Annotated in this window: 39 protein-coding genes (1 of these 39 cut by a window edge); 22 read left to right on the forward strand and 17 right to left on the reverse strand. The window is 30.2% G+C overall.

What is annotated here, in order from left to right:
• Positions 1 to 534: the 5' portion of a lipid A deacylase LpxR family protein gene (locus tag V3V28_RS06585; protein WP_331364223.1), read on the reverse strand. 417 nt of this gene lie to the left of the window's left edge; only the first 534 of its 951 coding nucleotides appear in the window; it begins with the start codon at positions 532 to 534; its stop codon lies beyond the left edge, outside the window.
• A gap of 91 nt (positions 535 to 625) precedes the next feature.
• Here V3V28_RS06585 and ppk2 (V3V28_RS06590) point away from each other — a divergent pair, with 91 nt between their 5' ends.
• Both ppk2 (V3V28_RS06590) and ppk2 (V3V28_RS06595) read left to right on the forward strand, forming a co-directional pair.
• On the forward strand, positions 626 to 1,483 hold the full coding sequence (gene ppk2, locus V3V28_RS06590) for a polyphosphate kinase 2 (protein WP_331364224.1): 858 nt from the start codon (positions 626 to 628) through the stop codon (positions 1,481 to 1,483).
• Positions 1,484 to 1,485: 2 nt separating this feature from the next.
• On the forward strand, positions 1,486 to 2,268 hold the full coding sequence (ppk2, locus tag V3V28_RS06595; protein WP_331364225.1) for a polyphosphate kinase 2: 783 nt from the start codon (positions 1,486 to 1,488) through the stop codon (positions 2,266 to 2,268).
• Here ppk2 (V3V28_RS06595) and V3V28_RS06600 read toward each other — a convergent pair.
• Positions 2,265 to 2,888: a hypothetical protein gene (locus tag V3V28_RS06600; RefSeq protein WP_331364226.1), complete on the reverse strand. Its 624-nt coding sequence runs from the start codon at positions 2,886 to 2,888 to the stop codon at positions 2,265 to 2,267. The genes ppk2 (V3V28_RS06595) and V3V28_RS06600 overlap by 4 nt on opposite strands.
• Positions 2,889 to 2,952: 64 nt before the next feature.
• Here V3V28_RS06600 and V3V28_RS06605 point away from each other — a divergent pair, with 64 nt between their 5' ends.
• Together V3V28_RS06605 and V3V28_RS06610 are read left to right on the forward strand one after the other, a co-directional pair.
• Entirely contained in the window at positions 2,953 to 3,501 is a 549-nt protein-coding gene (locus V3V28_RS06605) for a Smr/MutS family protein (RefSeq protein ID WP_331364227.1), read from the forward strand.
• Between the two features lie 20 nt (positions 3,502 to 3,521).
• Positions 3,522 to 4,658 (forward strand): cysteine desulfurase family protein, encoded by a 1,137-nt coding sequence (locus V3V28_RS06610; RefSeq protein ID WP_331364228.1) that lies wholly within the window; start codon positions 3,522 to 3,524, stop codon positions 4,656 to 4,658.
• 219 nt (positions 4,659 to 4,877) lie between these two features.
• Here V3V28_RS06610 and V3V28_RS06615 read toward each other — a convergent pair whose 3' ends face one another.
• The 8 genes from V3V28_RS06615 to V3V28_RS06650 form a co-directional block, all read right to left on the reverse strand.
• Entirely contained in the window at positions 4,878 to 9,809 is a 4,932-nt protein-coding gene (locus V3V28_RS06615; protein WP_331364229.1) for an MBG domain-containing protein, read from the reverse strand.
• A gap of 272 nt (positions 9,810 to 10,081) precedes the next feature.
• Positions 10,082 to 10,261 (reverse strand): hypothetical protein, encoded by a 180-nt coding sequence (locus tag V3V28_RS06620; RefSeq protein WP_331364230.1) that lies wholly within the window; start codon positions 10,259 to 10,261, stop codon positions 10,082 to 10,084.
• 28 nt (positions 10,262 to 10,289) lie between these two features.
• Complete coding sequence (locus tag V3V28_RS06625) at positions 10,290 to 12,428, reverse strand: T9SS type A sorting domain-containing protein (RefSeq protein ID WP_331364231.1); 2,139 nt, start codon at positions 12,426 to 12,428, stop codon at positions 10,290 to 10,292.
• Between the two features lie 16 nt (positions 12,429 to 12,444).
• Positions 12,445 to 15,210 (reverse strand): alpha-amylase family glycosyl hydrolase, encoded by a 2,766-nt coding sequence (locus V3V28_RS06630; protein ID WP_331364232.1) that lies wholly within the window; start codon positions 15,208 to 15,210, stop codon positions 12,445 to 12,447.
• 63 nt (positions 15,211 to 15,273) lie between these two features.
• Positions 15,274 to 16,950: a SusE domain-containing protein gene (locus V3V28_RS06635; protein WP_331364233.1), complete on the reverse strand. Its 1,677-nt coding sequence runs from the start codon at positions 16,948 to 16,950 to the stop codon at positions 15,274 to 15,276.
• Between the two features lie 28 nt (positions 16,951 to 16,978).
• Positions 16,979 to 18,085 (reverse strand): SusE domain-containing protein, encoded by a 1,107-nt coding sequence (locus V3V28_RS06640; RefSeq protein ID WP_331364234.1) that lies wholly within the window; start codon positions 18,083 to 18,085, stop codon positions 16,979 to 16,981.
• Between the two features lie 18 nt (positions 18,086 to 18,103).
• Positions 18,104 to 19,717: a RagB/SusD family nutrient uptake outer membrane protein gene (locus tag V3V28_RS06645; protein WP_331364235.1), complete on the reverse strand. Its 1,614-nt coding sequence runs from the start codon at positions 19,715 to 19,717 to the stop codon at positions 18,104 to 18,106.
• 10 nt (positions 19,718 to 19,727) lie between these two features.
• A complete protein-coding gene (locus V3V28_RS06650; protein ID WP_331364236.1) occupies positions 19,728 to 22,646 on the reverse strand; it encodes a SusC/RagA family TonB-linked outer membrane protein in 2,919 nt (972 codons plus the stop codon).
• A 199-nt stretch (positions 22,647 to 22,845) separates the two neighbouring features.
• Between V3V28_RS06650 and V3V28_RS06655 the strand changes: the two genes are divergently transcribed.
• The 14 genes from V3V28_RS06655 to V3V28_RS06720 all read left to right on the forward strand — a co-directional run bounded on the left by V3V28_RS06655 (position 22,846) and on the right by V3V28_RS06720 (position 45,861).
• On the forward strand, positions 22,846 to 23,868 hold the full coding sequence (locus tag V3V28_RS06655) for a LacI family DNA-binding transcriptional regulator (RefSeq protein ID WP_331364237.1): 1,023 nt from the start codon (positions 22,846 to 22,848) through the stop codon (positions 23,866 to 23,868).
• A gap of 130 nt (positions 23,869 to 23,998) precedes the next feature.
• Positions 23,999 to 25,369: an MFS transporter gene (locus V3V28_RS06660; RefSeq protein WP_331364238.1), complete on the forward strand. Its 1,371-nt coding sequence runs from the start codon at positions 23,999 to 24,001 to the stop codon at positions 25,367 to 25,369.
• A gap of 8 nt (positions 25,370 to 25,377) precedes the next feature.
• A complete protein-coding gene (gene pgmB / locus V3V28_RS06665; RefSeq protein ID WP_331364239.1) occupies positions 25,378 to 26,031 on the forward strand; it encodes a beta-phosphoglucomutase in 654 nt (217 codons plus the stop codon).
• 93 nt (positions 26,032 to 26,124) lie between these two features.
• Positions 26,125 to 28,431 carry a glycoside hydrolase family 65 protein gene (locus tag V3V28_RS06670; protein WP_331364240.1) on the forward strand — a complete coding sequence of 769 codons (2,307 nt, stop codon included), beginning with the start codon at positions 26,125 to 26,127 and terminating at the stop codon, positions 28,429 to 28,431.
• A gap of 10 nt (positions 28,432 to 28,441) precedes the next feature.
• Positions 28,442 to 30,397, forward strand: a complete 1,956-nt coding sequence (locus V3V28_RS06675; protein WP_331364241.1) for a glycoside hydrolase family 13 protein — start codon at positions 28,442 to 28,444, stop codon at positions 30,395 to 30,397.
• A gap of 7 nt (positions 30,398 to 30,404) precedes the next feature.
• The gene (locus V3V28_RS06680) at positions 30,405 to 33,881 is read left to right on the forward strand and encodes a TIM-barrel domain-containing protein (RefSeq protein WP_331364242.1); all 3,477 of its coding nucleotides are present in this window, start codon (positions 30,405 to 30,407) and stop codon (positions 33,879 to 33,881) included.
• 9 nt (positions 33,882 to 33,890) lie between these two features.
• Positions 33,891 to 35,765 (forward strand): alpha-amylase family glycosyl hydrolase, encoded by a 1,875-nt coding sequence (locus tag V3V28_RS06685; protein WP_331364243.1) that lies wholly within the window; start codon positions 33,891 to 33,893, stop codon positions 35,763 to 35,765.
• Positions 35,766 to 35,773: 8 nt separating this feature from the next.
• Positions 35,774 to 37,423, forward strand: a complete 1,650-nt coding sequence (locus V3V28_RS06690; RefSeq protein ID WP_331364244.1) for an alpha-amylase family glycosyl hydrolase — start codon at positions 35,774 to 35,776, stop codon at positions 37,421 to 37,423.
• A gap of 370 nt (positions 37,424 to 37,793) precedes the next feature.
• A complete protein-coding gene (locus V3V28_RS06695; protein WP_331364245.1) occupies positions 37,794 to 38,228 on the forward strand; it encodes a T9SS type A sorting domain-containing protein in 435 nt (144 codons plus the stop codon).
• A gap of 170 nt (positions 38,229 to 38,398) precedes the next feature.
• Positions 38,399 to 40,513, forward strand: coding sequence for a thioredoxin domain-containing protein (locus V3V28_RS06700; protein WP_331364246.1), 2,115 nt, complete (start codon positions 38,399 to 38,401; stop codon positions 40,511 to 40,513).
• Positions 40,514 to 41,391: 878 nt separating this feature from the next.
• On the forward strand, positions 41,392 to 42,783 hold the full coding sequence (locus tag V3V28_RS06705; protein WP_331364247.1) for an RtcB family protein: 1,392 nt from the start codon (positions 41,392 to 41,394) through the stop codon (positions 42,781 to 42,783).
• Positions 42,784 to 43,023: 240 nt separating this feature from the next.
• Complete coding sequence (prfH, locus tag V3V28_RS06710; protein WP_331364248.1) at positions 43,024 to 43,716, forward strand: peptide chain release factor H; 693 nt, start codon at positions 43,024 to 43,026, stop codon at positions 43,714 to 43,716.
• Between the two features lie 88 nt (positions 43,717 to 43,804).
• Positions 43,805 to 44,341 (forward strand): tetratricopeptide repeat protein, encoded by a 537-nt coding sequence (locus V3V28_RS06715; RefSeq protein ID WP_331364249.1) that lies wholly within the window; start codon positions 43,805 to 43,807, stop codon positions 44,339 to 44,341.
• 125 nt (positions 44,342 to 44,466) lie between these two features.
• A complete protein-coding gene (locus tag V3V28_RS06720) occupies positions 44,467 to 45,861 on the forward strand; it encodes an RtcB family protein (RefSeq protein ID WP_331364250.1) in 1,395 nt (464 codons plus the stop codon).
• Between the two features lie 49 nt (positions 45,862 to 45,910).
• On the opposite strand, the gene V3V28_RS06725 is transcribed toward V3V28_RS06720, so the two are convergent.
• The 4 genes from V3V28_RS06725 to mnmE all read right to left on the reverse strand — a co-directional run bounded on the left by V3V28_RS06725 (position 45,911) and on the right by mnmE (position 48,783).
• On the reverse strand, positions 45,911 to 46,558 hold the full coding sequence (locus tag V3V28_RS06725) for a peptidoglycan-binding domain-containing protein (protein WP_331364251.1): 648 nt from the start codon (positions 46,556 to 46,558) through the stop codon (positions 45,911 to 45,913).
• Positions 46,559 to 46,651: 93 nt separating this feature from the next.
• The gene (locus V3V28_RS06730; RefSeq protein WP_331364252.1) at positions 46,652 to 47,008 is read right to left on the reverse strand and encodes a hypothetical protein; all 357 of its coding nucleotides are present in this window, start codon (positions 47,006 to 47,008) and stop codon (positions 46,652 to 46,654) included.
• A gap of 3 nt (positions 47,009 to 47,011) precedes the next feature.
• Positions 47,012 to 47,377, reverse strand: coding sequence for a YchJ family protein (locus tag V3V28_RS06735; protein WP_331364253.1), 366 nt, complete (start codon positions 47,375 to 47,377; stop codon positions 47,012 to 47,014).
• An 11-nt stretch (positions 47,378 to 47,388) separates the two neighbouring features.
• The gene (mnmE, locus tag V3V28_RS06740) at positions 47,389 to 48,783 is read right to left on the reverse strand and encodes a tRNA uridine-5-carboxymethylaminomethyl(34) synthesis GTPase MnmE (RefSeq protein ID WP_331364254.1); all 1,395 of its coding nucleotides are present in this window, start codon (positions 48,781 to 48,783) and stop codon (positions 47,389 to 47,391) included.
• 104 nt (positions 48,784 to 48,887) lie between these two features.
• Here mnmE and V3V28_RS06745 point away from each other — a divergent pair, with 104 nt between their 5' ends.
• The gene (locus V3V28_RS06745) at positions 48,888 to 49,226 is read left to right on the forward strand and encodes a DUF4870 domain-containing protein (protein ID WP_331364255.1); all 339 of its coding nucleotides are present in this window, start codon (positions 48,888 to 48,890) and stop codon (positions 49,224 to 49,226) included.
• A 238-nt stretch (positions 49,227 to 49,464) separates the two neighbouring features.
• On the opposite strand, the gene V3V28_RS06750 is transcribed toward V3V28_RS06745, so the two are convergent.
• Together V3V28_RS06750 and V3V28_RS06755 are read right to left on the reverse strand one after the other, a co-directional pair.
• Positions 49,465 to 49,896 carry a DUF4268 domain-containing protein gene (locus V3V28_RS06750; protein WP_331364256.1) on the reverse strand — a complete coding sequence of 144 codons (432 nt, stop codon included), beginning with the start codon at positions 49,894 to 49,896 and terminating at the stop codon, positions 49,465 to 49,467.
• A 75-nt stretch (positions 49,897 to 49,971) separates the two neighbouring features.
• Positions 49,972 to 50,553: a tRNA-(ms[2]io[6]A)-hydroxylase gene (locus V3V28_RS06755; protein ID WP_331364257.1), complete on the reverse strand. Its 582-nt coding sequence runs from the start codon at positions 50,551 to 50,553 to the stop codon at positions 49,972 to 49,974.
• Positions 50,554 to 50,788: 235 nt separating this feature from the next.
• Here V3V28_RS06755 and V3V28_RS06760 point away from each other — a divergent pair, with 235 nt between their 5' ends.
• Complete coding sequence (locus tag V3V28_RS06760; protein WP_331364258.1) at positions 50,789 to 53,014, forward strand: SulP family inorganic anion transporter; 2,226 nt, start codon at positions 50,789 to 50,791, stop codon at positions 53,012 to 53,014.
• Positions 53,015 to 53,109: 95 nt separating this feature from the next.
• Positions 53,110 to 54,930, forward strand: coding sequence for a cation:proton antiporter (locus V3V28_RS06765; RefSeq protein ID WP_331364259.1), 1,821 nt, complete (start codon positions 53,110 to 53,112; stop codon positions 54,928 to 54,930).
• A gap of 15 nt (positions 54,931 to 54,945) precedes the next feature.
• On the opposite strand, the gene dnaX is transcribed toward V3V28_RS06765, so the two are convergent.
• The gene (dnaX, locus tag V3V28_RS06770; protein WP_331364260.1) at positions 54,946 to 56,637 is read right to left on the reverse strand and encodes a DNA polymerase III subunit gamma/tau; all 1,692 of its coding nucleotides are present in this window, start codon (positions 56,635 to 56,637) and stop codon (positions 54,946 to 54,948) included.
• A gap of 224 nt (positions 56,638 to 56,861) precedes the next feature.
• Here dnaX and msrA point away from each other — a divergent pair, with 224 nt between their 5' ends.
• On the forward strand, positions 56,862 to 57,527 hold the full coding sequence (msrA, locus tag V3V28_RS06775) for a peptide-methionine (S)-S-oxide reductase MsrA (RefSeq protein WP_331364261.1): 666 nt from the start codon (positions 56,862 to 56,864) through the stop codon (positions 57,525 to 57,527).
• The last annotated feature ends 144 nt before the right edge of the window (positions 57,528 to 57,671 follow it).

The raw sequence follows: 57,671 nt of genomic DNA on the forward strand, positions 1-57,671 counted from the left end.
AAGGTCAAAGTGATCGGTGTTATCTTTTGTAAGCTGTTTTAAATATTCAGTATTAAAATTTATACCAATTGCATTCTTAACTTGATATTTCCAACCTATTGCTTTATTAAAACCATAAATGTCATGAATAAAATCTTGTAATTCTTTTCCGAAGGCATTAGAACCAATGACACCAACTTGTAAAGTGGTTTTAAAACTACTATTGTTTTTATAGATTCTATTAATACCAAAACTTCCATATAAATAAGACGCAAAAGGCCTATCGTGCTCATGAATTGTTTTTACAATTGCTTTGTAGGGCGTATACATCTCATGACCAATTTGCCAGTTTAAAATCTTTTTCTCAAGATTTCCGTTTTTCTTTTTAGATAAGTATCTGTAAGAAAAAAACATTCCGTTTGTATAATATCTATCAAATTTAGTAGAAGTGTATAAATCGTTGTCTGTAATAAAACTAATTTCTTTAGAAAATTTTTTTTGAGAAAAAATAGAAATAGAAATAAATAGAAGTAAAATGGTAGATTTTTTTTTCATAATTAACAAATATAAAAGAAGTTCTTTAAAATGATGTTTTTTAATGAATAAATGAAAAAAAGTAATTATTTTAGGCCAAGAAATAGAATGTATGAATAAAAGCAAAGGATTAACGGAAGAAGATTTTAAAAGTGTAACCAATAACAAAGAATTATTTGCACTTATAGAACAAAAGAATGGCGCTTTTAAAAAAGTACATAAAACAGTTTTATATAATGAAGAGTTACGCCTTTTACAAATAGAACTTGTGAAATTACAAAATTGGATTTCTAAAGAAAATAAGCGAGTTGCTATAGTTTTTGAAGGAAGAGATGCTGCTGGTAAAGGCGGTAATATTCGTAGATTTATGGAACATTTAAATCCGCGTTCTAGTAAGCTTGTAGCTTTAAATAAACCTACAAAAGTAGAAAAAGGACAATGGTATTTTCAACGTTATATTAAAGAATTACCAAACCCAGGAGAAATAGCTTTTTTTGATAGAAGCTGGTATAATAGAGCTGTGGTGGAGCCTGTTATGGGCTTTTGTACAGATCAACAATACAAACAATTTTTAGTGCAAGTGCCCGAGTTTGAACACATGATGTATGAAGATGGTTTAATTATTATAAAATTTTGGTTATCCATATCAAAAGAAGAACAATTGAAGCGTTTTGAAGGACGTAAAGAAAACCCTTTAAAACGATGGAAGTTTAGTCCTGTTGATCAAAAAGGACAATCACTTTGGGATAAATACACACGTTTTAAAGGAGAAATGTTTTCTAAAACACACACTTCATATAGTCCTTGGGTAATTATTAAAACCAATGATAAAAAAACAGCAAGATTAGAAGCAATGAGGCATGTTTTATCTCAATTCGATTACGAAGGAAAGGAAGATGCCAAAACAATTTTAAATCCAGATCCTAATGTAGTAATGCGTTATTATCGTTCTAACATACAGATAGATTAATTATGGAAAATAAACTTACAGAAAAGGAATTAAAAAAGTTAAACTCTAAAGAAGGTTTGTTGGCATTACTATCTAAACCATTAAGCCTAGATAGAGCTGTTAGATATGTAGATTATCAAAGAAAATTAGAAAAATTACAAGTAGAATTAATAAGACTTCAAACTTGGGCTATAAATAATAATGAACGAATTGTAATTATTTTTGAAGGTAGAGATGCTGCCGGTAAAGGTGGCGCTATAAGAAGACTTGCAGAGAGAATAAATCCACGTCATATGAGAATTGTGGCATTAACAAAACCAACTGAAGACGAACAATCTCAATGGTATTTTCAAAGATATGTAGAGCAATTTCCTAAAGCTGGAGAAATTGTGTTTTATGATAGAAGTTGGTATAATAGAGCAGTAGTAGAACCTGTAAATGGGTTTTGTTCACAAGAAGAATACAATATATTTATGAACCAAGTGAACGATTTTGAACGTATGATTTTGGAATCTGGTATTCATTTAGTGAAAATTTATATGTCTATTTCAAAAAAAGAACAAGCAAAACGTTTTGCGGATATTAAAAGTGATCCATTAAAACAGTGGAAAATGACTAAATTAGATGAAAAGGCACAAATTCTTTGGGATGAGTATACAGAATATAAAAATGCCATGTTTAAAAATACCAATACAGAAACTTCTCCATGGAAAGTAATACGTGCAAACAGAAAAACAGAAGCTCGTATTAATGTAATAAATCATATTTTAGATAAAATACCTTATGATACTTCTCTAGAAGTTTAGGAAACTAAATTTTTAATTTCTGAAAAAATATAAAAAACTTCTGCAGCAATTTGTCTATTGGTTGCTAAATACGTTTTGTCTTTGTGGTCTGTGTTGTCAGAAGCTTTTGGGTCTACAAAAGGTAGGTGAAAGCGGTAACTAGCAGTTGGTATAAATGGGCAATTTACATCTGCATTATTACAAGTGGTAATTGCTATAAAAGGTTCTGCATTGACAGGATTGTCAAACTTTTTAGAGAACCCTGAAAGTTTTTTACTGTTACTTTCAAAAGAAACTGAATATTTAGGGTTTTGATGAGAAAAATCTTCTAACTCGAAGGTGAAACCAGCTTTTTGTAACGTTTTAACTGTATTGCCATGAAAAGCAGTTACTTCTGTTCCTCCAGAAAAAGCATTAATATTTAAATTGAAATAATTAGCAGCAAAAAAACTCCAAACTTGCCCTAATTGACTTCTTCTAGAATTGTGTGTGCAAATAAAATTTAGGTTTACTAAGCTGTTTTTAGAATACTCAATTGCAATTTGGTTTGCAATTTTATTTAATAGATTCTTTCTTTCATTCTCTATTTTAATTTCATTTATTGAATCTTTAAAGAAGTTTTTAGTAGAAGTCTTAATCATCTTGTTATTTTTGCATCAAAGATATGGATTTACAATTCCATATTAAATTAAGATAAAGTAAGTAATGCGTTTAGAAATTGGTAATAAAGTTGCGGTTTTAGATGATGTTTTAAAAGGAAAAGTTGTCTCTATGAATGGAAATGACATTACTGTTGAAACTGAAGATAGTATGATTTTTATTTTTTCTGCTTCAGAATTAGTGAAAATTGATATTGAGCAGCATGAGCTATCTAAATATTCTGATATAAATAATCCTTTTTTAAAGGAAAAAGTAGTTCAGAATACATCTAAAAAAAGTTTTTTCAAGAAAGAAAAACATGAAGTTATTTTAGAGGTTGATTTACATATTAGTAAACTAATTAGATCTACCAAAGGAATGGACAATTATGATATGTTGAATTTGCAACTTGATACTGCAAAAAGAAAAGTAGCATTCGCTATTCAGAAAAAAATTCCTAAAATTGTTTTTATTCACGGGGTAGGAGAAGGTGTTTTAAAATCTGAATTACATTATTTATTGAATAATTATCCTGTAAAATATTATGATGCATCTTATAAAAAATATGGTTTGGGAGCAACTGAAGTTTATTTTTATCAGAATATAGTAGAATAAATTAAACGTATTTTTGCCTTATGAAATCTATCTATTTAGACAACGCAGCAACTACAAAAATTGACGAGCAAGTAATAGAAGTAGTATATACTTCTATGAAAGATAACTTCGGCAACCCATCATCTACACATCAATTTGGTAGAAAAGCAAAAACTGCTGTAGAAACTGCTAGAAAAAATATTGCGAAACAATTTAATGTAACTGCGAGCGAAATTATTTTTACTGCTGGAGGTACAGAAGCAGATAATTTAATTTTACAAAATGCAGTTTTAAATTTAGGTGTTAAAACAATTATTACTTCTAAATTAGAGCATCATGCAGTTTTACATACTTGTAATTATTTAGCTAAAACCTACAATATTAATTTGAATTATGTTAAAGTTGATGAATTTGGGTCTATAGATTTAATTCATTTAGAAGAATTATTGTCTAATTCAGATGATAAAATTTTAGTAAGTTTAATGTATATCAATAATGAAATTGGAAACATTTTGCCTGCGGAAGAAATCTCTATAATATGTAAAAAACACAATGCTTTATTTCATTCAGATACTGTACAAGCAATTGGTCATTACAATTTAGATTTACAAAAAACACCTATTGATTTTATAGTAGCAAGTGCGCATAAATTTCATGGGCCAAAAGGAGTTGGTTTCGCTTACTTTAAAAAAGGTTTTGGTATTTTACCAATGTTACATGGTGGCGATCAAGAAAGAGGAGCAAGGTCTAGTACAGAAAATGTACATGCAATTTTAGGAATGGAAAAAGCATTAGAAATTGCTGTTTTAAATTTACAGAAAGATAAAAATTATATAGAAAATTTAAAAATTTATTTTATTTCTGAATTAAAGAAAATATCAAAAAACATTCAATTTAATGGGTTATCTGCAGATTTAGAAAAAAGTAGCTACACGATTTTAAATACACGGTTTCCTTTAAAGAATGACATGTTATTATTCAGTTTAGATATGGCCGGTATTGCTGTTTCTGGCGGAAGCGCATGCCAAAGTGGAAGCAATATAGGCTCTCATGTATTGTCTGAAATTTTGATAGGCACAGAAGCAGATAAAACATCTATACGTTTTTCTTTTTCTAAATACACTACAAAAGATGCCCTTGATATTACAGTAAAGGAATTACAAAAAATGGTTTTATAACTAGGAGCTCATTTTTACTTGCTTTTGGTTTTTTAAAATATAATAGCAGCCATAAAATACTGCACAAAATATTAAAATAAATACTCCTGAATCTATTGGTAAACCTACAGGATCTGGTGGAGGTGTTGGTGGGGGTACATTTTGAAAAAGAATCATTTAAAATTTAATTTTAGGGGTAATTAAAGTTTATTAATAAGATTTATTAGTTGAGAATCATAATTAATTTATTACTATTTTTTTGGATATTTTACCTTTGTCTGTAAATAGTTTTAATATATATACAGTTTTTGAAAGCGTGTTTATCTTTAGTTTTTTATTCTGGTTTTGGTTTTTATGAAATTTCCAAGAATAGATTTTTTTACCCAAAATAGAGTACAGTTCTGCCTTTTCTAATTGAATGTTGTTTGTAGGGTTTACATTTATTTCTTTATCTCTTGTATGATAAAAAATAGAAATATTATTATTATTTAAAAAATTATCTTCATTAGATAAAATTTCTTGTTTTTCAGAAAATGTAATAAAAAATCTGTTTTCATAAATTCCTTGATCTAATGACAATGTTACTTTTTCATTTTTTAAAGGGTAAGAAGTTTCTGTTACATTGTCATATAAGAAGATTCTCTGATCTCTTAAATTCCATTCGTCTATTTGTATAGTAATTTCATCATCTATTGCTAGAACAAGTTCTAATGGAACTTTAAGTTGAGGTGTTATTTCCGAAACTCCTGTAATTATGTATTTAGCATCATCATTATCTACAAACCTCCAATAGATATCTGAATCTGACAAATCATGTATCTTACTATCATAACCTACATCATACGCAAAAGAATTGTTTGGATTGAATGAAATACCTATTTGTCTATGCATTTTTCTGTTTTCTACTGTAGTATAGTCCATACCTAACTTAATAACTGGTAGTTTTGGTATGCTATATTCATCATCATCTTCTGAATTTGATTTAAAAAAGACAGATTCAGGACCTTCTATTTTATATTCTCTTTGACTATTGTTAAAAACTACTTGTCCACCATCTGCATCACCACTAATAAAAAACCCTTGTGCTATTGCAATATATTCTTCTGGTGTTGTATAACTTCCAGAACCTAAAGAAGGAGTGCTATCATCACTATTATCATTAGAACTTACTTGGTTTGCAGCTAGACCCATAGCAATATTTCTTGTAGAATAACCTCCAACGTAACCATTGTAATAATGCCCAGAAATATCTGAACTAATTAGATCTTCTTCTCCTGCATGTTGCCAGAAATACAATGTACCATCAATTGAATTGCTATTATCTTCAATAAATTTCTTTGTGTTTAATGCAGATGGATAAGGATTGCCAATTAAATAAGATTCATCTGCACCAATAGCTGTTGTTAGGTTTCCGTCATTTGGCGTACCAACAAAAGTATAGTTTTGTGCTTGTCCAGGTCCTTTTATAGTAAAACCGTCTGTTACTGGTATAGTACCAGTGCTTCTTTTATGATCCCAATTTGAGTAACTTCCGTCTGAACTTGCATATGTGTATATCCAATGTTCAGCTATTTTTATAGGTGAAGTTGGTTCTCCATTGTACCCTCCAATAAATTCAATGTCTAATGGAGTAGAATTAGCAGAAGTTGCATCTGAACCATCTTTTAAAACAGTAGCTACTGTATAGTTTGTTCCGCCAACAGGAGAGCTCATATAGTTATATCTGTATGTGCTAGGTACTGTTGAATTTTGGTCTATGTATAATTTTCCACTACCATTAGTTTTACTTGTAGAAGTATGATTTTGAATTAGTTGAGCTGTTCCAGATAAACGTATTTCACTAGTTACATCTGTTAAAGTAATGTCTTCTGAAACAACTAAAACGTTATCTGTTATAGTTAATTTATTACCAGAGTTAATAGTTAGTGTTCTTGCATTTAGTGAAGTAGAAAGGGAATAGTTTTCTGCAATAATAACACGTCTACTTCTATCTGGGTAACCGTTAGTCCAAGTACTACCTGTTCTGTTTGTTGGGTTAATGTTGTGCACACCTAATTTAATATTTGATGTTGCATTTGCGCTTGTAATTTCAGATAATAATGGATCATGTGGGTGTCTTTCTGGTCCGCCATTAGCAGCGTCTTTATAAGGATCTAAATTATCATCCACAAAGGCAATCCATTCTGTATTGGTGTAATCTTTGTTAAAAGTTGTAATTTCATCGCTTCTTATATAAGAAGTGTTATTAGCAATACTACTTGTAGTATCATATCTGTTTTTCCAAGCGGTAGTTCCACTTGCTAAACCATTTGGATGTGTAAGTAACAATATATCATTACCATCAGCTATATTAATAATATTTGTATTAGAAATTAAAATTGATTCTCCTGGCAGGATCTCTGAAGGGATTGTATATATTTCATTAGGAGGAACATCAGTTTGACTTCCGCTTTTATCAGAAAATAATGAAAATTTTACAGTATTCGCTAAAATTGTATTTGTTGCATGTGTATTTGTTATTTCAATTACTTTATTAGCATCTGTTTGATGAATTTGAGTAATCATTGGTGTTCCAGAAACGTGATTATCTCTGTAATCTACATCACCAATAGTTAGTACATCATTATCTGTATCTGTTAATAAAGTAGGGTCGTCTATGGTTGCGTTAACATCTGTAAAGTCATCAGCAGGAAATAATGTATTGTCTAAGCCATTATCTCCAAAATCTCCGTTAGATTTTCCATTACTATCAGAATCTATTGTATAACCAACTTCGGCAGTGTCGAATAAACCATCATTATCAGAATCTAAATCCGTGAAGTCAGAATTATCTGGACTTCCATCTGTATTTACTGGAGTTAATCCTGTTGCTGAAGATGTGTCATTATTATTCTCATAAGCACTATCTAAACCATTTGCACCAAACACATAATTTGGTGCTATGTAGTCTATTGTTGTTTGTGCTTCTATGTTATCTGGTATTCCATCATTATCAGAATCAATATCTTTATCATTAGTAATTCCATCACCATCAAAATCAATATCACCAGCAGTACAATTAGGAGCAGTTGTACCATAAGCAAAACTATCTACTCCATGAGCATCTCTTGCACAAACATCTATTTCACCAGAAACAATTGTGGTTTTAATTTCTACGTTTGTAACTCCACTAGTGTTAATAAAACCAATTGTAGCTTCTGTATCATCACCAACATTAATTGCGCCATTTACAAGAGTAGTTTTATCTCCTCTATATAATTCCATTGTTCCGGTACCATCATTCTCAAAACTATCTGCTTTTAAGAAAGCTAAAAGTTTGCCATCTGCATAAATTTCAATTTCATAAGTAGGAGTTGTAGGCCCATCACTAGTATCGAAGACATCATTAATATCAAAACTAAATGCATAAACAGTAGTAGTAAAGGAAATATTTACTGAAAATGAATCTCCTGTAATAGCACCTCTTTCTGGTATTATATAAATGGCGCTTGAAGAATTACCAGAAGTAAATTCGGTACTTGTTGTTGTTCTTATTTCTGAATTTTTTCCTGTTGGATAAGTGGAGCACCCTATTCCTGCACCTGCATCATAATTAGGAGCATAATAATTAGATGTAAGTGTTACTTCACCATCATTAATTGCGCTTGTTGGGTTAATCCCGAAATAAACTTTGTCATCTAAAGATAGAGGAGATGAGCTAGAAGCTGGACTTTCTCTAATAAAATTTGTTGAAGTATCGTCTAAAACTGTTAAAGGAATACCTCTATTATATGAGGCTTGTTGAAAACCAGATTCTTGATAGCCTAATCCATTTGTGTTTTCACCAATACCAAACACTGCATATTCTTCATCAATCCAGTTTTCGGCATCTCCAGCAGGTGATGTTCCACCAGGAATAACACAGTTTTCTTCTGTATCTAATATACCATCATTATCATCATCTATATCAATAACATCTGAAATTGAATCGCCATCTGTATCTTTATCTGTAATTGTAAATTGAGCAGAAACATAGGTAATAGTATATTTTGAATTGTTTATTGTGCCTTGGTTTATAGTATACGTACCAATTGTTTCGCCAGAATTTCTTGATAAACTACCAGATAAAGTGTCTCCACTATCTAAACTACCTGATGTAATTGTGTATGTTAATGCTGGATCTGACTCACCAACTCCTTTAGATTTTGCATCTGCAGTTACTGTAATTGGTATTTTAGGTGTTCCTGATTCGCTTATAATAACATTATCAATAGAGATATCTGAACTCCAAATAGTGCCTCCACCTACAATTCCTTCGAATCTAATAATAATATTTAGACCATCGTAAGCAGATAGGTCTAGGGTTTCAGTTATCCAATCTATTCCTTGATTTCCGGTTCTTGTAAATATATCTGTATAATTAGAGCCTCCATCTGTACTTATTTGTACGTTTAAAGTTCCCATAGAATTAGCTTTATCTGTATACATATTGTAATCAAAAGCTAAAGATGAACTTGTAAAACTTGTAAAATCGAAACTTTTTTCTAAAAAGGCATTATGACCTGTAGTTCTTGGGCTAGAAGCTTCTATATGCATAAACCAGGTCCCTTCAGATGCGCCAGATTGCGGACCAGTTCCTCCTGAAGGAGTAATGTTTTCTGCGTTTGTCCAATCAAAAACATCACCAGAAGCGCCTGTCCAACCTTCAGTAGAGTTTTCAAAACTATAACTTAAAGTACTAGAAGGGTTAGAAATTTCAGCTTGCCAACCAGATTCATTAACTGAGCCATCAGAAGAAAAAACAAAATGTAAAGCGTTAGAAGCATTTGTTGAAGTAACTGTAAAATCTGCAGTACCACAAAAAGATCCTAAACTTGCTGCACTTGCGTTGGTTCCATCATATACTGTAATAGAGTCATAACAACCACCGCCATTAGGTTCTATAGATACATTTGTGAAATCTAGTTGAATAGGTTCACCAATTGCAGATTGAAAAGTTGTAGATGTATTTTCACTGTCACCATAATTTCCAGAAGATCCTCCAGAATCATAAAAAGTACCAGCATCTGTTGTAACAGTATTACCGTTTACAGCAGCATCACTAATAATATAAGTTTGAGCGAAGCTATTCAAATTAATAAATAGCACCATAAATGGTAACAATAACCATTTACTTTTAGATTTAGGGGTCATAAAGTAATTATTTAGGGGTTATTAAAAAACAATTAAGCTTAATAATAGAACAGCTAATGTATGAAAATATTTTTAATTATTAGATATAAAATGAGTTAGAACTTTTTTAAATGAAAAAAGAGCAGGGTTAATTCGTGTTTTATTATTGATTAAATAATTTGTTTTTTAGATGATTATAAGTGAATAAACTTAATTAAATATTTTTTGGACAAAAAAACAGTCTGATGTTTTTATACATCAGACTGAATTATTTATTAAAAAAAATTATAAAATTAAAAACCAGTTCCAGGATCTTCTGGGCTTTGAGCTTGTGCTTTTTGTGGGTTTAAAATCATATATGTACCAAGAGCTGTTAAAGCTGCATACTTACCGTAATTACCAATTTTTTTAATGGCATCTTTACGAGAAATTTCTTGTGAATTATTATCTATATTTTTTATTTGTTTTTTCATGATGTTACTTTTTTTGAAATTCTCGTTTTTATTCTAAAATAATTTTCTTACTTATTTTACCTGTTTCAGTTTGCATTTTTGCAAAATAAATACCTGTAGCTAATTTGGGTAAAGAAATATCTTTAACACCTTTAGCTTCAAAAGAAGTTGTCATTACTTTTTTTCCAAGAAGATTAAATAAAGAAACCGTTGTTTTTCCTTGTGGTAAACCTGCTATTCTAATAGTAGAAGCATCTGATTTAAAAATACTAACTCCGTTTAAAGCTACATCTTTAATACTTAAAGAACTTTGAGTAGTATATAAATAGAATCTCCCAACTCCATTTACAGCATCAGTTAAAGTGATTTTATATTTACTATTCGTTTCATCTAAACGTGTAAATGTATTTGTTACTTTATCTTCTAAAAACACTTTAATACCAGCTGGTACATTTAAAGCTTCTGCAGAAATTGTAATTTCTGTATTTGCAGCAGCTTTTACACCAACAGGAACTACCAAAGATTCTAAATCTGAATTAGGTAAAGCTTGTCTTGCGAAAGCAATTCCTTCATTATTCTCTATTAAATGCGTATAAATTCTAATACCTGAAGCTACACCATCAAACATACCAATATCAAAACCTGGGTCTAAACTTGCGGTTTTACCATCTAAATAGTTAATTTTTGTTTTTTTAGTACTTGTTCCGTTAGAAAGATTTAAACTGATTGAAGGATTAGAGCTTTTATAAAAAGTACCTGTTACAGTAGTTTGCATAGCTTCTGTAATATTAGCAGTACCATCAACTTTAGATTTAATAAAAAAAGCTTGTCCTGGTTGAATAGAACCACTTGTTAATTCTGTGTAAGCAGTACCATTCCAAACATAGATAGCATCAAAACCATCTGCGATAAAATCATTAGTAGTTGTATTTTCAGTAATAAAAGTTGCAATATCTATATTAGAAGGATAAGGATTTCCTATTAAATTCCAGTCACTTACATTTGTTGATATAGCAGGTGTTTTTGTTCCATCAGGGTAAGTTCCTGTAAAAGCATAATTTGTGCCTGAAGTCCTTTTTATAGAATAACCAACACCAGGCCCAAAAGTGACATTAGTACCACCTTCAAAATATCTCCAATGTCCAGTAGCAGAATCTGAAGTTCCTGCGCCATCAGAATCTGTATCAACTGACGTATTATCATAAGTAGCAATAGCTTTGTTACCTGTATCTAGCGTGCTTGTTGGAATTGAATTTGTTGTAACCCAAGCATCATTATACTGCTCACCAACAACTGGAGCCGAAATTAAATGCCAATTTGTATCAGAAACAGCTACATTGTAGGTAATGTTTCCTGTTGCAGTACCAGTAACTATTAATGAAGCTCCAGCTTCAACTAAAATAGCATTACTAGAGTTATTTGTTAAATTTCCAGAAATGGTAATTGATTTACCTGCTTTAATGGTAACTGTTGCTGTATTATTTAAAGTTAAATATGGAATCGTTAAATCTGCATCTACCAGAAGATTACCATCATTATTTACTTCTATACCACCTGCCATATCTGCATTAACTTCTAAATCTCCTCTATTAACAGTAACTTGACCTGTAAAAGTGCTAGCTGTATTTAGTACAACTTTACTATTTTGTTGAATAGAAATTCCACCTGTACCAGAAAGAGTACCATTAAAAGTTAATATTTTTGTATTATCTCCATAGATATCAAGAAAGTTTCCTTGAAAATCAAGATTACCACCTAATGTTAAATCTCCATTTACTGGGTTTATTTCCATTGGATTATATCCAATTTTCATAGGAAAATTTAGTGTATGTAATGCAGTAGAAGAGTTTTCTATTTTTGGATTATTACCACCAAAATCAAAGAAAGTATTTTCTGTTACTCCTCCAATAGTTCTTGAAGTTGTTGCAGTAGCATCAAAAAATATTCGATGACGATTTGTTGCAGCTAAATCGTTAGTCATTGTGGTTTCATGATTGTTGTCCATTCTTAAGATTTCCCCTCCTGCAGGAATTTGAGCTAGTCCATCAGTAGAGTTCCACCAATTTACCGTTACTTCCCAATTTCCGTTAATTGCATCTGGATTTCTCCAATAATAAGTTTTTGCTTGTGAAAAGCTAATTGCGGTAAAACATAATACAAAAATTGTTAAAAGATAATTTTTTTTCATTTTTTTCATTTTTAGATTAGTTAATAATTAATTTTTTGGTAATTACTTTATTGTTATTTTCTTTAATTCTAACAAAGTAAATTCCTTTGTTTAAATCTGTTACTAAATATATATTGTTTTTTAGAACGTTTTTAGTAAACTGTTTAACTTGTTTTCCTGTAATGTCAAAAACACTAACTTCTTGCACTTCTTTTGATAAAATAAAAGAACTTGAAGTAGGATTTGGGTACAGATATAATTTTTTTTTGTCTAAAGCAATACCTTTATTAGAAAGTGTTGTAGGTTTATTACCATAGACTTTAAATTCTCCTGGAGCCAAACTAATTAATGAGTTTGTATTAGTAACTGTAATAGTTTGGTTGTCATTTAAAACATCATACCAAGTTCCGGTTTGCTGAAATGTAGGGTTAATATTTTGCGTGGTAACACCAAAGTTTCCAATAATAACCATGCTTTGTAAATCCGTTGCATTAGGATTTGTTAAGTGAATTTTTTTTAACCCATTAGCATTGCCAACATCTAAAGAAAAATCTGATGTTTCAAAAAGATCATATTTAAGTTTTAATTGAATTAATTTAGACCAAGTTTCTTTTACTGCTCTTCTATTTTCGTCTGCTAAATAATTCCATAAAATAGGTTTATTACCAGTTCTTCCATTTTGATTAATTGAGATATCGTAACCTAGTTCTCCAAATTGCCAAATCATTTTTGGTCCTGGTACAGTAAAATAAAAAGCACCTGCTAATTCTACTCTATCTAAAGCTGTATTTAAATTTCTAATATTATAACTTCCGTTTGAATTACCAAATTCTATGTTTTTATACATTAATCTTTCTTCATCATGGCTTTCCATATAACTCACATTTGCTGGTACAGACCAACCTCTGTTTTTATAAGATATCCATGAAAAATCTGAATCATTACCAAAGCCCATTGTTGCTTGATTGTAATTGTTATTATGATTTCCCCAAACCATAATTCCTTTACCTTCACTTAATCTGTAATTTACCCATTGTGTTTCTTCATTATTGGTTCCTAAATGTTCAAAAATAATGTAAAAATTTGGGTCAATTTCCCATTGATAGTCTGCATATTCTTTTAAAACATCAATTCTGTCTTGTTGGTAAGCATTTGTACAAGAATCATCACCAGAAGAACAATTTTGAGTAAACCCTTTTGTTAAATCCCATCTAAAACCATCAATTTTATATTCATCAATCCAATATTGAGAAACTCTTTTCACATAGTCTTTAACAGCTTGTTTACTGTGATTAAAATCATTAAAAACACTGTAAGAATGTGTTGCAGTTTGATTAAAAAAAGGACTGTCTGTACTTGCTTGGCCGCCGTAACCACCATTGTCTGTGTTCCACATTCTGTAATAAGGATTTTGCCCAGAAGCATGATTAAAAGCAACATCAATAATAACAGCAATTCCTCTTCTATGACATTCATCAATAAGTTGTTTAAAAGAAGTTGTATTACCATAATATTTATCTAAAGCCATGTGAAAAGAAGGATTGTACCCCCAAGATTCGTTGCCATCAAATTCCATAACAGGCATAAACTCTATGGCGTTTATACCTAATTCTTGTAAATAATCTAATCTAGCATTTACAGCGTCATAACTATGTAATTCATCAAAATCTCTAATTAAAAGTTCATAAATTACTAAATCTGTTTTTGCAGGTTTTTGAAAATTAGTTGTTTGCCAATTATAAGCGGCATCACCCGTTCTTAATAAAGTTACTGCATGATTTGTTTTTCCTACAGGATAACTTGGTAGATTTGGATATGTTGTTGCATTTATATATTGATCATTATGCTCTGTTAAAACTACCGTAGAATAAGGATCTGCAACTTTTATATCTGCATCAATTATATATTGATAAGAATAATTTGTTTGTGGAGTTAAATCGGTAAGTTCTATCCAAAAACGATTTTTTGCACTGTCTTTTTTTAGTAAATAAGTGTCATTTATTTGCCAATTATTAAAACTACCAATTACATGTATAAATTCTTTGCCAGGTGCATAAAAGACCAAGGTTGCTTTTGTGTTATCTGAAGTGTTTAAATTAATTCCATCTTTCATTCCAGAAGGAACAGCAGCTTCTGGAACTGTAGGTTTTACGATTGCTTGAAAAGTAACGGTTTTAGTTTCTCCATTATTTGTAGCTTCTAAAATGTAATTTGTAGTTTCTGTAACAGTAGGAGAGAAGCTATATGTTGTAATATTTGTTTTTTGGTCTATAGAAGTACCGTTTGCTTTTAAATTGAAATCAGCAGGCAAGGATACAGTTGCGTTAATTGGCAATGTTTCGCCTGAATTTAGAATTGTAATTGCAGATGAAGGAGAATTTAAAGTTAATTGATAAGCCCCAACTTCAAAATATTGATCTTGTGATTTTTTATCTCCAGAACCATCTTTTGCTTTTATTAACATCCCAATACGGCCAAGATCTGTCCTATTATAAAATGTTGTGGGTGTAAAAGTTATTGAATAAGTACCGTTATTATTGTTTGTTAGTTTTTGTGCTTCATTAGAATTTGTCCAACTTCCGTTTGTTGGAGAATCCATAGAATTAGTATCATCAATATCATATGACCAAGCCCATAAATAAATATCTGAAACTCCCCAAGTAGCAGGTGTTACATTAGAAACTGTTATGGTAATAGCATCTGTTTCTTCAAATGTTGAAGGAGAAACACTAAAAGTTACATTTTGTACTTGTCCAAAACCTAAAAATGAAATAAAGATTAAAAGTAAAGTGATTTTTTTCATAGGAAAGATGTAAAAAAAACAAAGGCTATCTTTTATAGACAGCCTTTGTAAAATTAATAAAATTTAATTTATTGTATACGTTGGATTCGCTGGGTCAGAGAAATCTAATACAAAAGAATAGGTTCCTGCAATAGCAACAATATTTGCTCCTCCATTATCTAAAGTTCCGTCGTTTCCATCATCGCCATAATTAGTTCCCCAATCATTATTGGCTCTAAACTTATATTCTCCATCAATTAATGTTACATCATTTAATATCCAAATGTCATTAAAAGGTTTAGACCAATCTCTTGTAAATTGTGCATCTGGAGTTGCTCCCCAGTTATTATAAGCTTCACCAACTATTCCCCAAACGTGATCTATTTTTTCTAATGTATATTCCTGATTATTTAAATTTACAGTTACAATGTAAATTCCTGCGGTTACATTTATATTAGATCCATTTAATTCAATTGTTCCATCTGCGCCATCATCTCCATAATTAGTTCCCCAATCATTGTTCATTCTAAATTTCATTCCACCATCAATAAGTGTAACAATTCCTCTAAACACATCAGAATATTGATCATATTCTAGCATGAAATCTGGTGTTGCTCCCCAATTATTATAGGCTCCACCTACTATACCTAAAGAAAAACTTTCTTTTGTGTATTTATTAGTGTTTAAATCTAGAGTGATTTTAAAAGAACCAGCGGTTGTTGTATAATTACCACCGTTAGAAACAGCATCATCTGCTGCGCCTCCAGATCCTAAATTATTAGCCCAATCATTATTTTCTCTAAATTTCCAGTCTCCTGCTGTTAAATTAACATAAGCTACTAAAACTCCTGCAACATCAGTTTTAAACATTGGTAAATCTGGAGTTGCGCCCCAGTTATTTGCAGCAGAACCAACAATACCCCAAGTAGTAGATAAATCTAAAACTGTTAAGTATGTAGTAACATTAATGGTTAATGTGTCACTTATTCTTTCTAAATTAGTATTAGAAGCTGCATCAGTAATTGTTGCTACAATTCTTAATTCTAAATCTCCAGCTGTATCAACAGGTATTCCAGATTGAATTGCAATGTTGTTTAATTGAGCATTGGTTAAAGAAATTGTACTCATGTTTTTAACCTTACCAACTTCTATTGGAGTTGCAAAACTTGTGTTAGGTGCGGCTGCTTGAATAACATATTCAACATCAACTGCTAAAGAAGAATCTAAAATTGGGTCTTCCCAGTTAATGTTTACAGCAACATCATCATTTTTATCTAAAGTTAAAACAAATGAATCACCATTAGAAATATCTTTAAATGTTGGTGCGTTTACAGGATATGTAGTTACTAATAATAAAATTGTATTAGTAATATTATCTCCAGATTTTACTCTCATGTAAATTGCAATGTCTCTAAAATCTGTATTACCAGTGCTAATAATAGCGTTGTTAAATTCATTAACAGTCATAGAGAAGTTATTCTTATCTGTAGAACCTAAATTAACCGGAGTTGTAAAAGTATCATCTGTAGCCATTTCTACAGTATAATCTATGCCAGCATTAATTTGATCTTTCCAAGAAATTGTAAATGCTGGGTTGTTTGGCAAAGCAAAATTTAAAAATATACTGCTTATGCCTGGTGTGTTTAATTCAAACACAGGATCTGGACTTGTTATTGTTAAGCTTTCTTCTGTTTCACAAGCTCCTAATAAAAGAGTTAGTGATAAAAATAAATAGCTTAATTTTTTTAAATAAGTTTTCATCTTTTATCTATTATAAGTTAAATTGATATTATAAATTCAAAGGAATTAAGATAAAACGACCTGTTAAATCATTAAACCATACATCATAATCATCTTCTACAATTACTGGTATTGCACCACCACCATCTGTTGCTACACCAGAAAAAGAAGTTGTACTTCCCCATCTATTTCCAGCGCCAGTTACAAATTCTAAATCTCCAGGTTTTAATCTTACACTAGTTGCAAACCATATATGACCATCAAAAGTCAAAGCAGACATTGCAACATTTGTGTTATTTGTTCCTTCTATAGATAAACTTGCAGGACTCATAATACCACTAGCATTAAATGTTTCAAATGTAAAAGTATTACTTGCAAAATTTATTTTAAACGTATAAAACCCTGCAGTAATTCCATTTCCACCTCCATAAGGCATTCTTTCTGGTTCTGGGTTTGTAACAGTTGCAGTTGTAGCCCAAGTTGAAGTTCCATCATCAGTACCATATTGTGGATGCCATAACCCTTTATTAGGTAATACTTTAAAATGACCATTATCTGCCCAGAAACCAGTGTAATAAAATGTATTACTGTCTGTAGCATCTCTAAATAAAGCTGGATTATTGTTATTATTATTCCAACCTGGAGCAGTAGCATCACCAACTAAGTAGTAATCATTAAAAACGTAATTAAAGTAAGGGTATACTTTAAAGTTTACTACATTAGAGTTAGTCGTTTCATTGTTTTGTGTACCTAAAGAGGAAACTATTCTCACATAAATATCAGACCATGTAAAAGGGTTTAATCCAGCATTTCCTGCAGCAGCATTAATTTCATTTACTGATAAAGTAATTGAACTTTGCCCAGTAATTGTAGAAGCAGTTATAGGCTCTGTAAATACATCATCTTTAGAAAACTGAATTGCATAGTTAATTGCAGCTTGCTGTCCATAAGTAGCTTCATTCCAATTTAAAGTAACAGCAGGGTTGTTTGTATTAACAGCATCTAATTCTAATTCAGTGAAATTTAATTCAGCCAAAATAGGTGCCGTTGGTGTTGATATCATGAATGTTTCAGTTGTATCATCACAAGAATTGAACATTACTAAAAATAGTCCAATAAGTGTAATTGCTGAAAATCTTTTTATATTTTTCATCATTTGTAACTTGTTTTAAAATTAGTACCCAGTATTTTGAGTTAAGTTAGGATTAGAAGCTAAACTTGCAGCTGGAATTGGGTATAACTTCATGTGAGCAGGTAAAGAAATACCATTACTACCATTTCCTTTCCAAGCCCAGTTGTAATTACCTCCTGTAAATTTTCCATAGCGAATTAAATCTTGTCTTCTATGTGCTTCCCAATGTAATTCTCTTGCTCTTTCATCTAAAATAAAGTCTAAAGTAATATCTGTAGCCGTTAAATTATTTTGAGGATTGTTAGCTCTAGACCTTAAAGAATTAACATAAGCTTCCATATCTGCATTTGTTCCTCCAGAACCACCTCTTAAATGAGCTTCCGCATACATTAAATATACATCTGCTAATCTAAATAATGGAAAATCTGTGTCTACAAAAGTTTGGTCTGAACCAAAAGTTCCTGTAGAGGTTGCATTAGAATATTTTTCGATAACATAACCTTGGTCTTTATCAGATATATCTGAAATTTCTATACTTCTTGTTCCAGAAATGATTGTATTTCTTTCGTCTCCAGAAAAGGTTCCACCATCAAATAATTGAGCAAATTGTTTTCTAACTCTTAAAGCACCACCCCAACCAGATGCGCCAACTCCTAAAGCAGTACCATTAGCTTCTAAACTTCCAATTTGACCGTTAATAATTACAGTTGTTGGTCCGTAGTTTTGTGTAATTAAACCATCAGAAATTAAAGGGAAAATAATTTCATTATTTGCAGAATTAGTATTGTTATCTGCCATAAATAAATGTGCATAGTTAGTTGCTAATGCAAAACCAGCTCCTATTATTTTTTTACTAGCTTCTAAACTTTCAGTATATTTATCTTGTCCGATATAAACTTCTGCATTTAAATACATTTTAGCTAAAATCATCCAAGCTACAGCTTTATCTGCTCTACCATGTTGATTGGTTTTTGGAGCCATTAAGTCTGTATCAATTGCTAATAATTCACTTTCAATAAAAGTAAATAATTCTGCTCGATTTACTTGTGTAGGATTAAAACCTGCCGTTGGATCTGTTTCTAAAACCATTGGAGCTTTACCATATAAATCCATTATGTGATAATAGGCAAGTGCTCTTAATAATCTTGCTTCTGCTCTAAATGTTACTATTTCTGCTCTAGTTGCTGTAGTTACATTTCTTGCATCTAATTTTTCTGTAGTTGTTTCACGAAGAAAGTTGTTGGAAAAAGCAACAGAAACCATAGCTCTACTGAACATACCTAAAATTAAAGGATTTTGAGCTGTCCAAACATTACGTTGAATTTCTCTTGTTCCTGGATCATTTTCATAAGACCAAATCATTTGATCTGCAGAAAGTGTTTGCAGGTATAATAGTGTTCTACCATATTGGCTTGTTCCTGCATCTAATCCTTGAATGTTAGAACTTCCTGGCCCATCAACACCTGTTAAAGATAAATTGGCATAAGCTCCTGCTAAAACTTCTAAATAAGCACTTTCATTTTCGAAAAGCGCATCACTTAAAACAGTTTGATCATCTTCTGGTACAATGTTTAAATCTTTTGTACAAGAAGCAACTACTGATGTTAACAAAATAACAACGAATAGATTTTTTATTGTTTTTATATATTTTTTCATCTTGTTTTTATTAAAATTTAATATTTGCTCCAACTAAGAAGTTTCTAGATCTTGGGTAAATTAAATTATCAATTCCATTAAATACTTCAGGATCTAAACCGCTATAGTTTGTTAAAGTAAATACGTTTTGAACACCAGCCCATAATCTTATACTACTATAAGAATATGCTTTAATTGGGTTGTTAAATGTATATCCTAAAGTAACGTTGTCCATTCTTAAGTAAGAAGCATCTTCTATATAAATATCAGAATTAATTACATCTGAAGTTCTTAAGAAGTTGGTATTCAATACTGAAGTTGGTAAGTTTCCTAATACTGCATTGTCTTTTAATAATTCGAATTGAGATCTAGAAGAGTTTACGTTGTTATATACATAATTTCCTAAACTTGCTCTTAAGTTAAAAGCTAAATCAAAATTTTTGTAATTAAAATTAGATTGAAAACCTAAAGTAACATCTGCATTAGGGTTTTCTTTTAAGTATCTATCATCATCATTAATAATACCATCTCCATTTAAATCTGCATAAGCTCCTTCAATTGGTTTACCTGCAGTAGTATATAATTGCTTATACACATGGAAAGAATTAGGTGCAAAACCTTCTCTTAATAATTGAATAGTATTACCTGTTCCACCAGCAGTTCCACCAGTTCTAACATCTTGGTCGTTTGCTAATTCAGTAATTTCTCTATCTAAATAAGTTGCATTAAAGGTGAAATTCCAATTGTAATCCTCGCTTTTAATTATATCTCCGTTTAAAGTGAATTCTAAACCTTTAATTTGTAATTGACCTATATTTTGAATGGCACTGTTACCAAAATTGGTTCCATCAGGCAAAGCTGCGTTAAATAATAAATCATCAGATGTTTTTTGAAAAACACTTACAGATCCATTAAATCTATTATCAAACAAACCATAATCTACACCAAACTCAACAGTTGTTGTTTCTTCCCATTTTAAATCTGGGTTTACAACTGAAGGAATTGTAGATTGTACAGCAGCATTGCCAAATAAATATCTTGAGTTTTCATTACCAAAACGATATCTGTCTAAATATAAATCATTAACTCCTGGTAAATTTTGTTGACCAGTTAAACCATAACTAGCTCTTAATTTTAAGTTAGAAACTACATTAGAATCTTTTAAGAAATCTTCATCACTTAAATTCCAAGCAATTGCTGCTCCACCAAAATTACCCCATCTATTATCTTCACTAAAACGAGAAGTACCATCTCTTCTAAAGTTAAGCGTTAATAAATATTTTTTAAGGTAAGAGAATTTTGCTCTACCAAAGAAACCAATATTTACAACATCAGGATCTGCAAACGTAGTTCCAAATGAATTAGGATCTCTTAAGTTACCTGTATTTGCACCAAAATTTTCGAAACGTTGGTAAGAATATCCGGCTGTTAAATCTAATTTTAAGTCTTTAAATTCTTTAAGATAATTTAAATAACTGTCAAACAATTCATTAGATCTTTCTTGAGTTCCGCTAGATTCTGAACCTGCAAATTGCTGAACAATATCTGCATTACCAATTTGGTAATCGCTTAAAAAACTTGAAGAACCTTTTGTTTTATCAAAACCTGCGTTTATTACAGCTCTTAATTCTGGTAAAAAGTGAAACTTATAATCGAAATTTAAGTTTCCATATTGTCTAAAGTTAAAACCATTACTGTTAGCTAATAATAAAGCAGCAACAGGGTTTTGTGTTCCGTTTGCAACTACATCTCCATTTCTATGTTGGTAATATCCACCAAAAGGAGAACTAGCATCATATACAGGTTGCGTAGGATCATAACGCAAAGCAGCTCCTATTTGACCAGAGTCACCAAAACGACTGTCTTCAAAAGCTCTATTATAGTTTAAGTTAATTTTTAAATGATCCTTAAATAAAGAAGGGTTCATAGAAAGAGAAACTGTTTTTCTATCAAATTGAGATGTTAATACAGCTCCTTCTTGATTCGCAAACCCTATAGATAATCTTGTTGGTATTGCACCAAAAATTTGACCTTTTGCAGTTACGTTGTACAGAGAAGATACTGTAGAACGTAAAATTTCATCTTGCCAATTTGTATTTGCTGCACCTAATAAACCAACATCACCTGGTCTTCTTTGTGTTGCTAGGTTTCTAAATTCATCTGCAGAGAAAACATTTATTCTATCTAATACTTCACCAAAAGTATATTGCATGTCTAAATCTAAAGTATATTCTTTTCTACCTTTTTTAGTAGTAATGATAATTACACCATTAGAGGCTCTAGAACCATAAATTGCAGTAGCAGAAGCATCTTTTAAAACAGAAAATGATTCAATATCATTTGGGTTAATACTTGCTAATACACCTCTAGATCCAGCAACTCCGCTTTCTTCAATAGGTAAGCCGTCAATAATAATTAATGGGTTGTTAGAAGCTCCAATAGAAGAACCACCACGAATTGTAATTTGAGATCCAGAACCAGGAGCGCCACTTGTAGTAACACTAACTCCAGAAACTCTACCACTTAATAAATTTTCTGGTGTAACAATATTCCCTTTTGTAAAATCTTTTGCGGTTATTGATTCTACAGAACCTGTAGCGTCTTTTACTGTGGTAGTACCATAACCTACTACAATTATTTCATCTAATTGTTCTGAAGATTCATCTAACTCAACAGTTATGTTAAAGTTAGTTCCAATAGTAATTTCTTTGCTAGCATATCCTAAATATCTAAAAACTAGAACATCGCCAGTTTTAATTTTATCTAATATAAAGTTTCCATCAAAGTCGGTTTCTGCACCTTTTATTGTGCCTTTAACCACTACACTAACACCAGGTAAAGGTTCGCCAGTTGTTTTTTCTTTTACAATACCTTTTACTGTTTGCTGAGCAAACATCGTAAAAGATGTACTTAAAAGAATACCAATTAAAAATAATTTAAATTTTTTCATGTATAATTTGTTAAATAATAACTGTAAATTTGACTTGTGTGTTAACAATAAACTTACATTCCACTCTGTAAATATAGATATAAGACTAATGTTTTCAATATTATAAAATTCACGAAATCGGTTTCGTGTTGACAACTTTTTTACTAAATTATCATTAGATTAACAAAAAATAACTTTAACAACTATCTTTTAAAAAATAATGAAACAAAAAATTACCATAAAAACAATAGCGAAAGAATTAGGTGTTTCTACTTCAACAGTTTCAAAGGCTTTAAAGGATAGTCATGAAATTAGTAAAGACACTAAAGATAAAATTCAAGCTTATGCTAATCTTTATAACTACAAACCTAATAGTTTAGCGCTTCAATTACGTACCCAAAAAACAAAAGTAATTGGTGTTATTTTACCAAAAATAGTGCATCACTTTTTCTCTACAGTCATTATGGGTATTGAGGAAGTAGCTAATAAAAAAGGTTATAATATAATGGTTTGTTTCTCTAATGAATCTTATAAAAAAGAAGTAGAAACACTAAAGGTTTTGTCTAATGGAAGTGTAGATGGTTTAATTGTTTCTATAGCAAATGAAACCCTTAAAAATAAAGACTTTAAGCACTTTTTAGATTTAGTTTCAGAAGAAATTCCTTTAGTTTTATTTGATAGAGTTGTAGATGAGATTTTATGCGATAAAGTGGTAGTAGATGACGTGGGTGCGGGTTATAAAGCGAGTAAACATTTGTTAGATAATGGAAGAAAAAAAATTGCTTTAATAACAACACCTAAACATGTAAATGTAGGTACTTTAAGAAGGCAGGGGTATGAAAAAGCTTTGATAGAAAGCTACATTAAAACAGATACTAATTTAATTATTGAAATTGAAGAAGATCTAGATATTAAAAAACAAATAGAAAAAGTTTTTGAACAAGATATTGATGGCGTTTTTGCAGTAAATGAAATTTACGCGGCCAACGCAATGAGAATTGCAAAAGAAAAAGGACTAAAAGTACCTGATGATATTTCTATCATTGGTTTTACAGATGGTTTGATTTCTGAATATTCATCACCTTCAATTACAACAATAGCACAACATGGTTTTACAATGGGGCAGCAAGCAGTTGAACTATTAATAGAAAGAATAGAAAATGAAACGGATACTTTTAAACCAAAAAAGATTGTGATTTCTAGTGACTTAAAACTACGAGAATCTACGAAATCGTCGTCGTAGATTTTTTATATTCTTTTTATAGATTCCGTAAAAAAATCTATATTTGAAACATTAAAAAGATTTATCAATAAATTACATTCCACAAAATTTATTAATTGATAAGTCAAAAAACTTATCGTAATATTCGATAATGGAAAAGCGTAAATTAAGCTTCTGGCAAATTTGGAACATGAGTTTCGGGTTTCTAGGAATACAATTTGGATTCGCCCTACAAGGTGGATTTATGTCAAGAATTTTTCAAACTTTAGGAGCAGGAAAGGAAGATATTCCTTTGCTATGGATTGCAGCACCCTTAACAGGTTTACTTGTACAACCAATTATTGGTTATATGAGTGATAGAACATGGAGTGTAAAATGGGGTAGAAGAAGACCTTACTTTTTAGTAGGTGCTGTTTTAAGCTCACTAGCCTTGTTTTTTGTTCCTCATTCTCCTGCATTATGGGTTGCAGCTGGTTTTCTATGGATTTTAGATGCTTCTATAAATATTTCTATGGAGCCATTTAGAGCTTTAGTTGCTGATAAATTACCACAATCTCAAAGATCTTATGGTTTTGTTGTACAAACATTAATTATAGGTATTGGAACTTGGATTGCAAGTAATTTACCTTGGATGGTATCACAATTTGGAGTAAGTAATGAAGCAGCATCTGGCGTTGTACCTATGTCTGTAAAAGTTGCTTTCGCAATTGGAGCTTTTGTGTTTTTAGTAAGTATTCTTTATACCGTTTTTACAACGGATGAATATCCGCCAGAAGACATGGAAGAATTCAAACTTGAAAAAGCAAAAAAGAACAATTTTATTCCAGATATTTTAGAAAATATTGGAAGCATGCCAACTACAATGAAAAAATTGGGAGTCATTCAGTTTTTCTCTTGGTTTGCATTTTTTACGATGTGGTCTATGGCAAATCCAGCCTTAACAGAGCATATTTATAATACTCCTGCTCCGGTAGAAGCTACTTTTAATATGGCAGATTCAGTACAAGCAGAAGCGTTTAAAATTGCAAATACAAAATTTCAAGAATCTTCTAATTCAGTAGGTTCTGCAATGGGTATTTATGGTTTATCTTCTATGGTATTCGCGCTATTATTAACTTTTTATACTTCGAAAAGAAACATTAACAGAAAATATGTACACATGTTTTCATTGATTCTTGGAGGTATAGGTTTTTTATTGATGAGTTATGCTTTACCAGAAAATTTAAAATACTGTTTTGTATTAATAGGTTTTGCTTGGGGTAGTATTTTATCAATGCCATATGCAATGCTATCTAGTTCTGTAGATCCAAAGAAAATGGGAGTAATTATGGGAATTTTTAACATGTTTATTGTAATTCCACAAATTATCGCTGCGCTAGGAGGAATCAATTATGTATCAAGTTTATTCGGTGAAGAAGCTATTCATGCAATGACAGTTGCAGGAATTAGTTTGATAATTGCAGGCTTCTGTAATTTATTAATTACCAATAAAAATGCAATTAGTTATCAAGAAGAGATTTAAAAATTAAAATGAAAAAAGGATTTATTTTTGATTTGGATGGTGTTATAGTTGACACTGCCAAATACCATTATTTAGCGTGGAGAAAATTAGCGAATCAATTAGGTTTCGAATTTACCAAAGAACAAAACGAATTATTTAAAGGCGTTAGTAGAAAACGTTGTTTAGAAATTTTGTTAGAAATTGGTAATAAAGAAGCAACACAAGAACAATTTGATATTTGGATGGTCGAGAAAAATGTTGACTATTTAGCGTATATAGAAAATATGGATGAATCTGAAATTCTTCCTGATGTTCCTAGAGTTTTAGAGTTTTTAAAGAAAAGAAATATTCCAATTGCCTTAGGGTCAGCAAGTAAAAATGCACAACCAATTTTAGAAAAAGTGAACTTATTACATTATTTTGATGCAATTGTAGATGGAAATAATGTAACAAAAGCAAAACCAGACCCAGAAGTTTTTCTGCTTGCAGCAAAACAATTGGGTGTAGATGCTAATGATTGTGTGGTTTTTGAAGATGCAGTTGCTGGTGTAGAGGCCGCAAATGCAGCAAAAATGATGAGTATTGGTATTGGAGATGATAAAGTGCTTTCTGAAGCGCAATTTAACTTCACAGATTTCACAGAAATTAGTACCGATTTTATTAAAGATTTAATAGAGAATTAATAAGAAATGAGAAAGTAGAAGCAAGACAATAAAAAGTTTTAAGTTGCCTATATTCTTTTCTCTTTATTCTTTTTCTCTCAAAAAAGGAAAAAAATGAATCAAGATTATATAAAACCAAATGAATGGTCAATCCTTGAAGAAGGATTTGATGCTCAAATGGTGAAATCTTCGGAAAGTTTATTCAGTATTGGTAATGGTGTCATGGGACAACGTGCTAATTTTGAAGAACAATATACTGGAAATACGTTTCAGGGAAGTTATATTGGGGGAGTTTATTACCCTGATAAAACACGTGTTGGATGGTGGAAAAATGGATATCCAGAGTATTTTGCAAAAGTTTTAAATGCACCAAACTGGATCGGAATTAACGTTTTAATCAACGATGAAAAACTAGATTTACATACGTGTAAAGAAATTTCAAAGTTCAGAAGAGAACTTAATATGAAAGAAGGTTGGTTGTCTAGAAGTTTTGAAGCGGTTTTACAAAATGGTATCAAAATTAAAGTTGATACAAAACGTTTTTTAAGTTTAGAATTTGATGAGGTTGGTGCCATTAATTATAATGTTACTCCTTTAAATTCTGAAGCAAATATCACGTATACTCCATACATAGATGCAGGAATTACAAATGAAGATACCAATTGGGATGATCAATTCTGGGATGTTTTAGAGGTTTCTCAAAAGAATCAACAATCTTACATTCAAGCAAGAACTATGAAGACACATTTTTATACGTGTACTTTTATGGAATCTAGATTATTTGTAGATAATAGCGAAATTATTACAGGTTGTAATAATGAGCAAACTTCAAATTTTACATCTTGCAATTATCAACAAGAAATTAAACAAAATCAAACATTTACCATTCACAAATTTGGTGGTTATGTGGTTGATAGAAATCATAAAAAAGACGAATTAGTTACTGCTGCAAAAGAAGTTTTAGACAAAGCTGTAAGTTTTGGTTTTGATGCATTATTAGAAATGCAAAAACAATCTTGGGCACAAATATGGAACATGTCAGACATTACTATAGAAGGTGATGTAAAAGCACAACAAGGAATTCGTTTTAATATTTTTCAACTAAATCAAACATATTTAGGAACTGATGCAACTTTAAACATTGGTCCAAAGGGTTTTACAGGAGAAAAATACGGAGGAAGTACATATTGGGATACAGAAGCATATTGTATTCCTTTTTACATGGCTACAAAAGATCAGTCTGTTGCAAGAAAATTATTAGAATACAGATATAATCATTTAGATAAGGCGATTGAGAATGCTGAAAAACTAGGTTTTACCAACGGAGCAGCATTGTATCCAATGGTTACTATGAATGGTGAAGAATGTCATAATGAGTGGGAAATCACGTTTGAAGAAATTCATAGAAATGGAGCTATCGCTTTTGCAATTTTCAACTATTACCGTTTTACAAATGATTATTCTTACATTCCAGAAAAAGGATTGGAAGTGTTAATGGGAATTGCACGTTTTTGGCAACAAAGAGCAACTTTTTCTTCGGATAAAAACAAGTTCATGATTTTGGGCGTAACAGGTCCAAATGAATATGAAAACAATATTAATAACAATTGGTACACAAACTACATTGCAAAATGGTGTATAAACTATGCGTTAGAAAATATTGATGTTGTAAAAATAGATCATGTTTCAGATTATATCAGAATTAAAGAGAAAGTTGGTTTTTCTGATGAAGAATTAAAGGCTATGAAAAATGTTGCTGACAATATGTATTTTCCATATTCAGAAAAGAAAGATGTTTTCTTACAACAAGATGGTTTTTTAGATAAAGAATTAATCACTGTTGAAAATTTAGATAAAAGTCAAAGACCTATCAATCAGAAATGGAGTTGGGACAGAATTTTACGTTCACCTTATATTAAACAAGCAGATGTTTTACAAGGTTTCTACATGTTTGAAGATGATTTTTCTACGGAAGAATTAGAAAAACATTTCGATTTTTACGAACCTTTTACCGTTCATGAAAGTTCACTTTCTCCTTGTGTACATAGTATTCAAGCTGCAAAGTTAGACAGAATGGATCAAGCGTATACGTTCTATTTAAGAACTTCACGTTTAGATTTAGATGACTATAATCATGAAGTAGAAGAAGGTTTACATATTACTTCTATGGCAGGAACTTGGATGAGTATTGTTGAAGGTTTTGGAGGAATGAGAGTATTGAATAATACACTTTCTTTTTTACCGAAAATTCCTAAAGAATGGAAGACATATTCATTTAAAGTAAACTTTAGAAATCAAGTAATTACTGTAAATGTTTCTCAAAATGGAAATCATTTTGAGCTAGAAGGAAGTCAAAAAATTAGCATTTTAGTTAACGGAGAAAAGGTAACAGTCTCTCCAAGTAATTTATTAGCTGTTTAAAAATAATGATATGAAACTCTTTAATGCTCTTTTATTTATTTCATTATTTGGATTAATAATTTCTTGTGATAAAAAAGATAAAAAAGTTTCAGATTCTTTAAAACCACTATCCAATAACTCTTTAGAAAGAGTTGAGCCCCCTAATTGGTTTGTTGGTTTTAAAGATGTATCGTTACAATTATTAGTAAAAGAAGACAAAATTGGTAACTCAAAACCATCAATTTCTTATGATGGTGTTTCTATTGAAAAAGTAAATAAAGCAAGAAGTGAAAACTACTTATTTATTGATTTAAACATTGGTAAATCAACAAAAGCAGGAAAGTTCGATATCATTTTTACATTTGATGATGGAACAAAAAAAACACATACGTACGAGTTAAAATCAAGAGAAAAACCTGCTGAAGATTATATTGGTTTTAATAGTTCTGATGCTATATATTTAATTACTCCAGACCGTTTTGCAAATGCAGATATTTCAAATGATATTGGCTCTAGGGTTTCAAAAGCAAATAAAATTGGAGAATCTATTCAATTTCTAAAAGAAAACTCAATTAATAGAGCAGATGATTATGCAAGACATGGTGGCGATATTAAAGGAATTACAAATCATTTAGAGTATATAAATGAGATGGGGTTTACTGCAATTTGGCCTTGTCCGTTATTAACAAATGATATGCTAAAATCTTCATATCATGGATATGCAATTACAGATTTGTATGAAATAGACCCTCGTTTTGGAACTTTAGCAGATTATAGAGAATTGGCTGATGAATCTAGAAAAAAAGGAATCAAATTAATTATGGACCAAGTTGCAAATCATTGTGGTAGCGAACATTGGTGGATGAAAGATTTGCCTTTTAAAGATTGGGTTAATCATCAAGAAAATTTCGAAAATAAAGGAGCTTTAATTACTTCAAATCACAGAAGAACTTCAAATCAAGATATGTATGCTTCTAAAGCTGATAAAAAAGGAATGGCAGATGGTTGGTTTGTGCCTACAATGCCAGATTTGAATCAGAAAAACCCTTTTATGGCGAAGTATATTATTCAAAATAGTATCTGGTGGATTGAGACGATTGGTTTAGGAGGAATTAGACAGGATACGTATCCTTATCCTGAAAAGCAATTTATGAGCGATTGGGCTGGTGCAATTATGAAAGAATATCCTAATTTTTCTATTGTTGGTGAAGAATGGAGTTACAATCCGTTATTAATTGGTTACTGGCAAACAGGGGCAAATAATAAAGATGGTTACGAATCTAATTTAAAATCTACCATGGATTTTGCGATGCAAAGAAATGTAGTAGAAGGAATAAATGAGAAAGAATCTTGGGATAAAGGTTTAGTGAAAATTTATGAAGGTTTAGCAAATGATTTTCATTATACAACACCAAAGGATATTATGGTTTTTCCAGATAATCATGATATGAGTAGAATTTACACACAGTTAAAAGGAGATATTGCAAATACAAAAATGGCTTTATCAACGTATTTAATGTTGCCAAGAATTTTGCAAATTTATTACGGAACAGAAATTTTAATGGAAGATTTTAAAAAACCAGGAGATCATGGTTTAATTCGTACAGATTTTCCTGGTGGATGGAAAGATGATACTGTAAACGCTTTTACGGGAAAAGGCTTAAAAGCAGATCAAAAAGACATGCAAAGTTTCTTAAAGAAGTTTTTAAATTATCGTAAAAACTCTAAAGCTATTCACGATGGTAAAACGGTTCATTTTGCACCGTTTAACGGAACTTATTTCCTATTCAGAATTTTAGAAGATGAAGTTGTTGTAAACATTATTAATAAAAACGATGCTCCAATTACTATAGATTTAAAGAGGTATTCAGAAATAGGTTTAGAAGGAAAGAAATTAAAGAATATTATTACTGGAGAAGATTTTGTTTGGGAAGATAAAGTTGTTTTATCAGAAAAAGGAAGTATTATTTTAACTACAAAAAAATAGTTTCAAAATGAAAAAAATAATTTTCATATTAGGGGTTCTAACCTCATTTAGTTTTTCTGCACAAGTAACTATTATTGTGAATGAATTGCCAGAAAATACAGAAGAGAATAGCTCAATTTTTATTTCTGGAGATTTCGAAGGTTGGTCTGGTGGAAAAAAGGAATACAAATTAGAAAGCAAAAATGGTTTTCATGTAATTACACTTCCTAAAATTGAAGGACAACTTAACTTTAAGTTTACCCAAGGTTCTTGGGAGTCTGCAGAGTGTACTAAAAAAGGATTAAGTACTGAAAATCGAAGCTATACATTTAAAAAACATAAAGATACCTTAAAAGTTAAAATTGCAGGTTGGAGTAATTTATTTAAGATAGAAAAAGTATCAACAGCCTCAAGAAATGTTACTATTTTATCAGAAGAATTTACAATTCCGCAGTTAAATAGGAAACGAAGAGTTTGGTTGTATTTACCTTCAGATTACAAAACATCTAATGAATCTTATCCAGTAGTTTATATGCATGATGGTCAGAATGTTTTTGATAGCGCAACTTCTAATTACGGAGAATGGAATGTAGATGAAACAATTGATAAATTATATAACGAAAAGAATTTAAAATTAATTGTAGTTGCCATTGATAATGGAGAATCTAAACGATTAGATGAGTATTCGCCTTGGAAAAATAAAAAATATGGAGGAGGAGAAGGTGAAGCATATACAACGTTTATTGTTGAAACTTTAAAACCTTATATAGACAAAAATTATAAAACTTTAAAAGATAAATGTAATACAGGAATTATAGGAAGTTCAATGGGAGGTTTAATTTCTCATTATGCAGGATTAAAATATCCAGCTGTTTTTGGAAAAATAGGTATCTTTTCACCAGCATTTTGGTTTTCGCCAAAAGTTAATGAATTTACCAAAACACATGGAAATATTAAAGATACAAAGATGTATTTTTTAGCTGGAGGAAAAGAAGGACAAAACACAGCTTACAGTGAAATTAATGAGACAGTAAAAGGAATGAACAATATAGTAACTGTTCTAAAAAAGAATGGTTTTCCTGCAGAAAATATCAAATCTAAAGTTGTACCAGAAGGCAAACATAATGAAAAACTTTGGAGAACAAGTTTTGAAGAGACTATACTTTGGTTATTTCCAGAAGCTTTAAAAGAGCGCAAGTTTATTAGTGCAAAAATGAATTCTGACGCAATTGTAGAAGTCAAAGTAAGTGATGGGAAATATAGAATAGTTGGGTATTCACCTGAAATAATTGAAACTACATTTATTCCAAATGGAGAAATATTTAAAGCTGAATCTAATGCAGTAGTTTTAGAACCGACTTTTGTATCGCCTGAATTTATTGATGAAACGAATAAAGCAATATTTAAAACTTCAGGAATTACTGTTAACATAGAAAAATCACCTTTTAAAATTTCTTATTTTTATAAAGGAAAAGAAATAACATCAGAAAAAGCAGGATATTATAAGGATTCTATTCATGAGAAAATAGAATTCAATTTAACTTCTGATGAGGTTTTGTACGGTGGAGGAGCAAGAGTTTTGGGAATGAATAGAAGAGGTAATCGTTTGAAATTGTATAACAGAGCTCATTATGGTTATGAAACGCATTCAGAATTGATGAATTTCACATTACCAATTGTAATTTCTTCTAAAAAATACATGATTCATTTTGATAATGCGCCAATTGGTTATCTAGATTTAGATAGCAGAAAAGACAATTCGTTAACTTATGAAACTATTTCTGGACGAAAGACATATCAAGTTATTGTTGGTGATTCTTGGATGGATTTGGTAAGTAATTATACCGATTTAACAGGAAAACAACCTTTGCCACCAAGATGGGCTTTAGGTAATTTTTCAAGTAGATTTGGCTATCATTCTCAAAAAGAAACAGAAGCAACTATAGATAAATTTAAAGAAGAAAAAATTCCTGTAGATGCTATAATTTTAGATTTGTATTGGTTTGGAAAAGAGTTGAAAGGAACAATGGGAAATTTAGAGGTTTATAAAGATTCTTTTCCAGATATGAAAGGAATGATTTCTCGTTTAAAAGATAAAGGTGTTAAAACAGTTTTAATCACAGAACCATTTATATTGTCTAATTCTAAAAAATGGAAAGAAGCTGTAGAAAAAGATGTTTTAGCCAAAGATTCTGTTGGAAATCCTGCTAAATATGATTTTTACTTTGGAAATACTGGAATTGTAGATATTTACAAAAAAGAAGGGAAAGAATGGTTTTGGAACATTTATAAAGATATTTTAGATTTAGGCGCAAAAGGACTTTGGGGAGATTTAGGTGAGCCAGAAGTACACCCAGCTTGGGTGCAACATGCAACTGGTTCTGCAGATGAAGTTCATAATATTTATGGACAGGATTGGGCACGTTTAATTTTTGAAGGATATCAAAAAGAATTCTCGAATGAAAGACCTTTTATTTTAATGCGTGCAGGAGCTGCAGGTTCTCAGCGTTTTGGAATGATTCCTTGGTCTGGAGATGTAAATAGAACTTGGGGGGGATTGCAATCTCAACCAGAAATTGCTTTACAGATGGGAATGCAAGGTTTGGGGTATATGCATTCTGATTTAGGTGGTTTTGCAGGTGCAAATTTAGATGATAATTTATACACACGTTGGTTACAATATGGCGTTTTTCAGCCAATTTATAGACCTCACGCACAAGAAGATGTACCAAGTGAACCTGTTTTTAGAAGTGAGAAAGCAAAGAAATTAGCCAAAAAATCTATTGAATTACGTTATAAATTATTGCCATATAATTACAATTTAGCGTTTGAGAATAATCAAAAGGGAACACCTTTAATGCGCCCTATTTTCTTTGAAGAAGATGATGAAGAGTTAATGACAAACTCAACTACGTATTTATGGGGGAAAGATTTTTTAATCACTCCAATTTTAAAAGATTCAGTAAAAACTAAAGAAATTTATTTTCCTAAAACTGCAAATTGGTATAATTTTTATTCTGATGAAAAAGTTGCAGGCGGAATAACTAAAACAGTTGATGTTAAAGAAAACTCAATTCCTACTTATGTTCGTGGAGGCGCATTTGTTTTAATGTCAGAATTGATACAGACAACTGATGATTATAACGGAGATAAATTAGTGCTTCATTATTACTATGACGCTTCAAAAAAAGAAAGTAAACGAGAGTTTTATAATGATGATGGATTGACAGCAAATGCTTTTGAAAAAGGAGATTTTGAAGTTTTAACGTTTGAAGCTGAAATAACAAAACGATGTTTAGAAATTGATTTTGAAGCAGAATTTGGTGAGAATTGGAATACTTCAGAAAAAGAAATAAAATTGGTTATTCATAATATCAATTGGAATCCGAAAAAAATAAAAGTTGATGGAAGTACAAACCAAATTTCATCAGAAAATAATAAAATAACGATTCCTTTAAAATGGAATCCAAAAAAAGAATTAAAAGTAAAAATAACATTAAAATAGAAATCAATTATGAAAAAAATAAATAACGTTTTATCCGTATTCATTTTAGTAATCTTAATTGGTTGTTCAACAGAAAAAGTATCAAAAAAGAAGATAGAGATTACAAACGTCAAGAAAAAAACAGTTGTTTATCAGGTTTTTACAAGATTATTTGGTAATACAAATACCACGAATAAACCTTGGGGAACTATTGAAGAGAATGGTGTCGGAAAATTCAACGATTTTACTGATAAAGCATTAACTGAAATTAAAGATTTAGGAGTTACACATATTTGGTACACAGGTGTTCCACATCATGATGTAATTCGTGATTATACAAAATATGGGATTTCAAATGACGATCCTGATGTTGTAAAAGGTAGAGCAGGTTCTCCTTACGCTGTGAAAGATTATTACAATGTGAATCCTGATTTGGCAGTAAATGTTGAAAACAGATTGCAAGAATTTGAAGCATTAATAGAACGTTCTCATAAAAACGGATTGAAAGTTATTATTGATATTGTGCCTAATCATGTGGCAAGAAATTATCAAAGTTTATCAAACCCAGAAGGAACAACAGATTTTGGCGCAGAAGATAATAAAACTGTAGTTTATGATGTCAATAATAATTTTTACTATTCGCCAAATGAAGCTTTTCAAGTGCCAGATTTTTTAAATGGATATTTACCTTTAAGTGGAGAAAATAATGTTTTATCTGATAAGAAATTCAAGGAAAACCCTGCAAAATGGACAGGAAATGGATCTCGTTCGCCAAAACCGAGTTTTTATGACTGGTATGAAACTGTAAAAGTAAATTATGGTATTTCGCCTGAAGGGAAAAAAGATTTTGATGAATTACCTCAAGGTTTTGAAAACGAAGATTACAAAAAACATTACGAATTTTGGCAAGATAAAACAGTGCCAAATTCTTGGATAAAGTTTAGAGATATTGCTTTGTATTGGGCAGAGAAAGACGTTGATGGTTTTAGATACGATATGGCAGAAATGGTGCCTGTTGAGTTTTGGAGTTTTATGAATTCATCTATAAAAATGAAGAATTCAGATGCATTTTTGTTAGCAGAAGTGTATAATCCTAAAATGTATAGAGATTACATTAGAAAAGGAAAAATGGATTATTTGTATGATAAAGTTGCTTTGTATGATACCATAAAACATGTAATGCAAGGTCATGGATTAACAGATAATATTCCTCCAATTCAAGAAGATTTAAAAGATATTGAGCACAATATGTTGCACTTTTTAGAGAATCATGATGAGCAAAGAATTGCGAGTCCAGAATTCGCAGGAAATGCTTTAAAAGGAAAGCCTGCAATGGTAGTATCTACAACAATTTCTACGTCGCCAATAATGATTTATTTCGGACAAGAATTTGGTGAAGATGGTTCTGAAAACGCAGGTTTTGGAACACCAAGTAGAACTTCTATTTTTGATTATGTAGGTGTTCCTTCGCTTCAAAGATGGGTTAATAATAAGCAATTTGATGGAGAGAAATCTACAAAAGAAGAAACAGATTTAAGAGATTTTTATAAACGTTTATTAAATTTTACGATTAACTCTGATGCTCTAATGGGAGAATATGCAGATATTCATCAATTTAATCGTGAGAATACAGAATGGTATAATGACAAAGTTTTGTCTTTTGTTCGTTGGAGTAATACTGAAAAATTAATTATCGTTTCTAACTTTAATTCAAAAAACATGTATGGTTTCGATTTAAGTTTACCACAAGATATTATTGAAAAATGGAACTTAAAATTAGGTGAATATAAAATTGAAGATCAATTATATAAAACCTATTCAACAACTTTGGTTGTTAAAGATGATCAAGCAAAATTAAGAATTGATTTAAAGCCATTAGAATCATTTATTCTTCAACTTCAATAAAATTAATTATGAAAAAAATACTTTTCTTATTCGTAATAGTAATAACCTTTAGTTGTCAAGAAAAATTATCAGAAGAAAAAACTGAAACAAAACTTGCTAAAAAAGAATTTGTTTGGGAAGGAGCAAACATTTATTTTTTATTGACAGACCGTTTTAATAATGGAGATACAACCAATGATATTAATTTTGATAGAACTAAAGAAACTGGAAAATTAAGAGGCTTTGAAGGTGGAGACATTAAAGGAATTACTCAAAAAATAAAAGAAGGATATTTTACCAAATTAGGAATCAATGCTATTTGGATGACACCTATTGTGGAGCAAATTCATGGAGGAACAGATGAAGGGACTGGTTTATCTTATGGTTTTCATGGTTATTGGGCAAAAGATTGGACAAAAATTGATCCAAATTACGGCACAAAAGAAGATTTGAAAGAATTAGTTGCATTGGCTCATAAAAATGGAATTAGAGTTCTTCTAGATGCAGTTATTAATCATACAGGTCCTGTAACAGAAATGGATCCTGTTTGGCCTAGTGATTGGGTAAGAACTGGTCCACAATGTTCTTATGATAATTATGAGCATACGATTTCTTGTACGTTGGTTAAAAACTTACCAGATATTAAAACTGAAAGTAATGAAGCTGTACAATTGCCTCCACAATTGGTTGCAAAATGGAAGGCTGAAGGTCGTTATGAGCAAGAAATAAAAGAATTAGATGCATTCTTTACAAAGACTGGGCATCCAAGAGCACCACGTTTTTACATCATAAAATGGTTAACAGATTATATTACTGAATTCGGAATTGATGGTTACAGAGTAGATACTGTAAAACATACAGAAGAATTTGTATGGCAAGAATTTAAAACGGAATGTGACATTGCTTTTGCTGAATATAAAAAGAACAATTCAGAGAAAATATTAGATAATAATGATTTTTATTTAGTTGGTGAAGTTTATAATTACTCCATTTCTCACGGTAAAGCATTTGATTTTGGAGATAAAAAAGTTAACTATTTTGATAAAGCATTTAATAGTTTAATTAATTTTGAGTTAAAATGGAATGTAAAGCAAATGGTAGAAAAGGATGTTTTTCATAAATACGATTCTCTTTTAAATACCAATTTAAAAGGTTATGGAGTATTAAACTACATGACATCTCATGATGATGGAAATCCTTTTGATAAAGAAAGAGAAATGCCAATTAAAACTGCAACAATGTTGTTGTTAACTTCAGGAACTTCACAAATTTATTATGGAGATGAATCTGCAAGAAATTTAACAGTTGAAGGAACTGTAGGTGATGCAACTTTACGTTCTTTTATGAATTGGAATGATATTGAATCGAAAGAAAAAACGAAACAAATTTTAAATCATTGGCAAAAACTAGGTCAGTTTAGAGCAAATCATATGGCTGTTGGAGCTGGAAAGCATACATTAATTTCAGAAGAAAATGGCTTGGTTTTTTCAAGAGTTAGAAATAAAGATAAAGTAGTAGTAGGAATTAATTTACCAAAAGGAAAAAAAGTGATCGATGTTTCATCAGTCTTTAAAAACGGAATGCAATTAAATGATTTTTATTCCAGTAAATCTATAGTGGTCATAAATGGTAAAGCAACAATAGATTCAGTTTTTGATATTGTTTTAATTGAAAAGTAGAATTTTTCTTTGTATTTACTACCTATACAAAAACCATACAAAATATTTTTCCCTTCCAGTTTTATAATATTTAAAATAATTTAGAAACCAAACATTACTAAACCAGATATTTATAGAATCGTATTTTTATTATTTCTTCTTCTCTTTATTTCTGTTATAAATTCTGCTCAAGAACTACCTCTAATAAAAAACTATACTACAGAAGATTATAAAACTCAAAATCAGAATTCGGGAGGTTTTAATGGAGTAATTGTAACAACAGAAGAGCCCACAGAATAATGCAGACAATACATCTGCAAATGTTGGTAAAAAGGTAAAAAAAAATGCTAGAGAAGTTTGGGGAGAAAGCTCATTCGTTTTAAGTGCAGTTATGGATTTCACCACTAATGATACTTTTAGAATGAAAGTATATTCACCTAGAGTAGGAATTAAAGTATTATTAAAAGTAGAAAACTCTGGAAAGGCAGCAATTAGCTTTCAAAAAGAGGTTTTAACAACTGTAGCAAATGCTTGGAAAACTTTAACATTCGATTATTCAACGATTAGTAAAATTGATTCTTTTGGTAAATTAGTAGCGAATTTTACTTTCTATACGGATGATATTGTATTGTTAAGTTCAGCAACTGCAAGTATTAAAGGCAATACTTTTGCAAACGTAAATTTTTACCCAAACCCAACAACTTATTTCTTAAAGATTTCTTCGGATAAAACAATTCAAAAAGCAAGTATTTATAATATTTTAGGGAAAATTGTAAAAACGATTTATGTTAATGAAAAATCTAAAAGTATAGGTTTTCTGAATTAAGTTTAGGAGTTTATTTAATTAAATATGTTATAGATAATGCTGTTGGTACAACAAAGTTTATTAAGCAATAATTAAGTGTAAAAATTTTATAATTAAAACGGTCAAATTTTATTTTGAGTGTTTTTTTTATGCCTTAAATTTATATCTTTATCTTTTAAATAATTTTACTTTTGAAAACACTTATCAAAAACGCATTTTTTATCTTATTCTTATTGATTATCACCAGTTGTACTACAAAAGAAAAACCTTCAGATAAAAAAAGTAACGACCTAATTCACGAAACAAGCCCGTATTTATTACAACACGCTTATAATCCTGTAAATTGGAAACCTTGGAATAATGAAACTTTAGAACTTGCAAAAAAAGAAAATAAATTAATTGTTATTTCTGTAGGGTATTCTGCATGTCATTGGTGTCATGTAATGGAAGAAGAAAGCTTTGAGAACGATTCTATTGCTAAAATTATGAATGATAACTTTATCAGTATAAAAGTTGATAGAGAAGAAAGACCAGATGTTGATAAAGTATATATGAATGCTGTTCAATTAATGACAGGTAGTGGTGGCTGGCCACTAAACTGTATTGCACTTCCAGATGGAAGACCCATTTTTGGAGGAACTTATTTTACAAAAGAACAATGGTCTAAAGTTTTAATCAATATTTCTAAACTTTATAAAGAAGAACCAGAGAAAGCGGTTGAATTTGCAGAAAACCTTACAAAAGGTATTCAAGAATCACAATTGATTACTTTGAATAAAGAAGTTCCAAAATTTAGTAATAAAGATATAAGTGCATCAATAGATGTATGGAAAACTCAAATTGATACTATTTATGGCGGATTTAAAAATGCGCCAAAATTTCCAATGCCAAATTCTTTAGATTTTTTATTGAGATATAATCATCAATTTAAGGACACGTCCATAGAAAAACATTTAAAAACTACCCTTACTAAAATTGCCTATGGAGGAATTTATGATCAAATCGGTGGCGGTTTCTCTAGGTATTCTGTAGATGAAAAGTGGCATATTCCTCATTTTGAGAAAATGTTATATGACAACGCGCAATTGGTAAGTCTATATTCTAAAGCATATTTGAATACTAAAAATAATTTGTATAAAAGCACAGTAATAGAAACGCTAAACTTCATTAAAGAAGAGTTAACAGCAAAAAATGGCGCATTTTATTCCTCTTTAGATGCAGACAGTAAAAATAAACAAGGAGAAAAAGAAGAAGGCGTTTTTTATGAATGGAAGATTGAAGAATTAAAAAAACTATTAGGAAGTGATTTTAATCTTTTTAAAGACTTTTATAATATTAATGATTTCGGATTATGGGAGAATGAGAAATATGTATTGATTAGAAACAAATCAAAAGAAGTATTTGTAAAAGAACATAAAATATCTTTAAAAGATTTAAACAGTAAAATTTCTAAATGGAAAAAAGTATTAAAAGAAGTTAGAGATAAAAGGAGTAAACCTAATTTAGATGATAAAGTACTTACTTCTTGGAACGCTTTAATGTTACAAGGTTATGTTGATGCATATAGAGCTTTTGAAGATGAAGAGTTTTTAAAAACTGCTTTAGTAAATGCAAAATTTTTAATAGAAAATCAATTAAGAAAAGATGGAGGATTAAATAGAAACTTTAAAAACGATAAAAGTACTATTAATGCATATTCAGAAGATTATGCTACTTTAATACAGGCTTTTATTTCTTTATATGAAGTAACTTTAGAAGAAAAATGGTTAACCACATCAAAAAAGTTAGTTGATCATTTATTTGTTAACTTCTTTGATGAGAATAACAAAATGTTTCATTTTACATCTAAAAAAGATGAAAACTTAATTGCAAGAAAATATGAAGTTATTGATGGTGTAATTCCTTCATCAAACTCAATTATAGCAAATAGTTTATTTAAATTAGGGCATTATTATTCTGATAAAAAGTACTCAAATACTTCAGAACAAATGCTTAATAATTTAAAGGAAGATGTAAAAAGGAGTCCTGTAAATTATAGCAATTGGTTAAATTTAATGACCAATTTTACAAAACCTTTTTATGAAGTTGTTGTTGCAGGTAATAATACCACAGAAATAAATAAAAGCCTAATTAATAATTATTTTCCAAATATTTTAATTGCTGGGACTAACAAAGAAAATATTACAGTGCCACTGTTAACTTATAAATATAATGAAGAGAATACGTTAATTTATGTCTGTGTAAATGGTACTTGTAAAAAGCCAGAAACCAGTATAAAAAAAGCGTTAGAAAATATTAAGAAATAATTTTAACACTTTTAGTTTATAATTTTTTCGCATATTTGCAATTCAAAACAAGATAATAAACTAAAGGATTAACCTATGAATATATATAAACAACATAAATACGGACGCGATTTGCGACTATTTAAATGCATATTCTAGAGAATAACTTTAATTAAAAATAGTAAAAGCGTCCAAAATTCAATTTTTGGACGCTTTTTTTATTGAAAAAAACCTCTCAATTTACAATTGAGAAACAAATAAAACTGTCATTCTTGTGAAAACAGGAATCTAGTGAAAATTTATTTTCACATTTTTTCAAAATTAATTAATGACAAAGAAACGTGTAATTATTAAGTACATATCACAACTTCAAAGAGTTATCTAAACTCCTAATATCTGAATCAATTCGGACAGGAAATCAATTGCCTAAAAATAAATTAAGCAACTAACTGTCAGTGAAATAGACTTAAGTTTTATTTGTAAAATTCAAAAATACGTTATAGGTTTGCATCGCAGTAAAGCAACAATAATAATCGTTGAATAACATCAGCATAAAAACGAAGTACAATGATCATATCATCATTCAACAAAAACACACAAAGAGAACGAGGTTCTTTTTATTGTTTACTTCGCGACTTTCAGAATTATAAATAGCAAACACTATCATATATGAAAAGTCCGAAGTTTTAAACTCTCGGACTTTTTTTATGGCTATTTTTTCCTAAAGACTTTCCGAAACTATTCAAAAAGAACACTTTTTGGGTTTGCCAAAAAGTTTCCAATTAATCTGTCATTCCCGTGAAAACGGGAATCCAAATAAAGGTTTTTAATCTTTATTAAAGAGAAGGAATCGACCAAAAGTTGATTTCCTTAAAACAAAACATCTCAAAATTAAAATCGTGGGAAATAAATTAAAAGGAAAAGATCTAATAAAATTAGGGTTTCCAAAGAACAATAGTATCAATATCGCTTTAGGTCAAATAAGTAGATACAGAAAAAGAGAAAAGAAAGAGCGCATTTTAGAGGAAGCAAAAGAAGTGCTTTTATCACCAGAAAAATTTCAAGGAAATGCAATTTGGGGTAAAGTAGCAGAAGGTTTGGTAAAACCCGTTGAAGTTAAAATGCATCAATTAAGAAACACAAGAGTTCCGTTTTCCATTTATGGAGAAAACGAAATTGATGAACAAGCAAAGTTTCAATTGTATGACGCTTTAAAACTACCAATTGCTGTGCAAGGCGCATTAATGCCAGACGCACATTATGGTTATGGTTTGCCAATTGGTGGCGTTTTAGCCACAGATAATGCAGTAATTCCTTATGGAGTTGGTGTAGATATTGGTTGCAGAATGTGTTTAACCGTATATCCAATTCCGCTTTCATTTTTGAAAGGAAAAGTACATCAATATGAAAATATTTTAAAGAATCACACAAAATTCGGAATGCGAGAAACGCACGATAAAAAACAAGATCATGAAATATTTTATAGAGATGAATTTAATGAGATTCCATTAATAAAACGCTTAAAAGACAAAGCATTTAAACAATTAGGAACTTCTGGAGGAGGAAATCATTTTGTAGAATTTGGTACTGTTTCAATTACAGAAGAAAATAACGAATTCGACTTAAAAATCGGCGAATATATTGGCGTGTTATCACACAGTGGCTCCAGAGGTTTAGGTGCAAATATTGCGAAACATTATACGTATTTGGCAACAAAACAATGTCCGTTACCAAAAAACGTACAGCATTTAGCATGGTTAGATTTAGATACACACGATGGACAAGAATATTGGTTGGCAATGAACTTAGCTGGCGATTATGCCAAGGCTTGTCATGATAATATTCACGATAGAATTGCCAAAGAATTAGGCGCAAAACCAATTGTAAAAATTGAGAATCATCACAATTTTGCATGGAAAGAAACTATAAAAGGTAAGGAATGTATTGTACATAGAAAAGGAGCAACTCCTGCTCAAAAAGGAGCTTTGGGAATTATTCCAGGTTCTATGACAGCACCAGGTTTTATAGTTCGTGGTTTAGGAAATACAGAAAGTTTACAGTCGGCTTCACATGGCGCTGGTAGAAAACATTCTCGTAAAAAGTGTAAAGAAAAGTTCACAAAAAGCGATGTAACGCATCAATTGAATATGAACAATGTAACGCTAATCGGTGGCGGAATTGATGAAGCACCAATGGCTTATAAAGACATTAAAAAAGTGATGGCAAATCAGCAAGAATTGGTAGAAGTGTTAGGCACTTTTAGACCTAAAATTGTAAGAATGAATTCATAGTTTTTGGGCGTTACCTGTTGGTCGGGCTTTACACTATATCTTTTTGTGAAAAACAAAAAGGATGCCGTTTCAATCCCTAACGCAAGCATTTTTGCTAGCTAAATGTCAAAAACTAAAAGCGAATAGAATATTAAAAAGAGAACAAAGAAAAGAGATAATAGAAAAAAGAGAAAAGAGAAAAGAGAAAGATTGGAAGTCTATTTTCTAATCTCTTTTTTCTCTCTTCTTAAAATAAAAGTTATGAAAACAAAAACAATTCAAATATCAGCAGGAAAAGGACCTTTAGAATGTGCTTTTGTGGTTGCCAAAGTGTTAAAAATATTTCTAAAAGAATTGATATCCAATAAGATTGAGTATACAATTTTACACAAAGAAAACGGAATAGAAAATGGCACAGTACAATCTGTAAGTATTCAGTTAAAAGGAAATCAACTTGCTGGTTTTTTAACAAATTGGTTGGGTACAATTCAATGGATTGGGAACTCAACATTTAGAAAACTGAACAAACGTAAAAACTGGTTTATTGGTTGTTTTGAAGTGGAAAATTCAGAATCATTAGAAATTAATGAAAACGAAATAAAATTTCAAGCAATTAGAAGTTCTGGAGCTGGAGGACAGCATGTGAATAAAGTTAGTTCTGCAATAAGAGCAAAACATATAAAAACAGGTTTACAAGTCTTGGTTATGGACAGCAGATCTCAACATCAAAATAAAAAAATTGCGATAAAAAGATTACAAGAAAAAGTTGCGGTTTTTAATATTGATCAAGTAAAAGAACAAATAAAAAATCAATGGAAAAATCATCAAACAGTAGAAAGAGGAAATCCTGTTAGAGTTTTTACAGGTTCAGATTTTAAACAAATTAATAATGAGAAATCATTTAAGAATAAGAGAAATTATCTTAAAAAAGATTTAAGAAAACAATTAGAATAGAATATCAAATGTCATCTTGAGCACAGTCGAAAGATCTTTTGAGATTTCTCTACAAGGTCGAAATGACAAACGTATAAAAAACAACAAAATGGGAACATTAACAAACAACTATGTTTTTAAAGCATTAGAAAATTACCCTTACGATTTGGAAGAAGTGATGGAAGCTTTAAATTATGCATTGTCTTACGACGATAAAAATACGATGGCTTTAACTTTAATTGGGAAAGTACATTCAGAAAAATTATTTAAATATGAAGAAGCAATTGTTTATTTCAAACAAGTTTTAGCAGAAAATATCTATGCTTTTGAAGTTTATACACCATACATAAACACACTTTTATGGAATGAAGATTACAAAGAAGTAGATGAGTTTATAGATTTTGCTTTAACAGTAAAAGGATCTGACAAAGCGTTTTTATATTTAAAGAAAGCCATTTTATATGAACAATTAAAAGAGTATAAAAAAGCATTGACTTTTATAAAATTGGCAAAAGAGAACACTTATAATTCAGAATTTATGGAAAGCGTAAATGAAGAGAAAAGTAGAATTAAAGGTAAGGTTCCAAAGAAAAATAAGGTGAAATTATCAAAAAAGGATAAAAAACGAAAGAAAAAGAGAAATTAATTTAACTACGCAAAAAAATTGCGTAATAGTGTAAGATGTTTGTATCGAAATCAAGAAAGAGTAATTCTTTCAAGAGTAATCGCTCTGTGAAACGAGGAGTTCACAGAGCATAATCAATAGAGAAAATGGAAAGTAAAATAAAAATATCAGGAAAAGAAATTATTGCATTGGATTTTAAACCAGGAAAATGGTTTCCAAAAGCAATTGAATATATTAATAAGAATCAATTAATAGAAGTTGAAATTTCAACTTATTTAGAACAGTTTAAACTAGGGTCAGAAATAGATTTGTTAGAGAAAACTGCCGATTTAATCATCAATATAAAAGTGGAAAATGAACTAGAAGCAATTAATGTAAATTCTGTAACAAAATCGATGGAAACATTAATGAAAACGCCTACAATTGTTGGTGGTGCAATTATGCCAGACGCTTGCCCTACAGGTCCAGAAGGAACCATTCCTGTTGGTGGAATTGTAATTGCAAAAAATGCGATTCATCCAGGAATGCACTCTGCAGATATTTGTTGTTCTGTAATGTTAACCGATTTTGGAAAGGCAGATCCTAAAGAGGTTTTAGATGCAGCGCATTCAATTACGCATTTTGGTCCTGGAGGAAGAGATAGAGATGTACAATTTCGTTTTCCTGCTGATTTATTATTAGAAATTGAAGGAAATCCGTTTTTGAATAATCAAAAATGTATTTCTGCAGCAAGAACTCAATTAGGAACTCAAGGAGATGGAAATCATTTTTTGTTTGTCGGTAAATCTAAAAATACAGGAAATACGATGTTAATTACACATCATGGAAGTAGAGGTTTTGGAGCGAATTTATATGGAAGAGGAATGAAAATTGCTGAACAATTTAGACAAAAATTATCTCCACAAACTTTAAAGCAAAATGCGTGGATTCCGTATGAAACAGAAGAAGGAAAAGCGTATTGGGAAGCATTGCAAATTATTAGAAAATGGACAAAATTAAATCACGAAGTTTTACATAATGCAACTTTAGAAAAATTACAAATTGAAAAAGAAAATAGATTTTGGAACGAACATAATTTTGTTTTTAAAGATGGAGATTTATTTTACCATGCAAAAGGAGCAACGCCTTTAGACGAAAAATTTATGCCAGATATTACTGGGCCAAGATTAATTCCTTTAAATATGAGCGAACCAGTTTTAATTGTGGAAGGAAAAACGACTGAAAATAATTTAGGTTTTGCACCTCATGGAGCAGGAAGAAATGTAAGTAGAACACAGCATAGAAAAAGTAAAACAGGTACAAATGAAGAAATTTTTGAAGAAGAAACAAAAGGATTAGATATCCGTTTTTTCTCTAACGAAATTGATATTACAGAATTACCTTCTGCGTATAAAAATGCGGAAACTGTAAGAAATCAAATGGTTGAATTTGGTTTAGGAGAAGTTATTGATGAAGTGTTACCTTACGGTTGTATTATGGCAGGTAATTGGCAAATGAATGCACCTTGGAAAAATAGGAGAAGACAAGATAAAAAGAAGTAGTCTTTCTTGTTCATTTTAAGATGTTAGTGAAAACTAGCATCTTTTTTTATTAAAACAACGCATCTAAAGTTAAAATGTCTAAAAACCCATCCGCAAATAATTTATTTTTTTCTTCAAAACTTTTTATTGCATTTAAAGTTTCTACTTTATAAATACCATCTAATATGATTTCGTAACCATTTGCAATTAATTTTTTTTGAACTTCAAAAATCAACGCACTTCTGTGTCCGTAAATCATTCTTTCATTAGCATTAAACATACTTTTAATCTTACTAATTTCTTGAGAACGTTTATATGATTTTAGGTCAGTACCAGTTTTTTCTAAAAATTGAATCTCTTTGTTAGATAAACCTTTAGATTTTAAAGATGCCGATTTCTCTAGTTTATTTTCAAAATATTTTATCCTTGCCAGTTTTTTAGAATATTTTTTAATGACAACTTTTGTTTCATTATCATCATCTTCTGGGGTTCTAACATCAATATCATTAGAAGTCCATTGCATCATAACAAAACTATTCAAATCTTCTACTTTTGTATGATAATCCATCACTAATTCTTGATTATGATACTCAAAATCTAATTTTTTATCCGTTTTATAATCTACTTCTGGAGAGTTGTATCTTTTGTATTGTTTGTATTTACCAAATCCGATAAAAAAAGCAATAATGAGTAGCAGTAAAATGATGAGTTGTTTCATGGTACTAAATTTTTAGAGAACGGTTAGTTTGTGTAACAAAAATAGGCAAAAGTTTCTAAAAAAAGTTATAAAGGAAATTAGCTTTTAAGTTTATTAATTTAATAGTTCTTTTTCTTTCACGCGAAAACAACGTTCTTCTCCAAGAAAAAGTGGATTACCAAATTCTTCAGACCAAAAACCATCTAAAATATCTTTAGAAATACACCTATAAACTACAATACCCTTGTAAATAGTATTTTCATCTCCTTGGTAATTAAAGTTGATCACCAAAATATTGTCTTTAAAAAATCCTGTTCCGAATTGTTGTTGACTTTTATTGATTAACCAAGTTGCTACAATTCTGTTATCTGCATCTAAAGTCAAAGAAAGTGTTCCTTTGTATGTGTCTTCTTCTTTATCTTGATTACTTCCTATAATTTGAAATTCACCAATTAAATCTTCAATATTCATTTTTTATAACGCATTTTTATATACCCAATGATTATTTTCTTTTACAAAAAAAGAGTTTTCATGTATAACATTTAAAGATCCGTTTTCTTTAAAATAAGCTTTAAATTCTATCGTGTTTTTTGTTGAGTTTAAAACATTTAGTTTTACCCATTCAACAGACTTTGTCCAGCTTAAAATTTCTTTTTTTTCGTATTTAGACGGCCTTGTAGCTGAATGATGGCTTTTTTGTAAATAATCTATATTAGCTAATACAAAAGCACTGTATCTAGAACGCATTAAAATTTCTGCTGTAGTTACAGAATGTATATTTTGATGTGCTTTTTTGCAACAATCATCATATAGATTAGAAGGATTACAAGGACAATTCATGTTTCTATTTTTTACTTCCCAATACAGAAATTCCCAAAAATATGACCCAAAATATCTTTATCAATATCATATTCTCCAGTGATGTTACCAAGATGGCGTAAACATTCTCTAATATCAATAGAAAATAAATCTGTTCCAATTTCTAGATCAATTCCTTCTTGTACAGAAGTTATGGCTATTAAAGCATTATTTAAAGCTTCAAAATGACGAGAATTTGTAACAATTGTTTCATTATTACTTAAGGCACCAATATTTACAAGAGAAGTTAATTCGTTCTTTAATTCTTCTAAACCAGTCTTTTGTTTAGCCGAAAGTAAAATTAGATTTTCAATTTCAGATTGTAAAATAGAGCTATCATGACATGATAAAGTGTCTATTTTATTAGCAATTACTAATAAACGTTTATTAGGAAAACGTTCTTTAATAATTTCTATTTCCTTTAAAAAGTCCTCACTAGAATGAGCGAATTTATTAGAGTCAATTAAAAAGATTATTAGCTGTGCATTATCTGCTTTTTCATACGTTTTTTTAATTCCTATAGTTTCAATAACATCTTCTGTTTCTCTAATACCAGCAGTATCAATGAACCTAAAAGCAACACCATCTATAATAACTTCATCTTCAATAGCATCTCTTGTAGTTCCTGCAATATCAGAAACAATGGCTTTTTCTTCGTTTAAAAGCGCATTTAAAAGTGTAGACTTTCCAACATTAGGTTCGCCAATAATTGCAACCGGAATTCCGTTTTTCATAGCATTTCCAAAAGAAAAAGAATCTATCAAACGTTTTAAAACAAAGGTGATTTTAGTAACCAATTCTTTAAATTTTGTTCTGTCTGCAAATTCTACATCTTCACCAGAAAAATCTAATTCCAATTCAATTAATGCTGCAAAATCTAATAATTGAACACGTAATTCTTTCAATTCATTAGTAATTCCGCCACGCATTTGTTGAATCGCCATTTGATGACTTGCAGCAGAATTAGAAGCAATTACATCTGCAACAGCTTCAGCCTGACTTAAATCCATCTTTCCGTTTAGAAAAGCACGCATTGTAAACTCACCATTATCTGCCATCCTACAACCTTTTTGTAAGAATAACTGTATAATTTCTTGCTGAATAAAACTAGAACCATGACAAGAGATTTCAATAACATTTTCGCCTGTATAAGAATTTGGATTCTTAAAAACCGATACCAGAACTTCATCAAAAATAACATTTTTTTCAATAATATGGCCTAAATGAATCGTATGTGTTTTCTGTGTTTTTAAAGATTTGTTTTTTTTAATCGATTTAAAATTATCGTTTACAATTTCAATGGCTTTTTCTCCAGAAAGTCTAATTACAGAAATTGCGCCAACACCAGAAGGAGTCGCTAATGCGATAATAGTATCTTGTTCGATCATATTGCAAAGATACGCAGGTATTTTTTGTTTTTAAAACTTAAAAATGTAACAAAACAAATAAAGTTGCGTCTAATAAGTACACAACTAAAATTTTATACATAAAAATGAAAGAAGACAAACAGTTATTAGTAATTACACATTTGAGTCAGTTATTAGATTTCGTAACAGGAATTGGTGGTTTTATAGTACCATTAGTTTTATGGTTAACGAAAAAGGATGAAGTTTTCGGAATGGATTCTCACGGAAAAGCCATTCTTAACTTTAGAATCTCAATGTTTATTTACCTTTTAATTTGTATTCCTTTAATTTTATTATTCGGTTTAGGAATTCTAGGTTTTATAACAATCGGAATTTTCTATTTAATTTTTCCGATTATAAATGCCATAAAAGTGAGTAATAACGAACCCCCAAGTTATCCTTTTAGCATACAGTTCATTAAGTAAAAGAAGAAGAAAGTTAAATTGAAAATCGCTCTTTATGGGCGATTTTTTTTATGAACTAAATTTGGGCGTTACCTTTCAGGTCAGGCTTTTCGCACTCGCTTTTTTTGTGAAAAACAAAAAAGAGCTCAAACAAATGCTACAATCCTTAACGCGGGCTTCTTAAATAGAGTTTGTCATTCTTACGAAGGCAGGAATCCATATTTATGCAAGTTTAGATTCCTGCCTTCGCAGGAATGACTTAAATATTTTTTATAACATCTTCATATTCATAATAAAACGCTTCAAATTTTGGCATTATTTCCATATAGAATTCAAAACAATCTCGCCAAGTATTTTTATTATGTACACTAAACTTTCCTTCAAACGGAACATAAATTCTATGAATTTTTTTTCCGCTTTCTAGTTCATATTCATCATTAAAAATAACTTCAGGAATCTCTGTTTCTAACAAAGTTTTTAAAGAAACCATTTGATCGAAGTAGAGTAGGTTTACCAATTCATCCGGATTTTCGATATCTAAACAGACCATCGCTTTTTTTCTGTCGCCAACAAACTTAAAAGAAAAACCTTTTATTTCAGTATTGTACAATAACCATTTTCTTGGAAAAGATTTTCCAAAACTTGTCCAAAATTCTTTACGTATTTGTGTTGCTTCAGCTTTGCTAAACATTTATTCAGTTATCAGTTATCAGTTATCAGTTATCAGTTATCAGTTATCAAGTTCAATGATAATTGTTCATTGATTTTATCCATGAATTTTTGCAACATTACCTCTTTTACGCATTAATTCAGCTTCAAAAGTTAACAATGCATTCCATTTTTTATCTACAATTGCTCTGTCTTGGTATTGTCTTGCAAATGCTAAAAAGGTTGTGTAATGTTGTGCTTCAGAAACCATTAAGTTTTTATAGAATGTAGACAATTCTTCATCTTCCATATTTTCAGAAAATACTTTAAAACGTTCGCAACTTCTTGCTTCAATTAATGCAGCAATTAATAAACGTTGCACCAATGCATCAGTTCTATCGCCTGTTTTCTTGAAAAATTTTTGCAAACGGATTGCATAATCGTTTTTTTGCTCTCTTCCTAAAACCATTCCACGTTTTACCATTAATAAATGCACCATTTTAAAGTGTTGCATTTCTTCAATGGCAATATTGCTCATTTCTTTAACAAGTTCTGTTTCTTCAGAATAATTTATAATAATAGAAACTGCATTAGAAGCTGCTTTTTGTTCTAAAAACGCATGATCTGTTAATATTTGCTCTAAATTTACTTTGGCAATATCTGCCCAAGAAGTTTCTGTTTCAAATTGTAATCCGAGCATATTCTATAGTCTATAAATTAGGTTTATAATGGAATACAAATCTATCATTTTATTTTTAGATATGGTTTTATCACAAATTTAATTGAAAATAATTCTTCTTAAAAAAAACAAAAACAATTAGTTTATTAATTATTTGACGACTCAAACTAAAAATGTAAAAAATCATATATTATTGCAATATTTTTTTTCTAAAAAACGTATATTAACAGCTTTAAAATTACATTTTATATCAACTATGAAAACTCTCAACTCCATTCCTGCTACAGGGATTAAAGGTTTAAAAGAAAACTGGCGTAATGACCTTTCGGCAGCAATAAGTGTATCATTAGTAGCTTTACCACTTGCATTAGGAATCGCAGTAGCTTCTGAAGTCTCACCGATGGCAGGTGTACTTTCTGCAATTATTGGTGGAGTTGTTACCACTTTTTTTCGAGGTGGACATTTAGCAATTAATGGTCCTGCTGCAGGCTTAATTGCTGTAATTCTTGGTGGGCTTGTAGCTCTTGACGGAAATATTAATTATGTTTTAGCTGCAATTGTAGTATCTGGAGGTATTCAAACGATACTAGGTTTTTTAAAAATGGGCCGCTTTGCCAAATTATTACCTTCATCAGTATTACACGGAATTTTAGCTGCAATTGGTGTAATTATTTTCACAAAACAAATACATTATGCATTAGGAACTACTTCAGATTCAAAATCTATAATAGGAACATTGATAGATGCTTTTTATAAAATACCTGAAATTAATCCTTTTGTTTTTGTAATTGCTTTAGTAGGAATTTTAACCCTTGTTTTTTACAAAAAAATCAACACTAAATTCATTCGAGCAATTCCTGCACCAATGTGGGTTTTGATATTATCGATACCATTTGTATTCATTTTTGACTTTTTTAATGGACATAGTATTTCTTTTCTTGGAAAAAGTTACGGTGTAGGACCAGAATTATTAATTGACATCCCAGAAAATCCATTAGATAGTATTATGCATCCAGATTTTGGAATGATAGGAACAACTGCTTTTTGGCTTACAGTACTATCCATTACTATGATTGCTTCTGTGGAAACGCTGGCAAGTGCTCGTGCTGTTGATAAATTAGATCCTTATAAACGAACTACTAATTTAAATAAAGATTTAATTGGTGTTGGATTAAGCACAATGGTTTCTGGTGCTTTAGGTGGACTTCCAATTATTACAGTAATTGTACGTAGTACAGTAAACGTAAATAGTAATGCAAAAACCAAATGGTCTAATTTCTATCATGGAATCTTTTTAATTCTCTTTGTACTTATTTTAGCACCTATTTTAAGAAGCGTTCCTTTGGCTGCTTTAGCAGCAATCTTGGTACATACTGGCTTTAAACTAGCATCTCCAAAAGTATTTAAACATGCATATGATCAAGGTGTAGAGCAATTATTATTTCTTACAGCAACACTTATTATAACATTATTTACAGATTTACTCTACGGAATTGTAGGTGGAATTTTAGTCACCTTGTTTTTACATATGTTATTAGCAAAAGTGGGTTTTTTACGTTTCTTCAAAATGATTTACAGATCGGGTTCAAAAGTATACCGTTTAGAGAATGGCACTTATGATGTTAAACTTAAGGGAATTAGTAACTTCTTATATGCTTTACAATTAGACACTTTATTAGAAGAAATCCCTGCAGGTTCTACAGTACGTATAGATATGTCAAAAACACGTTTAGTAGATTTATCAATCATGGAAAATTTAATTGATTTTAAACGAATACAAGACGATCAAGGTGGCGATGTGAAATTGATTGGACTAGAGAATCACGTTTCTTCTACAAGCCATAATAGAGCCTTAAAGATTGTAACCGGTCGTATAAAAAAACGAATTACAAAACGTCAAATTCGTTTACAAAAAATGGCGATTGCAAATAGTTGGTCTTTTGAGCGTGAAGTAGATTGGAATACTTCTTATTTAAGAAATTTTCACTTTTTTGATTCACGTCCTATTGAAATGAAAAAGAACTCGTTACAAGGATTAGATGTGAAAAATGATGCACATTGGGAAATTGCTGATATTATATTTGATGAAGGGGCTTTACTCGCTTTAGAAGTGTATCAAACCACAGTACAAGTTATTAAATTACCGACTGCAATACCGCCATTTATAATTGATAAAGAAGGGCTTTTTGATAAAGTTTTTGATCGTGTAAAGGTTTTTTCTGGAGCAAAAGGAGATATCAATTTTAAAAAATATACAGATTTTTCAAATAAATTTCAATTAAGTGGAGAAAATGAAGCTGAAATTCGAACTTTTTTTACGAATGATTTATTACGTTTTCTTGAAGAAAATGAAATACATCATATAGAAAGTAATGGAGAAGCACTGATGATTTTTAAATATATTCATGTTGCACGCACAGATGAAGTAAAAAATATGTTAGTTTTTGCAACCAATTTATTGAGTCATATGAATTTGAAATAATTTTAGAAAAAAAGTAAACGAAAATTTTGCATATAACTAAGTATGCTTTGTACTCAGACCAACGAGGAAAGATTAAATAATTTGATTGTAAAACGATGTTAGAATTAGCAGGAATTATCATTTTAGGAATATTAGCACAATGGTTTGCTTGGAAATTTAAAATTCCTGCAATTTTGCCATTAATTTTGATTGGTTTATTAGTTGGACCAATAGCTGCCGAGTATTTAAGTGAAGATGGTGCAAAGTGGATAGAGCCAATTTGGAATGGAACAAAAGGTTTATTTCCTGGAGATGGTTTGTATTATTTTGTGTCTTTGGCTATTAGTATTATTCTTTTTGAAGGTGGTTTAACGCTTAAAAGAAGTGAAATTAAAAATGTAGGTCCAGTTATAACGAAGTTAATAACATTAGGTTCTGCAATTACTTTTTTTGGAGCAGGTATTATTGCACATTTTATTTTTAATTTAAGTTGGGAAATTTCTTTCCTTTTTTCTGGATTAATCATCGTTACAGGACCCACAGTAATCACGCCAATTTTAAGAAATATTCCATTAAAAAAAGATATTTCTACCGTTTTAAAATGGGAAGGAATTCTAATTGATCCAATAGGAGCATTGGTTGCCGTTTTAGTTTTTGAATTTATTAGTGTTGGTGGTGGTGGTGGTTTTACAAAAATTGCTTTAATGGAATTTGGTAAAATTGTATTGTTTGGCACCAGCTTTGGTTTCACTTTTGCTCATGCATTGGCTTTTGCAATCAATAAAAAATTTATTCCTCATTATTTATTGAATGTAGCTTCATTATCAGTAGTATTATTAGTTTTTATACTGTCAGAAAATTTTGCTCACGAATCTGGTTTACTAGCTGTTGTAGTTATGGGGATGGTTCTTGGAAACGGAAAGTTAAAGAACATAAAAGAACTTTTGTATTTTAAAGAATCATTAAGTATTTTATTAATTTCTATGCTTTTTATATTGTTATCTGCAAATATTAATATTGATGATTTAATGTTGTTGTATACATGGAAAACAGCTGCTTTATTCGCAATTGTTGTTTTTGTAATTAGACCTTTAGCTGTTTTTGTAAGTACTAGAAAATCTAAATTAAAATTGAATGAAAAACTATTTATAAGCTGGGTTGGTCCTAGAGGAATTGTAGCTGCAGGTATTGCTTCTTTATTTGGAAGTAAATTATTAAAACAAGGAGTAGAAGGTGCAGAATATATTACACCTTTGGTTTTTATGATTGTTTTAGGAACCGTTTTGTTAAATGCTACTACAGCAAGATTTTTTGCTAAAATGGTGGGCGTTTTCTTAAAAAGTTCTAACGCTATTTTATTTGTAGGTGCTTCAAATCCTGCAAGATTAATTGCTAATTATTTAAAGAAAAAAGGAAAGAGAGTTATTCTTATCGATTCTAATAAAGACTTTATAGAACAAGCTATAAGTGATGGTTTAGAAGCTTTTAAAGTTGATATTTATGATGATGATTTAACAGATAATATAGAATTAAATGATGTTGGTTATTTAATTGCTTTAACAGGAAGTGATACCGTAAATAACTTTGCTTTAAATAATTTTTCTAAATCTTTTGGAGAACATGGTGCTTATAAAATTGCTTCCTCTGTAGAAAATTTAGAAGCTACAGAATTAGAAAGGAAAAGTTTTTTGTCACCAAATGACGATTATATTAACGTAAGTGAAGCGTATCGTGAAAATCCAATGATTATTGAGGTTAAAGTTGAAAATGAAATTGAATATAATAACGTTTTAGATGTTCTATCTAAAGTAGAAAAATCGATTCCTTTATTTGTCGAGAAAGGAGAAAAAATTTATCTAATTCCAGAATTTGAAAAGACAAATGAAACTAAAGAAGGTTTAACTTTGCCTTATTTAGGAATGAAGTTAAAAGGGTAATAAAATTAGATTTCTTTACATATCTAACTCAAAAGCCTGACGTAATTTGTCTAAAAGTGGGTTTTTCTCTTTTAACTTATTATACTTTTCTTGTGGTGTGTATGCAAACTTTTTCTCAATAGTTTCATTAAGAACTACAAGAATATCAATTCCGTAATTGTTTAACTTTTCTCTTAAGAAATTTAATAAATTAGGTCTTCCTTTTCTAAACTGTTCTTCCATAGATCTATTAGGAACCGTAAAGGTAATTTTAAATTTTTCACCTAAAAGAGGTATATCAGTTCCAACAATAGAAGCCATACTTCTTTCTCCTTTTTCAATCAGTAAAGTAACATAGTCTTTCCATAATTTTTGAAGTATTTCTTCGGTAAAAACATCTTTTGGATGGTAGTCAAAATTTTCTTCAACCGAAGCTTTTTTAACTTCCTTTTTTTCGTGAATACTTTTTAAGGAAAGAGAAGAAGAGCGTTTTTTAAGATTATGTAAAACAGGTTTTTTAAGAACAGTTTTTGACTCTTCAACTGTTTGAGAAACTTTTATGTTTTCAACTTTCTTTTGAATTGGTTTTACAACCTGTTTTGCTGAAGGTGAAAGTGCTTGAAAAAAGGTAGCAGGAATTATGTAGTTAGCTGACTTTTTTTTTTCTCCATCGAAAGTGATAGAGGCAATTTGCATTAAGGTTAATTCTACCAGCAATCGCTGATTTTTACTAGCTCTATAATTTAAATCGCATTGATTTGCTTTTTCTATAGATTGCATTAAAAATGGAATACTTGCTTTGGTAGCTTGTTCTAAATATTTCTTTTTAGTATTATCACCAACTTCTAACAAAGCTAAAGTGGCTTTGTCTTTTGCTACTAATAAATCTCTAAAATGACTAGCCAATCCATTTATAAAATGATGTCCTTCAAAGCCTTTTCCTAAAACAGTGTTAAACGCATTTAAAACACCAGGTATTTTATTTTCCAAAAACAAATCTGTCATTGTAAAATAGGTTTCGTAATCTAAAACATTTAGATTTTCTGTAACTGCTTCACGTGTTAAGTTCTTTCCAGAAAAACTTACAACTCTATCAAAAATTGATAAAGCATCTCGCATTGCACCATCTGCTTTTTGAGCAATAATGTGTAAAGCATCATCATCCGCAGTAATGTTTTCTTTTTCGCAAATGGTTTTTAGATAATTTTTAGCATCTAAAACGCCAATTCTTTTAAAATCGAAAATCTGACAACGAGATAAAATAGTAGGAATTATTTTATGTTTTTCTGTCGTTGCTAAAATAAAAATAGCATGTGCAGGCGGTTCTTCTAATGTTTTTAAAAACGCATTGAATGCATTTGTAGATAACATGTGAACCTCATCAATAATGTAAACTTTGTATTTACCTGTTTGTGGAGGAATTCTAACTTGGTCTGTTAAACTTCTAATATCGTCAACAGAATTGTTAGAAGCAGCATCTAGTTCAAAAATATTAAAAGCAAAATCTTTATCATCTGATAAGGTTTCATCTTGCTGATTAATTTTCTTTGCCAATATTCTTGCGCAAGAAGTTTTACCAACACCACGCGGACCAGTAAATAAAAGCGCTTGTGCTAAATGGTTGTTTTTTATGGCGTTCTCTAACGTATTTGTAATGGCTTGTTGTCCAATAACATCCACAAAATTTTGAGGACGATATTTACGCGCAGAAACTATAAAATGCTCCATTTAATTGATTAAATTTGAGTAACAAAAGTAAGTATCTATTGTATTTGTTACAAGTGGCTTTCTTAACAAAATGCTAAAGTTGTAAACAAATTGTAAATTCACTTTAATTTATGCGACTTAAATAATGAGTTCGAAGATTATCTTTTTTCGAATTAAAAGTTCATAATGAATTGTGCCAAGAGCTAATTAATGATTCTTGGCACATTTTTATACAAATTATATATATGAAAGTAATAAAGTCTTTATTAATTGTAAGTAGTGCTATTTTGTTAATTTCTTGTTTTGGTTTTACTGATAATAAAATAAATAAAAAAAAACAGAATACAAAAGCAAATTTCAAACCGAATAAAAATACCAAAGTTGCTTATTTTGCAAGTGGTTGTTTTTGGTGTGTAGAAACAATTTTCGAAAGTGTAAGTGGAGTAGAAGAGGCAGTTTCTGGTTATGCTGGCGGACATACAAAAAAACCTACTTACCAAACAATTGGTACCGGGAAAACAGGTCATTCAGAAACAGTAGCTGTATATTACAATCCTAAAAAAGTGAGTTTTGAAACTTTAGTAACCGTTTTTTTTGGTTCTCACAACCCAACTACCATAAACGGACAGCACCCAGATTACGGAACGCAATACAGATCTATTGCTTTTTATGAAATAGCTTCTGAAAAGAAAATTATTGAAAGCGCAATTGCTAAATTAAACAAAGAAGTTTACAGTGGTAAAATTGCAACTGAAGTTACAAAGCTTATAAAGTTTTATAAAGCGGAAGCATATCATCAAAATTTTGAGCGTAGAAACCCAAGTCAAGGCTATGTGAAAGCGGTTTCTGTACCTCGATTAAATCGTTTTAAAAAGAGGTTTCCAGAGCTATTAAAAACAGATGAACATTAATGTTTATGATTTTTAACTTTTCTGATATTAAGTTTAGTAATATAAAACAGTTGACTTGAATCTTGTAATGATGAGAGTTAACTTTATTCAAAACAAAAAACCAAAACAAATAAATGTTCTGGTTTAATTTTGCGTTAATTGTCA

Source organism: Polaribacter sp. (genome assembly GCF_036480315.1).
In the GTDB taxonomy this organism is placed as follows: Bacteria; Bacteroidota; Bacteroidia; order Flavobacteriales; family Flavobacteriaceae; genus Polaribacter.

What these genes read in the sequence shown, in the direction of transcription:
- ppk2 (WP_331364225.1), top strand. Translation starts at nt 1,486, where the DNA reads ATGGAAAATAAACTTACAGAAAAGGAATTAAAAAAGTTAAACTCTAAA.
- V3V28_RS06720 (WP_331364250.1), top strand. Translation starts at nt 44,467, where the DNA reads ATGGAAAGTAAAATAAAAATATCAGGAAAAGAAATTATTGCATTGGAT.
- V3V28_RS06620 (WP_331364230.1), bottom strand. Translation starts at nt 10,261, where the DNA reads ATGAAAAAACAAATAAAAAATATAGATAATAATTCACAAGAAATTTCT.
- V3V28_RS06745 (WP_331364255.1), top strand. Translation starts at nt 48,888, where the DNA reads ATGAAAGAAGACAAACAGTTATTAGTAATTACACATTTGAGTCAGTTA.
- V3V28_RS06675 (WP_331364241.1), top strand. Translation starts at nt 28,442, where the DNA reads ATGAAACTCTTTAATGCTCTTTTATTTATTTCATTATTTGGATTAATA.
- V3V28_RS06680 (WP_331364242.1), top strand. Translation starts at nt 30,405, where the DNA reads ATGAAAAAAATAATTTTCATATTAGGGGTTCTAACCTCATTTAGTTTT.
- V3V28_RS06750 (WP_331364256.1), bottom strand. Translation starts at nt 49,896, where the DNA reads ATGTTTAGCAAAGCTGAAGCAACACAAATACGTAAAGAATTTTGGACA.
- V3V28_RS06760 (WP_331364258.1), top strand. Translation starts at nt 50,789, where the DNA reads ATGAAAACTCTCAACTCCATTCCTGCTACAGGGATTAAAGGTTTAAAA.
- V3V28_RS06730 (WP_331364252.1), bottom strand. Translation starts at nt 47,008, where the DNA reads ATGAATATTGAAGATTTAATTGGTGAATTTCAAATTATAGGAAGTAAT.
- V3V28_RS06655 (WP_331364237.1), top strand. Translation starts at nt 22,846, where the DNA reads ATGAAACAAAAAATTACCATAAAAACAATAGCGAAAGAATTAGGTGTT.
- msrA (WP_331364261.1), top strand. Translation starts at nt 56,862, where the DNA reads ATGAAAGTAATAAAGTCTTTATTAATTGTAAGTAGTGCTATTTTGTTA.
- V3V28_RS06755 (WP_331364257.1), bottom strand. Translation starts at nt 50,553, where the DNA reads ATGCTCGGATTACAATTTGAAACAGAAACTTCTTGGGCAGATATTGCC.
- prfH (WP_331364248.1), top strand. Translation starts at nt 43,024, where the DNA reads ATGAAAACAAAAACAATTCAAATATCAGCAGGAAAAGGACCTTTAGAA.
- ppk2 (WP_331364224.1), top strand. Translation starts at nt 626, where the DNA reads ATGAATAAAAGCAAAGGATTAACGGAAGAAGATTTTAAAAGTGTAACC.
- V3V28_RS06645 (WP_331364235.1), bottom strand. Translation starts at nt 19,717, where the DNA reads ATGAAAAAATATATAAAAACAATAAAAAATCTATTCGTTGTTATTTTG.
- V3V28_RS06735 (WP_331364253.1), bottom strand. Translation starts at nt 47,377, where the DNA reads ATGAATTGTCCTTGTAATCCTTCTAATCTATATGATGATTGTTGCAAA.
- V3V28_RS06670 (WP_331364240.1), top strand. Translation starts at nt 26,125, where the DNA reads ATGAATCAAGATTATATAAAACCAAATGAATGGTCAATCCTTGAAGAA.
- V3V28_RS06600 (WP_331364226.1), bottom strand. Translation starts at nt 2,888, where the DNA reads ATGATTAAGACTTCTACTAAAAACTTCTTTAAAGATTCAATAAATGAA.
- V3V28_RS06690 (WP_331364244.1), top strand. Translation starts at nt 35,774, where the DNA reads ATGAAAAAAATACTTTTCTTATTCGTAATAGTAATAACCTTTAGTTGT.
- V3V28_RS06605 (WP_331364227.1), top strand. Translation starts at nt 2,953, where the DNA reads ATGCGTTTAGAAATTGGTAATAAAGTTGCGGTTTTAGATGATGTTTTA.
- V3V28_RS06640 (WP_331364234.1), bottom strand. Translation starts at nt 18,085, where the DNA reads ATGATGAAAAATATAAAAAGATTTTCAGCAATTACACTTATTGGACTA.
- V3V28_RS06685 (WP_331364243.1), top strand. Translation starts at nt 33,891, where the DNA reads ATGAAAAAAATAAATAACGTTTTATCCGTATTCATTTTAGTAATCTTA.
- V3V28_RS06695 (WP_331364245.1), top strand. Translation starts at nt 37,794, where the DNA reads ATGGATTTCACCACTAATGATACTTTTAGAATGAAAGTATATTCACCT.
- V3V28_RS06715 (WP_331364249.1), top strand. Translation starts at nt 43,805, where the DNA reads ATGGGAACATTAACAAACAACTATGTTTTTAAAGCATTAGAAAATTAC.
- dnaX (WP_331364260.1), bottom strand. Translation starts at nt 56,637, where the DNA reads ATGGAGCATTTTATAGTTTCTGCGCGTAAATATCGTCCTCAAAATTTT.
- pgmB (WP_331364239.1), top strand. Translation starts at nt 25,378, where the DNA reads ATGAAAAAAGGATTTATTTTTGATTTGGATGGTGTTATAGTTGACACT.
- V3V28_RS06635 (WP_331364233.1), bottom strand. Translation starts at nt 16,950, where the DNA reads ATGAAAACTTATTTAAAAAAATTAAGCTATTTATTTTTATCACTAACT.
- V3V28_RS06610 (WP_331364228.1), top strand. Translation starts at nt 3,522, where the DNA reads ATGAAATCTATCTATTTAGACAACGCAGCAACTACAAAAATTGACGAG.
- V3V28_RS06650 (WP_331364236.1), bottom strand. Translation starts at nt 22,646, where the DNA reads ATGAAAAAATTTAAATTATTTTTAATTGGTATTCTTTTAAGTACATCT.
- V3V28_RS06625 (WP_331364231.1), bottom strand. Translation starts at nt 12,428, where the DNA reads ATGAAAAAAAATTATCTTTTAACAATTTTTGTATTATGTTTTACCGCA.
- mnmE (WP_331364254.1), bottom strand. Translation starts at nt 48,783, where the DNA reads ATGATCGAACAAGATACTATTATCGCATTAGCGACTCCTTCTGGTGTT.
- V3V28_RS06615 (WP_331364229.1), bottom strand. Translation starts at nt 9,809, where the DNA reads ATGACCCCTAAATCTAAAAGTAAATGGTTATTGTTACCATTTATGGTG.
- V3V28_RS06630 (WP_331364232.1), bottom strand. Translation starts at nt 15,210, where the DNA reads ATGAAAAAAATCACTTTACTTTTAATCTTTATTTCATTTTTAGGTTTT.
- V3V28_RS06660 (WP_331364238.1), top strand. Translation starts at nt 23,999, where the DNA reads ATGGAAAAGCGTAAATTAAGCTTCTGGCAAATTTGGAACATGAGTTTC.
- V3V28_RS06725 (WP_331364251.1), bottom strand. Translation starts at nt 46,558, where the DNA reads ATGAAACAACTCATCATTTTACTGCTACTCATTATTGCTTTTTTTATC.
- V3V28_RS06765 (WP_331364259.1), top strand. Translation starts at nt 53,110, where the DNA reads ATGTTAGAATTAGCAGGAATTATCATTTTAGGAATATTAGCACAATGG.